At 67.8% G+C, this 54,634-nt stretch carries 59 protein-coding genes, 1 tRNA gene and 1 pseudogene (2 of these 61 cut by a window edge); 41 read left to right on the top strand and 20 right to left on the bottom strand.

Annotation, left to right across the window (positions count from 1 at the left end):
* Both AB2U09_RS18340 and AB2U09_RS18335 read left to right on the top strand, forming a co-directional pair.
* Positions 1-471 carry the end of an NAD(P)/FAD-dependent oxidoreductase gene (locus tag AB2U09_RS18340; RefSeq protein WP_459194175.1) on the top strand. 588 nt of this gene lie to the left of the window's left edge, so 471 of the gene's 1,059 nt are visible here — the last part of the coding sequence; the start codon falls outside the window, past its left edge; the stop codon is at positions 469-471.
* Positions 472-587: 116 nt separating this feature from the next.
* Complete coding sequence (locus tag AB2U09_RS18335; protein ID WP_459194174.1) at positions 588-878, top strand: DUF7545 family protein; 291 nt, start codon at positions 588-590, stop codon at positions 876-878.
* 14 nt (positions 879-892) lie between these two features.
* Here AB2U09_RS18335 and AB2U09_RS18330 read toward each other — a convergent pair whose 3' ends face one another.
* Both AB2U09_RS18330 and AB2U09_RS18325 read right to left on the bottom strand, forming a co-directional pair.
* Positions 893-1,555: a 2,5-diamino-6-(ribosylamino)-4(3H)-pyrimidinone 5'-phosphate reductase gene (locus tag AB2U09_RS18330; RefSeq protein WP_459194173.1), complete on the bottom strand. Its 663-nt coding sequence runs from the start codon at positions 1,553-1,555 to the stop codon at positions 893-895.
* Between the two features lie 62 nt (positions 1,556-1,617).
* Positions 1,618-2,073 carry a hypothetical protein gene (locus tag AB2U09_RS18325; protein WP_459194172.1) on the bottom strand — a complete coding sequence of 152 codons (456 nt, stop codon included), beginning with the start codon at positions 2,071-2,073 and terminating at the stop codon, positions 1,618-1,620.
* Between the two features lie 186 nt (positions 2,074-2,259).
* On the opposite strand from AB2U09_RS18325, the gene AB2U09_RS18320 reads away from it, so the two are divergent.
* From AB2U09_RS18320 to AB2U09_RS18305, 4 genes are all read left to right on the top strand, one after another.
* A complete protein-coding gene (locus AB2U09_RS18320; RefSeq protein WP_459194171.1) occupies positions 2,260-3,531 on the top strand; it encodes a Single-stranded DNA binding protein in 1,272 nt (423 codons plus the stop codon).
* Entirely contained in the window at positions 3,528-5,267 is a 1,740-nt protein-coding gene (locus AB2U09_RS18315; RefSeq protein WP_459194170.1) for an RPA family protein, read from the top strand. The genes AB2U09_RS18320 and AB2U09_RS18315 overlap by 4 nt, the downstream gene beginning before the upstream one ends.
* On the top strand, positions 5,267-6,022 hold the full coding sequence (locus AB2U09_RS18310; protein WP_459194169.1) for a metallophosphoesterase: 756 nt from the start codon (positions 5,267-5,269) through the stop codon (positions 6,020-6,022). Before AB2U09_RS18315 ends, AB2U09_RS18310 begins: the two co-directional genes overlap by 1 nt.
* A gap of 73 nt (positions 6,023-6,095) precedes the next feature.
* Positions 6,096-6,434 (top strand): hypothetical protein, encoded by a 339-nt coding sequence (locus AB2U09_RS18305; protein ID WP_459194168.1) that lies wholly within the window; start codon positions 6,096-6,098, stop codon positions 6,432-6,434.
* A gap of 17 nt (positions 6,435-6,451) precedes the next feature.
* On the opposite strand, the gene AB2U09_RS18300 is transcribed toward AB2U09_RS18305, so the two are convergent.
* From AB2U09_RS18300 to AB2U09_RS18260, 9 genes are all read right to left on the bottom strand, one after another.
* Entirely contained in the window at positions 6,452-7,621 is a 1,170-nt protein-coding gene (locus AB2U09_RS18300) for an outer membrane protein assembly factor BamB family protein (protein ID WP_459194167.1), read from the bottom strand.
* A gap of 211 nt (positions 7,622-7,832) precedes the next feature.
* Positions 7,833-7,916: transfer RNA gene (locus tag AB2U09_RS18295), tRNA-Ser, on the bottom strand.
* A 44-nt stretch (positions 7,917-7,960) separates the two neighbouring features.
* Entirely contained in the window at positions 7,961-8,719 is a 759-nt protein-coding gene (locus AB2U09_RS18290) for a DUF2064 domain-containing protein (RefSeq protein ID WP_459194166.1), read from the bottom strand.
* An 86-nt stretch (positions 8,720-8,805) separates the two neighbouring features.
* On the bottom strand, positions 8,806-10,434 hold the full coding sequence (locus tag AB2U09_RS18285; protein WP_459194165.1) for a M61 metallopeptidase family protein: 1,629 nt from the start codon (positions 10,432-10,434) through the stop codon (positions 8,806-8,808).
* Between the two features lie 91 nt (positions 10,435-10,525).
* Positions 10,526-11,161 carry a DUF5804 family protein gene (locus AB2U09_RS18280; RefSeq protein WP_459194164.1) on the bottom strand — a complete coding sequence of 212 codons (636 nt, stop codon included), beginning with the start codon at positions 11,159-11,161 and terminating at the stop codon, positions 10,526-10,528.
* Positions 11,162-11,185: 24 nt separating this feature from the next.
* Positions 11,186-12,403, bottom strand: a complete 1,218-nt coding sequence (locus AB2U09_RS18275) for a tRNA sulfurtransferase (RefSeq protein WP_459194163.1) — start codon at positions 12,401-12,403, stop codon at positions 11,186-11,188.
* Positions 12,404-12,526: 123 nt separating this feature from the next.
* Complete coding sequence (locus tag AB2U09_RS18270; protein ID WP_459194162.1) at positions 12,527-13,729, bottom strand: methionine adenosyltransferase; 1,203 nt, start codon at positions 13,727-13,729, stop codon at positions 12,527-12,529.
* Positions 13,730-13,795: 66 nt separating this feature from the next.
* Entirely contained in the window at positions 13,796-14,350 is a 555-nt protein-coding gene (gene cyaB, locus AB2U09_RS18265; RefSeq protein ID WP_459194161.1) for a class IV adenylate cyclase, read from the bottom strand.
* 46 nt (positions 14,351-14,396) lie between these two features.
* The gene (locus tag AB2U09_RS18260) at positions 14,397-15,449 is read right to left on the bottom strand and encodes an SGNH/GDSL hydrolase family protein (protein ID WP_459194160.1); all 1,053 of its coding nucleotides are present in this window, start codon (positions 15,447-15,449) and stop codon (positions 14,397-14,399) included.
* A 157-nt stretch (positions 15,450-15,606) separates the two neighbouring features.
* Between AB2U09_RS18260 and AB2U09_RS18255 the strand changes: the two genes are divergently transcribed.
* The 4 genes from AB2U09_RS18255 to AB2U09_RS18240 all read left to right on the top strand — a co-directional run bounded on the left by AB2U09_RS18255 (position 15,607) and on the right by AB2U09_RS18240 (position 19,513).
* Positions 15,607-16,485 (top strand): hypothetical protein, encoded by an 879-nt coding sequence (locus tag AB2U09_RS18255; RefSeq protein ID WP_459194159.1) that lies wholly within the window; start codon positions 15,607-15,609, stop codon positions 16,483-16,485.
* 65 nt (positions 16,486-16,550) lie between these two features.
* Complete coding sequence (locus tag AB2U09_RS18250; protein ID WP_459194158.1) at positions 16,551-17,519, top strand: mannonate dehydratase; 969 nt, start codon at positions 16,551-16,553, stop codon at positions 17,517-17,519.
* The gene (locus tag AB2U09_RS18245) at positions 17,519-18,445 is read left to right on the top strand and encodes an SMP-30/gluconolactonase/LRE family protein (protein ID WP_459194157.1); all 927 of its coding nucleotides are present in this window, start codon (positions 17,519-17,521) and stop codon (positions 18,443-18,445) included. Before AB2U09_RS18250 ends, AB2U09_RS18245 begins: the two co-directional genes overlap by 1 nt.
* A 78-nt stretch (positions 18,446-18,523) precedes the next feature.
* Entirely contained in the window at positions 18,524-19,513 is a 990-nt protein-coding gene (locus AB2U09_RS18240; protein WP_459194156.1) for an FKBP-type peptidyl-prolyl cis-trans isomerase, read from the top strand.
* Between the two features lie 24 nt (positions 19,514-19,537).
* Here the strand turns inward: AB2U09_RS18240 and AB2U09_RS18235 are convergent, their stop codons facing one another.
* Positions 19,538-19,936, bottom strand: a complete 399-nt coding sequence (locus AB2U09_RS18235; protein WP_459194155.1) for a DUF7522 family protein — start codon at positions 19,934-19,936, stop codon at positions 19,538-19,540.
* A gap of 355 nt (positions 19,937-20,291) precedes the next feature.
* On the opposite strand from AB2U09_RS18235, the gene AB2U09_RS18230 reads away from it, so the two are divergent.
* On the top strand, positions 20,292-21,206 hold the full coding sequence (locus AB2U09_RS18230; protein WP_459194154.1) for an alkaline phosphatase family protein: 915 nt from the start codon (positions 20,292-20,294) through the stop codon (positions 21,204-21,206).
* Here the strand turns inward: AB2U09_RS18230 and AB2U09_RS18225 are convergent.
* The 3 genes from AB2U09_RS18225 to AB2U09_RS18215 all read right to left on the bottom strand — a co-directional run bounded on the left by AB2U09_RS18225 (position 21,203) and on the right by AB2U09_RS18215 (position 23,234).
* On the bottom strand, positions 21,203-21,580 hold the full coding sequence (locus AB2U09_RS18225) for a hypothetical protein (RefSeq protein ID WP_459194153.1): 378 nt from the start codon (positions 21,578-21,580) through the stop codon (positions 21,203-21,205). The genes AB2U09_RS18230 and AB2U09_RS18225 overlap by 4 nt on opposite strands.
* A 351-nt stretch (positions 21,581-21,931) precedes the next feature.
* The gene (locus tag AB2U09_RS18220; RefSeq protein ID WP_459194152.1) at positions 21,932-22,561 is read right to left on the bottom strand and encodes an RAD55 family ATPase; all 630 of its coding nucleotides are present in this window, start codon (positions 22,559-22,561) and stop codon (positions 21,932-21,934) included.
* A gap of 28 nt (positions 22,562-22,589) precedes the next feature.
* Positions 22,590-23,234, bottom strand: coding sequence for a MinD/ParA family ATP-binding protein (locus AB2U09_RS18215; RefSeq protein ID WP_459194151.1), 645 nt, complete (start codon positions 23,232-23,234; stop codon positions 22,590-22,592).
* Positions 23,235-23,371: 137 nt separating this feature from the next.
* On the opposite strand from AB2U09_RS18215, the gene pyrB reads away from it, so the two are divergent.
* The 4 genes from pyrB to AB2U09_RS18195 all read left to right on the top strand — a co-directional run bounded on the left by pyrB (position 23,372) and on the right by AB2U09_RS18195 (position 26,847).
* The gene (pyrB, locus tag AB2U09_RS18210; protein WP_459194150.1) at positions 23,372-24,286 is read left to right on the top strand and encodes an aspartate carbamoyltransferase; all 915 of its coding nucleotides are present in this window, start codon (positions 23,372-23,374) and stop codon (positions 24,284-24,286) included.
* Complete coding sequence (pyrI, locus tag AB2U09_RS18205) at positions 24,283-24,744, top strand: aspartate carbamoyltransferase regulatory subunit (protein WP_459194149.1); 462 nt, start codon at positions 24,283-24,285, stop codon at positions 24,742-24,744. Before pyrB ends, pyrI begins: the two co-directional genes overlap by 4 nt.
* 108 nt (positions 24,745-24,852) lie before the next feature.
* Positions 24,853-25,683: a manganese catalase family protein gene (locus AB2U09_RS18200; RefSeq protein ID WP_459194148.1), complete on the top strand. Its 831-nt coding sequence runs from the start codon at positions 24,853-24,855 to the stop codon at positions 25,681-25,683.
* A gap of 336 nt (positions 25,684-26,019) precedes the next feature.
* Entirely contained in the window at positions 26,020-26,847 is an 828-nt protein-coding gene (locus AB2U09_RS18195; protein WP_459194147.1) for an alpha-amylase family protein, read from the top strand.
* Positions 26,848-26,886: 39 nt separating this feature from the next.
* On the opposite strand, the gene AB2U09_RS18190 is transcribed toward AB2U09_RS18195, so the two are convergent.
* On the bottom strand, positions 26,887-27,450 hold the full coding sequence (locus AB2U09_RS18190; RefSeq protein ID WP_459194146.1) for an NUDIX hydrolase: 564 nt from the start codon (positions 27,448-27,450) through the stop codon (positions 26,887-26,889).
* 305 nt (positions 27,451-27,755) lie between these two features.
* Here AB2U09_RS18190 and AB2U09_RS18185 point away from each other — a divergent pair, with 305 nt between their 5' ends.
* The 8 genes and pseudogenes from AB2U09_RS18185 (at position 27,756) to AB2U09_RS18150 (ending at position 32,416) form a co-directional block, all read left to right on the top strand.
* A complete protein-coding gene (locus tag AB2U09_RS18185) occupies positions 27,756-27,938 on the top strand; it encodes a DUF1918 domain-containing protein (RefSeq protein ID WP_459194145.1) in 183 nt (60 codons plus the stop codon).
* Positions 27,939-27,950: 12 nt separating this feature from the next.
* A complete protein-coding gene (locus AB2U09_RS18180) occupies positions 27,951-28,376 on the top strand; it encodes an RNA-binding protein (protein WP_459194144.1) in 426 nt (141 codons plus the stop codon).
* A gap of 27 nt (positions 28,377-28,403) precedes the next feature.
* Positions 28,404-29,111, top strand: a complete 708-nt coding sequence (locus AB2U09_RS18175; protein WP_459194143.1) for an RNase P subunit p30 family protein — start codon at positions 28,404-28,406, stop codon at positions 29,109-29,111.
* A 39-nt stretch (positions 29,112-29,150) separates the two neighbouring features.
* On the top strand, positions 29,151-29,801 hold the full coding sequence (locus AB2U09_RS18170; RefSeq protein WP_459194142.1) for a class I SAM-dependent methyltransferase: 651 nt from the start codon (positions 29,151-29,153) through the stop codon (positions 29,799-29,801).
* Positions 29,798-30,142 (top strand): annotated as a pseudogene (locus AB2U09_RS18165) (Rpp14/Pop5 family protein); the annotation flags it as partial. The gene AB2U09_RS18170 and the pseudogene AB2U09_RS18165, both read left to right, overlap by 4 nt.
* Positions 30,143-30,395: 253 nt before the next feature.
* A complete protein-coding gene (gene psmA, locus AB2U09_RS18160) occupies positions 30,396-31,160 on the top strand; it encodes an archaeal proteasome endopeptidase complex subunit alpha (protein WP_459194141.1) in 765 nt (254 codons plus the stop codon).
* Positions 31,161-31,243: 83 nt separating this feature from the next.
* Entirely contained in the window at positions 31,244-31,969 is a 726-nt protein-coding gene (locus tag AB2U09_RS18155) for a ribosome assembly factor SBDS (protein WP_459194140.1), read from the top strand.
* Positions 31,970-32,176: 207 nt separating this feature from the next.
* Entirely contained in the window at positions 32,177-32,416 is a 240-nt protein-coding gene (locus tag AB2U09_RS18150) for an HVO_2901 family zinc finger protein (protein ID WP_459194139.1), read from the top strand.
* A gap of 60 nt (positions 32,417-32,476) precedes the next feature.
* On the opposite strand, the gene AB2U09_RS18145 is transcribed toward AB2U09_RS18150, so the two are convergent.
* Positions 32,477-33,139, bottom strand: a complete 663-nt coding sequence (locus AB2U09_RS18145) for an aminopeptidase (RefSeq protein WP_459194138.1) — start codon at positions 33,137-33,139, stop codon at positions 32,477-32,479.
* 148 nt (positions 33,140-33,287) lie between these two features.
* Here AB2U09_RS18145 and AB2U09_RS18140 point away from each other — a divergent pair, with 148 nt between their 5' ends.
* The 13 genes from AB2U09_RS18140 to AB2U09_RS18080 all read left to right on the top strand — a co-directional run bounded on the left by AB2U09_RS18140 (position 33,288) and on the right by AB2U09_RS18080 (position 48,247).
* Positions 33,288-33,710 (top strand): helix-turn-helix domain-containing protein, encoded by a 423-nt coding sequence (locus AB2U09_RS18140; protein ID WP_459194137.1) that lies wholly within the window; start codon positions 33,288-33,290, stop codon positions 33,708-33,710.
* 207 nt (positions 33,711-33,917) lie between these two features.
* On the top strand, positions 33,918-34,502 hold the full coding sequence (locus tag AB2U09_RS18135) for a DUF8121 family protein (RefSeq protein WP_459194136.1): 585 nt from the start codon (positions 33,918-33,920) through the stop codon (positions 34,500-34,502).
* Between the two features lie 122 nt (positions 34,503-34,624).
* Positions 34,625-35,524, top strand: a complete 900-nt coding sequence (locus AB2U09_RS18130) for an ABC transporter ATP-binding protein (protein WP_459194135.1) — start codon at positions 34,625-34,627, stop codon at positions 35,522-35,524.
* Complete coding sequence (locus AB2U09_RS18125; protein WP_459194134.1) at positions 35,521-37,602, top strand: PrsW family intramembrane metalloprotease; 2,082 nt, start codon at positions 35,521-35,523, stop codon at positions 37,600-37,602. Before AB2U09_RS18130 ends, AB2U09_RS18125 begins: the two co-directional genes overlap by 4 nt.
* Positions 37,592-38,755, top strand: a complete 1,164-nt coding sequence (locus AB2U09_RS18120) for an ABC transporter permease (RefSeq protein ID WP_459194282.1) — start codon at positions 37,592-37,594, stop codon at positions 38,753-38,755. Before AB2U09_RS18125 ends, AB2U09_RS18120 begins: the two co-directional genes overlap by 11 nt.
* A gap of 79 nt (positions 38,756-38,834) precedes the next feature.
* Entirely contained in the window at positions 38,835-39,809 is a 975-nt protein-coding gene (locus AB2U09_RS18115; protein ID WP_459194133.1) for an aldo/keto reductase, read from the top strand.
* 372 nt (positions 39,810-40,181) lie between these two features.
* Positions 40,182-40,604: a PH domain-containing protein gene (locus tag AB2U09_RS18110; RefSeq protein WP_459194281.1), complete on the top strand. Its 423-nt coding sequence runs from the start codon at positions 40,182-40,184 to the stop codon at positions 40,602-40,604.
* The gene (locus AB2U09_RS18105; protein ID WP_459194132.1) at positions 40,601-42,274 is read left to right on the top strand and encodes a PH domain-containing protein; all 1,674 of its coding nucleotides are present in this window, start codon (positions 40,601-40,603) and stop codon (positions 42,272-42,274) included. The genes AB2U09_RS18110 and AB2U09_RS18105 overlap by 4 nt, the downstream gene beginning before the upstream one ends.
* Before the next feature lie 85 nt (positions 42,275-42,359).
* Positions 42,360-43,283, top strand: coding sequence for an NAD-dependent epimerase/dehydratase family protein (locus AB2U09_RS18100; RefSeq protein ID WP_459194131.1), 924 nt, complete (start codon positions 42,360-42,362; stop codon positions 43,281-43,283).
* A 157-nt stretch (positions 43,284-43,440) separates the two neighbouring features.
* Positions 43,441-44,220 (top strand): ABC transporter ATP-binding protein, encoded by a 780-nt coding sequence (locus AB2U09_RS18095; protein ID WP_459194130.1) that lies wholly within the window; start codon positions 43,441-43,443, stop codon positions 44,218-44,220.
* Complete coding sequence (locus AB2U09_RS18090; protein WP_459194129.1) at positions 44,217-45,656, top strand: hypothetical protein; 1,440 nt, start codon at positions 44,217-44,219, stop codon at positions 45,654-45,656. The genes AB2U09_RS18095 and AB2U09_RS18090 overlap by 4 nt, the downstream gene beginning before the upstream one ends.
* A gap of 1,084 nt (positions 45,657-46,740) precedes the next feature.
* Entirely contained in the window at positions 46,741-47,544 is an 804-nt protein-coding gene (locus AB2U09_RS18085) for an HAD-IIA family hydrolase (RefSeq protein WP_459194128.1), read from the top strand.
* A 112-nt stretch (positions 47,545-47,656) separates the two neighbouring features.
* Complete coding sequence (locus AB2U09_RS18080) at positions 47,657-48,247, top strand: DJ-1/PfpI family protein (RefSeq protein WP_459194127.1); 591 nt, start codon at positions 47,657-47,659, stop codon at positions 48,245-48,247.
* A 34-nt stretch (positions 48,248-48,281) separates the two neighbouring features.
* Here AB2U09_RS18080 and AB2U09_RS18075 read toward each other — a convergent pair whose 3' ends face one another.
* A complete protein-coding gene (locus tag AB2U09_RS18075) occupies positions 48,282-49,694 on the bottom strand; it encodes a PQQ-dependent sugar dehydrogenase (RefSeq protein ID WP_459194126.1) in 1,413 nt (470 codons plus the stop codon).
* Between the two features lie 125 nt (positions 49,695-49,819).
* Between AB2U09_RS18075 and AB2U09_RS18070 the strand changes: the two genes are divergently transcribed.
* On the top strand, positions 49,820-50,071 hold the full coding sequence (locus AB2U09_RS18070; RefSeq protein ID WP_459194125.1) for an MTH865 family protein: 252 nt from the start codon (positions 49,820-49,822) through the stop codon (positions 50,069-50,071).
* On the opposite strand, the gene AB2U09_RS18065 is transcribed toward AB2U09_RS18070, so the two are convergent.
* Positions 50,068-50,607 (bottom strand): metal-dependent hydrolase, encoded by a 540-nt coding sequence (locus tag AB2U09_RS18065; RefSeq protein WP_459194124.1) that lies wholly within the window; start codon positions 50,605-50,607, stop codon positions 50,068-50,070. The genes AB2U09_RS18070 and AB2U09_RS18065 overlap by 4 nt on opposite strands.
* A 138-nt stretch (positions 50,608-50,745) precedes the next feature.
* Between AB2U09_RS18065 and AB2U09_RS18060 the strand changes: the two genes are divergently transcribed.
* The 3 genes from AB2U09_RS18060 to AB2U09_RS18050 all read left to right on the top strand — a co-directional run bounded on the left by AB2U09_RS18060 (position 50,746) and on the right by AB2U09_RS18050 (position 52,764).
* Positions 50,746-51,312 carry a peroxidase-related enzyme gene (locus AB2U09_RS18060; RefSeq protein WP_459194123.1) on the top strand — a complete coding sequence of 189 codons (567 nt, stop codon included), beginning with the start codon at positions 50,746-50,748 and terminating at the stop codon, positions 51,310-51,312.
* 75 nt (positions 51,313-51,387) lie between these two features.
* Positions 51,388-52,083: a metal-dependent transcriptional regulator gene (locus AB2U09_RS18055; RefSeq protein ID WP_459194122.1), complete on the top strand. Its 696-nt coding sequence runs from the start codon at positions 51,388-51,390 to the stop codon at positions 52,081-52,083.
* Between the two features lie 84 nt (positions 52,084-52,167).
* Positions 52,168-52,764: a winged helix-turn-helix transcriptional regulator gene (locus AB2U09_RS18050; protein ID WP_459194121.1), complete on the top strand. Its 597-nt coding sequence runs from the start codon at positions 52,168-52,170 to the stop codon at positions 52,762-52,764.
* Positions 52,765-52,782: 18 nt separating this feature from the next.
* Here AB2U09_RS18050 and AB2U09_RS18045 read toward each other — a convergent pair whose 3' ends face one another.
* Positions 52,783-53,988: a class I SAM-dependent methyltransferase gene (locus AB2U09_RS18045; RefSeq protein ID WP_459194120.1), complete on the bottom strand. Its 1,206-nt coding sequence runs from the start codon at positions 53,986-53,988 to the stop codon at positions 52,783-52,785.
* 492 nt (positions 53,989-54,480) lie between these two features.
* Here AB2U09_RS18045 and AB2U09_RS18040 point away from each other — a divergent pair, with 492 nt between their 5' ends.
* Positions 54,481-54,634: the start of a GNAT family N-acetyltransferase gene (locus AB2U09_RS18040; protein ID WP_459194119.1), read on the top strand. Its footprint extends 311 nt past the window's final position; the window shows 154 of its 465 coding nt (coding positions 1-154); its start codon is at positions 54,481-54,483; the stop codon falls past the right edge of the window.

Raw genomic sequence — 54,634 nt, 5'->3', positions numbered from 1 at the left:
AAGGTCGAGGACGGCGACGTGGAGATCATGCGCAACACCGAGCTGCTGGAGGTCCACGGTTCCGAGAACGAGGGCGTCGACCACGTCACGCTGGCGCGCAACGAGTCGGGCCACCCGGCGGACAACCTCGACGACCCCGAGACCGAGCAGTTCGACTTCGACGTCGGCGCCGTGTTCGTCGCCATCGGCCACACGCCCAACACCGACTACCTCGAAGACACGAGCGTCGAACTCGACGACGAGGGGTACGTGATCACCCGGGGCAGCCGCGGCGGCGGAGAGGGCGCGGACCAGACCGCCACCGGCGTCGAGGGGCTGTTCGCCGCGGGCGACGTCGTCGACCACCACTACCAGCAGGCGATCACCGCCGGCGGCATGGGCTGCAAGGCCGCCATCGACGCCGACGACTACCTCGAACGCGAAGTCGGGACCGAAAACGAAGCCGAGGCCGCAGCGGAAGCCGACGACTGACGGCTCTCGGTCGGCATTGACGGACCATCGCTCGTTTTGCCGTTCGGCAGCGTTCGCTCGCCGACGTTCGCACACGCATCCACCAGACCCATATGGCGGCTTTCCGAACGTGGACCATGGCAGAACCCAAGACGGTCACGCTGACGCTCGAATCGGACGACGGTGCGACGGACGAACTCGAAGTACCGACCGAACTGCTCGACCTCCTCGCCGAGGGCGACGAGACGGCCCCGGAGGTCGTCGGCGACATCGCGATGTTCGGTCTCGCTCAGCGCATCCACAGCGCGGTCCACCACAGCGAGGGCGAGGTCGACGAGACGGTCGCGGAGACGGAGGAACTGACGCTCGAACTGTTCGAGGAGCGGTTCGGTCGCTCGTTCGCGGAACTGACCGGCCACAGCCACTGACTGCTGCGGAGCCGTCAGGGGACGTCCCAGCGGATCAGGACGCCCTCGTCGACGCGGTCGACTTCCCTGAGCGATAGCTCCGGGAACTCCTCGACGAAGCCGTCGCCGTCGGCGAGCGTCGGCGCCTTCCACCCGCCGATGACCATCGGGCCGACGAACGTCGACAGCTCGTCGACCAGGTCGGCCTCGAACAGCGAGAAGATGAGTTCGCCGCCGCCCTCGACCATCAGGCGGTCGATCCCCCGTGACTCCAGCTCGGCGAGTGCTGCTACGAGGTCGACCCGCTGGTCCCCGGCGGCGATCACCTCGGCGCCGGCCTCGGTGATCTCCTCGACGAAGTCCTGTGGGGCGGCCTCGCTGGTCAGGAGGTACGTCTCCGCGCGGTCGTCGAGCACTCGGGCGTCGGTCGGCGTCCGGACTCGCGAGTCAGCGACGATGCGGGCGGGGTTCTCGGGCTTGCCGGCGCCGGTCCGCCGCTCGCGGCGGGCGTCGTCGTCGACGGTCAGCGACGGGTCGTCGGCCAGCACGGTTCCGACGCCGACCATGACGGCGTCGCTCTCGGCGCGCAGGGCATCGACGCGGTCGAAGTCCGCGGGGCCGCTGATCGCGACCTGCTCCCGTTCGCGCGTCGACAGCTTCCCGTCGGCGCTCATCGCGGCGTTGACGACGACGTGCATACCGGAGAGAAACGCCGTCCGTGGAATACCGCTTTCGGTCGGCCGATCCTGCGCCCCGACCCTTACTCCGGACGTTCGGCGAGCTTGCGTGCGTCGAGGCGCTTCGCGCCGTCGATCCCGGCCGCCCGGAAGACGAACGCGCTCCCGTCGAGCCACAGCTCTCCGACGTCGAAGGTGTACTCGTCGGTCCACGTCTTGAGGCGGGCCTCGCCGCGCTCGTCGAGTTCGAGAAAGGTGCGCGGCGTCTCCTGGGTGGCGATCTCCCACTCGTCGTCGCCGAGGCCGAACGACTCGCTCTCGGCGTCGGCCCACGCGAAGACCGTCCGGTACTGCTCGCGGGGCTCGTCGGCGCGGTCGTGGTCGACCCGCTTGTCCGTCTCGAAGTCGAAGTCGTGGGTCGAACACCAGGCGCGCAGCGCCCGCTCGTCGAACCGCTTGGGAACGTCTTCCTTCGCTCCGGATCGTCGCCAGATGACGTGGGACTCCGAGGGTTTTCCCCTGAACGACGGGGCTTCCATGCCACGACCGTCTCGTGTGGACGACCAAAAACCTGACCCGTCCAAATGCCCCATTGACACGAGAACGGCGTTCTCGCGTTCCATGGCTGTCAGTTTCCCGCCGGAGGACAGCAATCGGTCCCGGTGACGGGAATTCGTCCCGGCGACGGGAACGATTTTTACCGACCCCAGCCGAACGATTCGGTGATGAGCTTAGACGACCATGCCGAGGAACTCGCCTCCAGCCTCGGCGTCGACAAAACGGAGGTCAAACGCGACCTGGAGAACCTCGTCGAGTACAGCGTGCCCGTCGAGGAAGCGAAGGACAGTCTCCGCCGGAAGTACGGCGAGGGATCGAGCGACAGCGGCGGCCCGACGAGCAAGGACGTCGCCGACGTCTCGACCGGCGACTCGTCGGTCACCGTCACCGGGCAGGTCCTGACCGTCGGCAAGCGGTCCATCCGCTACCAGGGCTCGGACCACGTCATCTTCGAGGGGGAGATCGCCGACGAGAGCGGGAAGATCTCCTACACCGCGTGGGAGGACTTCGGCCTCGAAGCCGGCCAGACGATCACCGCCGGCAACGCCGGCGTCCGCGAGTGGGAAGGCGAACCCGAACTCAACCTCGGCGAGAGCACGACCATCCAGCTCGCCGACGAGGACCTCGCTATCGACTACCCCGTCGGCGGGGACGCGACGCTCGCCGAACTCGAACCCGGCGACCGCGGCGTCAACGTCGAGGTCTCGGTGCTGGAAGTCGAGCGGAAGACCATCGACGGCCGCGACGGCGAGACGGACATCCTGAGCGGCATCCTCGCCGACGAGACCACCCGGCTCCCCTTCACCGACTGGGAGCCCCACGAGGCGATCACCGAGGGCGCGTCGCTGCGCCTCGAAGACGTGTTCGTCCGCGAGTTCCGCGGCGCGCCGTCCGTCAACGTCTCGGAGTTCACCGAGGTGCTCGCACTCGACCGCACCGTCGAACCGACCGAAGACGCGCCCGCGCTGGCGGTCAGGGACGCCATCGAGTCGGGCGGTCTGTTCGACGTCGAGATCGTCGGCAACGTCATCGCGGTCCGCGACGGGTCCGGCCTCATCGAGCGCTGCCCCGAGTGCGGTCGCGTCGTGCAGAACGGCCAGTGCCGCACCCACGGCGCCGTCGACGGCGTCGACGACCTGCGCGTCAAGGCCATTCTCGACGACGGCACCGGCACCGTGACCGCCATCCTCGACGACGGGCTCACCGAGGAGATCTACGGCGGCGGCGTCGAGGACGCGAAGGAGCACGCCCGCGAGGAGATGGACCAGGAGGCCGTCGCGGACGCCATCCGCGAGCAGATCGTCGGCCGCGAGTTCCGCGTCCGCGGCTCGCTGTCGGTCGACGAGTACGGCGCCAACCTCAACGCCCGCTCGTTCGACGAGACGGAGGACGACCCCGCGGGCCGTGCCAGCGACCTGCTGGCGGAGGTGCGACAATGAGCGGATCCGAGGACCAGGGCGGCGCGGGCCGCCGCGAGGTCGCCTACCGCCTGTTCGCCGCGGAGTTCGAGGACGCCGACTTCTCCTACTCCGAGAGCGACGAAGAGCGCGCCCCGAACTACGTGGTCACGCCGACGGGCGGGCGGGTCAACCGCCTGTTCGTCGTCGGCGTCCTCACCGAGGTCGAGAACGCCAGCGACGACGTGCTCCGCGCTCGCGTCGTCGACCCGACCGGCGCGTTCGTCGTCTACGCCGGGCAGTACCAGCCCGACGCGCAGGCCTTCTTCGAGCGCGCCCAGCCGCCGATGTTCGTCGCGGTCACCGGGAAGGCACGGACGTTCCAGCCCGACGACTCCGACGTGACCTACACCTCGATCCGACCGGAGAACGTCAACGAGGTCGACGCGGAGACCCGCGACCGCTGGACCGTCGGGACGGCCCGCCAGACCCTCGACCGCGTGCGGACGATGGCCCACGCACTCCAGATGGACGAACGGGGCGACGAACTGCGTGCCGCGCTCGAATCCCAGGGGATCGACACCGGACTCGCCTCCGGCATCCCGCTCGCGATCGACCACTACGGCACGACGCCCGCCTACCTGGCCGCGGTCCGCGACACCGCCGTCCAGGCCCTCGAAGTCGTCACCGGTGACCGGGAGGAAGTCGACGGGCACAGCGCCTCGCCCGACGCGCCCGGCGAGGCCGACCTCGCGTCGCTCGCCGCGATGGACATCGCACCCAACGTCGGCGGCGAGAGCACCGACCTCGGCGGTGCGCTGGACAAATCGTCCGCAGCGACTGCGAGCGAAACCAGCACTGCCGAGACGACTGAAACGACAACTGCCGAGACGACGCAGACGTCTACCGCCGACGAGACGGCTTCGGGCACGGAATCCGAATCGTCCGCGACGGCAGAGACCGCAGACGCCGACACAGGGGCAGATGTCTCCGCCGAGTCGAGCGAAACGACGACCGAGGTGGCCGCCGAGTCTAACTCGGAATCCACCGAGCCGGAGTCAGCGGCCGACGACTCCGAGCCGACGACGACCGATTCCGAACCGGTCGAGGCGACCACGTCCGAGACCGGCGGCACGGCAGTCGCCGAATCCACCGAGACTGCGGTCGACGAGCCCGCCGAGACGGACGCCGCGGTCGAGTCGACCGCCGACGAGCCCGCCGGAACCGCCGACGCGGGCGGCGCCGGCGATGATCTCGACGACTTCGATCCGGGCGAGTTCGAACTCGACGAGGAGGAGCGCGAGGAGATCGAGTCGGAGTACGGCACCGAGTTCCAGAGCGGGAGCGAGGTCGGCGAACCCGGCGAGGCTGGCATCGAGACGCCCGACCCCGACGAACTCGCCGAGGGCGAACCCGCGGCCGACGCGACTGCCGACGACACTGGCACGGTTGACACCGAGTCCGAACCCGAACCGGAGACTGAATCGGAACCCGAGCCGGCCGAGGAGTCGACCGACTCCGGTCCCGCCGAGGAATCGGCCGAGGTCGAACCAGCGGACCAAGCGACCGAGCCCGCCGAAGACGTCGACGTCGAGGACGCGGTGATGGACGCGATGGCAGACCTCGACGACGGCGACGGCGCGTCGGCCGACGACATCGTCGACGCGGTGACCTCCCGAACCGGTGCGTCGGGCGACGCGGTGCGCGACGCCATCCAGGACGCGCTGATGGACGGCCGGTGTTACGAGCCCGACGACGATGTCTACAAGCCGATCTGATGGGCGTCGAACCGATCCCGGGCGAGCCCGCGGCGATCGCCACGGCCGACGGGCGACGGTTGCTCGTCGTCGCCGACTACCACGCCGGGATCGAGGCGGGCCTCCGACGCGACGGCGTCGAACTCCCCGACCACGGCCCCGACCGCCGCGAATCGCTCCTCGCGCTCGTCGACGCCGAGCGGCCGGACCGGCTTGTCGTCCTCGGCGACCTCGCCAACGCCATCGGCGGTTCCGGCCGGGACGAACGCGAGGAGATTCTCGCGCTGTTCGAGGGCCTGCCCGCAAACCTCCCCGTCACGCTGGTCAAGGGCAACCACGACGGCGACGTCGAGGAGGTACTCGAACGGGTCGATCAATCGGTCGAGATCACGCCGGGCCACGGCGTCCGCATCGGGGAGGTCGGGTTCGCCCACGGCCACACCTGGCCGAGCCCCGACGTGCTCGCCGCCGACGTGGTCTGCGTCGCCCACGAACACCCGGTCGTCCGCCTCGAAGACGAAGTCGGCGGCGCCCGCGTCGAGCGAGTGTGGCTCCGCGGCGAGTTGAACCCCGAACCGTTCCGCGAGTTCCACGACGCGGACCTCGATGTCGACGCCGAACTCGTCGTCTGCCCGGCGTTCAACGACCTCTCCGGCGGCACCTGGGTCAACGTCGACGGTCAGGAGTTCCTCGCGCCCTTCCTCCCGGAAGGACTGGTCGACGGCGAGGCGTACCTCCTCGACGGGACGCGGCTCGGCGACTACCGGCGGGTCTGACCCGACGGCTCGCCCGGCACGGCGACGAATTGTTAGCCAGAAGACCTTTTCCACGAGCCGACCAAGCGCCGGTATGTCGCGAACCGTCGACTTCTCGGTCCCCCGCTGGGTGCGCGTCCTCGTCGTGTTCTTCCTGATCGGCGGCGCGTTCGTCACCGGGACCGCCGCCCTGCTGGATATGATCGTCGAGGGGCTGGGTCTGGCCGAGAACGCCTACGTGGCGAGTCTCGGGTTCGCCGTGGTCGCCTATCTGGTCGTCTGTGCGGCCTGGTTTCGGCGGACCACCGAGTCGGGCGGCGACTCCGTCTGGTCCGCGATTCCCGGCCGGCAGTACGCCGGTCGCCACGCAGAGAGCGGTGGGATCGCGAGACGAGAGCAAGAAGAGGCGATCAGCGAGTTGCAGGAAGAGTAGTTCTCGAAGGGAACTGTTCAGTCCGCGGGTCCAAACGCGTACAGTCCGTCGTCGGCAGTGACGAAGAGTCCGCCGTCGAGTGCGACCGGCGGAAACCGTGCGCCGCCCTGAACCAGGTCGCCTTCGTATACTCGGGGGAAGGTGTACGACCAGATGGGGTTTCCCGTCGCTTTCTCGACGGCGTACAACCCACGGTCGTCCAGTCCAGTGGCGACGTACACCGCCTCTGCACCGACGGCGGGAGCCAGCGGGTCGGAACCAGTGAACACCCAGCGCTCGCTTCCGTCACTGGCATCCATCGCGTAAACGCCGCCTTCCGCTGCGTAGTACAGCGTCCCCGCTCCGTAGGCGAATCCATCGGACGGCTCCGCGACGGATCGCCGCCACCGAAGCGTTCCGTCCGCTGTCGCGAACGCGCTGATCGTTCCGGACTCGTCCGCCACGAACACCGATCCGTCTCCGATCGTTACCGGAACCCGTACGGCGTCCATTGCGTTCGCGACCCAGCGGCGACGGCCGTCGGACTTCGCGTAGGCGATCACTCGTCCCGCTTTCGTCGCGACGTAGACGTGCTCCTCCCCGACTGCAGGTCCCGACTCGATATCGGTCTCGGGCCCCCGGAACGCGTCTTTCCAGCGCGTCTGCCCGGTTTCGTCGTCCATCGCGAGGAGCATCGCGGGCGTCTCGTCGTACCGCTCCCCGATGAGATACAGCGTTCGATCGTTGAGGACCGGTGCCCACGGACCGTGGGCCTTCGGTTCGACTTGCCACTCGACGTCACCGTCCTCGACGTCGATCCCCGTCACTGCGCTGCCGGTGCCGAACACGTAGCGGCCGACCGCTGGTGACCGGGCAGTTCCGGTCCGATTCGGCCCCGCCCAGAGCGAGTCGCCCGTCTCTCTCGAATGAGCGGCGATCGTGACGCTCGCGGATCCGTTCGGCCGTTCGAGAAACATCGCGTCGTCGTCGAAAACGGGTGCGCTCGACGCCGGCGACTGCCAGTAGACGGTCCCCGATTCCGGGAGGACGGTGGTATCGGGTTTCGAGAGCGTATTCGCCGCGTCGGCGCGGTACTGGCGCCAGTTTCCGGTTGTCGACAGCGGTGTCGGGGCGCGGTCCGTCGCGGGCTCGGATTCGGCATCCGAACCCGATCGGCCGCCGATCAGGTACAGGACTGCCCCGCCCATCGCTGCGCCAGCCCCGGCGCGGAGAAAGTTACGCCTCGATTTGATCTCTCCCACACACGACGGCCGCGTGGATCTGGTAAGTGTCTTCGGGGACTGGGGGTCCTGCATCCCTGGTTGACGGATTGGAGGTCTCAAATCCCGACGCGACTTCACCGCTCACGAGAACGAGCACACGCTACGCTGTGCTCGTCGAATCGGTCGCGGTAGAAAGCGGTGGGAAGGGGATTTGAACCCCTGTGTCCGTGAGGACACCTGCTCTCAAGGCAGGCGCGGTAGGCCACTTCGCTATCCCACCGCGTGAGTCACTTCCGCTCGTCGGCCCTAAGACCTGTCGGTTGGTCAGTCCCGCCCGACGGCAAGGCGCTCGTCGATCGCTTCGGCGCGCAGTCCGAGGTCGTCGAGCACGTTGGCGGTCAGCGGCGGCACTCGCAGGCCGGCCCGCTGGCGCGCCCGGATCTGCGAGACGGCGGTGGCGAACCCTCCGGCGGTCCCGGCGACGGGCAGCATCTCGATGAAGTCCACGTCCAGTCCCGCATCGCGACCGCGGTCGGTCACCGTCTCCACCTCCGGCGGCGCGAAGGCGTCCTCGAAGTCGATCGGGTCGGTGAACCCGGCGTAGGAGATGCGCCCGTCCGTCGCGGGCCCGAGGACGACTTCGGACTTGCGGAGCTTCATCGCCGCGCTGTCGACGTGGCGCCGTTCGAGCAGGAGCGCTTCCGGTCGCACGACGGCGGCGCTTTTGACTTCTTCACGTTCGAGGAGGTGCGTGACCGTGTTGCCGACGCGGGCCGAGAACGACGAGCCGACCTGTACCTCGTACCGGGCGCTGGAAGGGTCCGAGAGAGTACCGCTGACGACCTCACGAACGGCCTCCAGCGCGTCCTCGTCTTCCGTCGGGGTGGTGGGGTCGTCCGCGTTGACGGGACGGTAGTTGACGAGCAGTTCGCCGCCACTGGTCTCGACAGCGGCGCAGACGTCGCCGACCATCGCGGCGTAGAGATCCGCCGCCTCCGCGGCGGACACCGCTCCGGCGTCGACGCAGTTCTGCAGGACGGTCCCGGACTCGGGCGGCCGGACGAATACGGCGACGGTGGTCATACTCGAACACCGGGGCGACGGCGCCTTGAAAGCGCCGTTCCCCTCGTCGTCCAGGCCCGCTGTGCTGCTGGGCCCTCCCCTGCTAGCTACGGTCCGAAACCGACGACGTGCCGCAGTAACCCGCTGGCCGTGGTATTCCGTGTCGTCGGCGTCGAGTACGGATCGGTCGGGTCGCTTCCACGCTGAAGTTCGGTCCCGTCGTCGACGCCGTCCCCGTCCGTGTCGGCGACGAAGGGGTGCGTCTCGTTCCGGCGCTCGGCCGCAGCGGACACCCCGTCGCCGTCGGCGTCGTTCTCGCCGCCAGGGACCGTGTACGCGTACGGCGACGTCGGCAGAGATGCCGTCGTGCCGTTGCGAACGTGGTCGTCCAGCCACGACCGCTGTGATTCGGTGCTGACGTTCCCGACGATGCCCGCGAACGCGTCGTAGGTCACCAGCCCGTCGCGTTCGTTGAGTCGACGGAAGACGTCCTGCAGCGTTCGATTCCCGTCGGTGGCGTTTCGGACCCGGCCGTCGAGCGCGGCGAGCACGCGGGCGCCCTTCGCGTACGGGACGTACGTCGACGACCACGAGGAGCGGTCGGCCAGCGTCGCGTTCGCGCTCTCGTTTTCTCCGAGTCGGTTCACGAACCGCTCGAAGGTCGCGGGACGGTCGGGGAACGCCCGCAAGGCGCAGACGGCGGCGTAGTAGCTCGCGCTGGCTTCGCGGAACCACGTCATCTCGGGACCGAGGACGAACGACTGGCGCGTGTGGACGTACTCGTGGATCCAGATGCTCGACGGCCTGGCCGCGTCGGCCTGCGCCGACGCCCAGAAGTCCTGGTGGCCGCCGCCGTCGGTCGCGGTCGTGCCGCCGTGCCGGAGCGGCGACGGGCCGGCGAAGGCGTTCACGACGTCGTCGCGCGCACCGACGCGGAGTTGCCGCGACGTCTCACCCAGCGCTTCGAGAATCCGCTTTGGCGGGTCGGCCATCTCGGCGGTCTCAGGACGGACGAGCCGCAGCGTTTGATTCGTCGCATTGGCAGTGTGAGCTTCGTAGGGGCCGAGATAGACCACCGAGGGGCCGGCGAACCCGCCGGTCTCGTTGTCCACGCGCGTTCGCTGATCGACGAGCGGCGTGTCCTGCCACGAATAGACCCAGCGACTCCTGTTTCCGTCGCGGTAGGCGAAGTCGGTCCGCGGGTTGGCGAGCGACCAGTTGCCGGTGTCGACCCAGCGTAGTCCGCCGAAGCGGCGGCTCGACCGGTTGACGCCCACGCGGACGGTCAGATTCGGTCGCTCCGTGGTCCCGTCCCACAGCCAGCGTCCGTTGTCCCGTTCCGCGAACCCGTCGGCATCGGTCACGTTCCCGCGGTGATACCCGTAGACCACCAGCGCGGACGCGTTCTCGCCGACGCGGTAGCGATGCGTCACGTCGATCTTGCCCGTCGCGTTGGACGCCTGCCGGTAGGTGACGGTCTGGACGACCGCCGCGCTCTCGTTGTCACTACCCACTGCCCCGGGGCGTTCGAACGGCGGCGGGCCCCTGTCACCGAACGAATCGGGGGGGCCATCAGACAGGAACGGGTGACCGTCAGAGTGGTACGGTTGCTCGTCGAGCGATGGCGCACGCTCGCCGGCCAACCGCTCCGCAACGGCGCCACCGACCAGTCCCGGAACGACGCCCGCGAGGACGAGCACCGCGGTCATCCCGAGGACCGATCGGAGAGATGACACGCTAGGAAAGTGTGTCACAAAGCCGCATAAAGCTGCTGGCGGCACCTGACGGCCGCGGACTACGGGGCGCTATATCGAGGACGTGAGCGATTCAGGCGCCGAATTCGGATTCGGTCACGCGTTCGACGACCGTCTCCTCGACGTCGCGCAGGTCGTAGTCCGGCAGGTCCTCTCCCGTCCGTGTCACGAACATGGGCTCGACCAGTCGCTTCGGATCGTCGGAGCGACGGCTCGGACTACTGCCGCCGTTGGGCGCTGGACCCTGTGGTGATTCCGGGCCGCCCGGTCGTTCGGAATCGTCGACTTGTCCCTCGTCGACGGAAGAGTCGCCGGGGGCGCCGCCAGCAGGCGCACCGTCCTGGCGGTCGTCGTCGAGGTCCTCCGCCTCGTCGGCGGATTCGAGGCCGTAGATCTTGAGAAAGCGGGCGGCCTCGTCGGGGCCGACGTCGTCGTCGCGGATGGCCGCGGCGAGGTCGCGGGAGAGCCACTCGTCGTCGCTGACGCTCGGTTCGAGGACCATCGCCTCGTCGACGAAGCGGACGAGGTACCAGTTGAGGTCGTTCAGGAGCGCAACGGCGGCGCCGAGGCTCACCGTCTCGAGGCCGACCGCGTTCTCGAAGGGTTCGCGCAGGTCGTACGTAGCGAGCGCGTTGCGCGCCGTTTCGCGGGAGAGCAGCTCGTAGCGGAGGTTGACGTCGTCGGAACCGACCAGACACACCCGCGTCATGGAAGAGAACTGAACGGGGCGCCCCTAAGCGGTTTCGCCTTCCCCGGGGTCGCTCGAGGGCGACTCCGCGACCGGTTCGACGTCCGCGGCGACCACCTGCGCCCGCTCGCGCAGGTCGGCGGGCTCTCGCTCCTCGATGTCGGTCAGGCGCGCACGGGTCTCGGGGTACTCCGGAGCGAGACGGTCGCAGCCGGCTGGGATGGTCGACTCGTGGAAGGTCCCGATGGCGTCAGCCCGTTGGGTGACGTCGGTCTTGTCGACGGTCACCAGCGGCCGGTGGACGGGCAGGTCGACGGCCGCACTCGTCACCGCGAGGTTCGCGGTCGTCTGGCTGGACTTCTGGCCGATGGACTCGCCGGTCACGATGCCGACGGCGCCGTGCTCCTCGGCGACGGCCTCGGCGACCATGAACATGAACCGCCGGAGGACGACCATCCGACCGACTTCGACCGCGTCGGCGATGTCCGCGACCGCGTCGCCGCCGGGCGCGATCCGCAGGCGCATGTCGCGTTCAGGCGCGTACGACGCCAGCGTTTCCGTCGTCGACAGCGCTCGCGCCTGGTTGTCGACGCCACCGTAGTCGCCGAGCGCGACGTACAGCGGGATCACCGGCGCGCCGCGCTTCATGATCTCCCACGCGGCGACCGGCGAGTCGATGCCGCCGCTCATCAGCGCGACGACCGGGTCCTGCGTCCCCAGCGGGAGCCCGCCGGGACCGGACCGCTTCTCCAGGAAGAGGAACGCCTCGTCCTCGCGGCAGTCGACGAAGAACTCCGTATCTGGGTCGTCGAGGTCGACTTCGGGGTCGACGCCCTCGGATTCGGCCGCTTCCCACACCGCGCTTCCGCCCTCGCGCTCGATGTCCGTGCTGGAGAACGGGTGGGCGGACTGTTCGCCGGCGCGTCGGGCCGAGACGCCGAAGGTCCCCCCGTCGTAGTGTTCGCGGGCCGTCTCGGCGAGTCCCTCGCAGATGGCGTCGATGGTGGGTTCGACGCGGCTGGCCGGACTCGCGGAGACGACGCCGAAGGTGTCCGCGGCCGCGGCGGTGGCGCCCTCGGGGTCGTCGGTGTGGACGAGCAGACGGAGGCGGCGCTGTTCGACCTCGCCGTCGACGCCGCGGTCGGCCAGCACGGCGGCGAGGTTCTCGCGGAGCTGGCGCTCCATCTTCGCGCCCACGTGGTTGCTCTTGGTCCCGATCTCGCCGTGGCGGACCACGACGACGTCGGCGCCGGGCGGCTGCATGGATAGCTGTTGCCGACCGGACGTATAAACAGGCTTCGTCAGCGACCGCGGTCGCCACTCCAGCGGGAGGGAGCGGAGAGCAGACAGGAGAAGAGAAGACCGGAGAAAAGAAAACCGCGGCAGTCAGAACGTGGAGAGTTCGCCCTCGATGACGCGGCGGGTGACCTCGGTCACGTCGGCCAGTTCCGCGTCGATGGCGGCCTCGACCTCGTCCTCGATGTCCGAGACCGAGACGCCGTCCTCGGTAATGACGGTCGCGTCGGCGACGTGGGGCTCGTCGATGGGCGAGCCGATCTGGCTCAGCAGGCGGATCTGGAGCTGACGGATGCCGTCGACGTCGGCGACGACCGACTGGGCGATCTCCGTCGAGAGGAGGTTGTAGATCTTCCCGATGTGGTTGACGGGGTTCTTGCCGCTCGTCGCTTCCATGCTCATCGGCCGGTTGGGCGTTATCAGGCCGTTAGCGCGGTTACCGCGGCCGACCGAGCCGTCGTCGCCCTGCTCTGCGGAGGTTCCGGTCGTGGTGAGGTAGATGGCGCCGTCGTCGTAGTCGTCGGCGGTGTTGACGTGGACGGTCACCTCGCGGTCGGTGTACTCGCCGGCGACGTCCTCGACGTACTCGCGGATGGCCTCGACCGCGTCGCGGTACTCGTCGAGGTTGGCGACGTGGCGGTCGACCGTGGCGGCCGCGACGGTCACGTCGATCTGGTCGCCCTCGCGCTTGCCCATGACCTTGATGTCCTGCCCGACGACCGGGTTCTCGTCGCTGTACTCGCCGTTGAGTCGCTTCTCGACGTTCAGGACGATCTGCTCGGTCTCGGTCAGCGGCGCGTGGCCGACGCCGTAGCTCGTGTCGTTGGCCATCGGGACCGAGCCCTCCTCACCGAAGACCGTCTGGAGGTCGCCGCTGCCCTCGCCGAGGCGGACGTCGACGACGACGTCGGTGCCCACGTCGAGGTGCGGGAAGTTCTCCTCGAGGTAGTCGCGAGCGGCGTCGAGCGCGATGGTCTCGGCGGGGATCTTCGTGCCCTCGTACTCCTTGGTCGCTCGGCCGACGATGAGCAGGTAGATGGGCTCCTGCACCTCGCCGCCGCCGAACGCCGGCGCGGCGTCGCCCGCCACGAGCTGCGTCTCGTCGGTGTTGTAATGCAGCACCTTCCCGACCCGGTCGAGGTAGGTCTGTGCCAGCGCCTGCGAGACGCTCTCGGCGATCCCGTCGCAGATCGAGTCCGGATGTCCCAATCCCTTCCGCTCGACGATCTCCACTGCCTGATCCTCGACGGCGCGGCCCGCCGCCGGTTGGACGTTGACGTTCCTGTTCGTCATTACGTCCGGGTTGGACACCCCAACTCGTATAACTTGCGGAAACCAGAACGCCCCGATCAATTACTACTACGCATCGTCGTCGAGCAACAGACCGAGATAGGAGGTCCGGATCTGTTCGTCCGGATCGAGGTCGAGCGAGTCGAGGACGGCGCGGGCGCCCTCTCGCGCGTCCTCGATCCGGTCGCCGTCCGTCTCGGTCTCGACCTCGACGAACTCGCCGAGGCCGTCGACGCTGTCGAGCGTCACGGTGTAGCCGTCCAGTTCGTACCGGTCGCGCTCCTTCCGGACGGTGGCCGCGGGTTCGAATCCCAGTCCGTCGAGGATACCGACAGCCGCGTCGCCCTCCGCGACGGTCGTCTCGTGTTCTTCCCGCGACTTCGACTCGGCCTCCAGCAGCGGTCCCTTGTAGGTGATCTTCGTCTCGCCCGTCGATTCGTCCCCGTTCGAGTCCCACTCCCGGCGGATCCGGAGCGCCTCGTCGGTCTCCGCGAAGTCGCGGTGAGGCGCGTCGTAGTAGGTGTCTTCCTGGACGACCTTCCCGACGCGCTCGGCGCCGGCGTCGTCGAGTGCGGACTCGACGGCCTCGTGGGCGGCCCGGACCTTGATCTCGACCTCGTACATGGCCGGGCGAACTCGCCTCGGCGGCAAAAGTCCGCCGCTCCCTATCTCAATCCGACAGCCGTGCTCGAAGTTCGGCACCGATGCCGTCCGCGATTGTTTCCATGCCCGCGTCGCCGGGGTGGAGCAGATCCGTCGTCAGCCCGGTGGCGCCGGTCAGTTCGCGCCCGTCGACGAGTGAGACGGTTTCGCGCCCGCAGTCGGCGACGGCTTCCGCCAGTGCCTCACGGTAAGCCCGCGCCCGCTCGCGGTCGCCGCCGATCTGTAGGTCGGCGTGATACGGGAAGAGGGTCGCGCAGACGACGGGGTCGTCGGGGTGGGCGTCGGCGACCGTCGAGACGAGGTTCGCGGCCCGCTCGCGGAACTGCTCGACGGTGAATCCGCGGTTGGCCATGTTGACCGACAGCGCGAGCGTCGCCGCGTCCCAGTCGTCCCGCCCGGCGACGTAGTCGGCGATCGCGGGCTCGCAGTAGGCCGACCCGGACATCCCGAGGTTCTCCGCGTCCAGCCCGAGGTCCCGGGCCACCCGCGAGACGTAGGTCAGGTGCGACGCCGAGGCCGAGGCGCCCTCGGTGATCGAGGTACCGTAGGCCAGATATCGCGTCCTCGGCACCTCGTCGGGTTCGGGCGGCCGACAGCGGCCGCGAACATCGTGAATAGCGACGGGCGCCCACGGTTCGAACCGGAGGCGACACACCCGCGGGTCGAACGCGTCGGCGGCGTCCGGCGCGGCCTCCGGGTCGAGGCCGGCCAGCGCCTCCGGCTGGGAGAGTTCGAGCGTCACCGGGTCGTCGTCGAGCTGGTGGATCTCCGGGCTCTGGAACGACCCCCAGAACTCGCGGAGGACGGACTCCCCGGCAGCCGAGAGCGTCACGCGGACGGTCGCGTCCGTGGCGGGGACGAACCGAATTTCACAGCCGGCGGGGTGGCGGACCCGGTCGCGCGCCGCGACGTTGAGGGCGGCGGCGACGTCGTCGGGAACCCGTCGGAGTTCCAGCCCGCCGTCGGCCCACGGGTGGTCGGCGAGTTCGGCGACGTTGTGGAGGGTCACGTCGGGGAAGGCGTCGTGCATGGCGGACTCGTCGTCCTGAGCCTGGACCATAGGCCACCTTACCGTTCCGGTCTCGGCGCCCGGACGAGCGGCTGCCGAACTGGTTCGTCGCTCCCCGTGACCGACTCGTGACTGCCACTGGATCGGGCGGTCACCGGAAACTGTGGTATTGCCAAGATTTAAGTCTCGACTCCGGTTCCGGGACAACATGGTTGATCGGAAGGTCGTAATCGTCGTCGCCGTCGCGGTCGGGGTCGTCCTGATCGGGGGTATCGCCGGCGCAATGATGCTCGGCGGTGGCGGTGGCGACGACGCCGACACTGGTGGTTCGGATGACACTGGCGGTGACGACGGGTCCGGCGGGGACGGATCGGCGGTGACGCCGACGCCCGCCCCGACGACCGCGGGGACCGGAACGGAGACGAACGGGACGGGGATCCCGACCGAGACTGCGTTCCCGACGCTGACGCCTACCTCGGTCCCGACGCCGACGGGGACGCCGACCGTGGCGCCGACGCCGACGGCAGTCCCGACGCGGACGCCGAAACTCCCGCGACGGTTCAGCGAGGAGAAAATCGAGATGGAACTCCGCCGGATGCTGAACGACTGGCGTGAGTCGAAGGGGCTGCAGCCGTTCACGAACGCCAACGGGAGCCTCGTCGTTCAGGTGAACGCGATGGCGGCGAACCACAGCGCCGCGATGGCGAAGAAAGGGCAGTTGGTCCACGAGTCGAACGGGCTCGACGTGGGTGAGCGCTACCGGGCGTTCGAACTCGCCGAGCGCTGCAAGTTCAAGAAGGAGGACGCCCAGTACATCGTGGACCCGACGAACGACGCCTACGATTTCGAGGTCCTCCACAAGACCTACGCGGGGCGGAACTACCAGGACGGCGGCGAGACGGTGTACCACGAGAACGAGACGGAGGTCGCCCGCGACATCTTCGAGAAGTGGACCTCGAACCGCGTCTACCGCGAGGTGCTCAACTACCCCGAGATCAACCGGCTCGGGATCGGGATCGAACTCACCGAGGACAACGAGGTCTGGGTGACGGGCAACATCTGCGAGAGCGGCAAGAAAAACGAGTAGTCGCCTTTCTCTCTTCCATCGAAGCGATCGGAACCACGATAACGGGAGGTGTGCAACCGTTGCACATGGTTCAGTTATCGCTCGTACTCCCCCGGCGACCCGACGAGCGCTGGCAGCTCGCGATGCAACTGGGCGTGACGAACGCCGTGATCCACCCGCTGGAAGTGGGCGACGGCAAGACCCGCTGGACGTACGACGACCTCCTCGGGACGAAAAACTGGCTGGAGGACGCCGGCCTGCGCTTCTCCGTCCTCGAAGGGAGCGTCCCGCTGACCGACCGGATCCGGCTCGGGCTGGACGGCCGCGACGAGGACATCGCCGAGTTCAAGCAGTTCGTCCGCGACTGCGGCGATCTCGACATCCCCGTTGTCTGCTACGACTGGATGGCCGGCGTCCGCTGGGCGCGCACCGGGGCTCACGTAGACGCCCGCGGCGGCTCGCTCACGACGGGGTACGACGACGCGAAGATGCGCGGCGGCCCCGACGCCGCGGCCGCCGACGTGACGCGCGACCAGCTGTGGGAGGCCATCGAGTACTTCCTCGCGGAGGTCGTCCCCGTGGCCGAGGAGGCCGGCGTGAAGCTCGGACTGCACCCCGACGACCCGCCGCGCGAGGCGGTGCGCGGCATTCCCCGCATCGCCAACAGCGTCGAGAACTACGACCGGATCCTCGACGCCTACGACAGCGAGTACAACGGCGTCACGCTCTGCCAGGGCAACTTCGCCGCGATGGGCGTCGACGTGCCCGAGACGATCCGCCACTTCGGCGACCGGATCAACTTCGCGCACTTCCGGGACGTCGAGGGCGACGCCGACCGCTTCGTCGAGACGTGGCACGACGACGGCCCGACTGACATGCAAGCCGCGATGGACGCCTACGTCGACGTGGGATTCGACGGGCCGATGCGTCCCGACCACGTCCCGACGATGGCCGGCGAGGACAACTCCAACCCCGGTTACCACAGCAAGGGCCGGCTGTTCGCCGTGGGGTACATGCGTGGACTTTTGGAGTCGGCCGAGGGAGGTGCAACGTAATGAGCGACTCCGGAAGCGACGACGCGGTCCGCCGCATCGCCGACACGCACTGCCACACGGGCGAGGGCCCGATCTACCACCCCGACGAGGACGCCGTCTACTGGCTCGACATCCCCGCGGGGGACCTGTTCCGCTACGAGGGCGGAACGGCCGCGGGCGAGTCAGGCGTCGGCGAGTACGAACGCGTACTCGACTACGATGGCAAGATCGGAGGGTACACGATCCAGGAGTCCGGCGACCTGCTCCTGTTCTGCGACCGCGGGACGATCCGCCCGTGGAGTCCCGCGTCGGGGCTGGGCGAGCCGGTCGTCGACGAGATTCCCGAAGAGCGCGACTCGCGGTTCAACGACGTCATCGCCGACCCCGAGGGGCGGGTCTACTGCGGGACGATGCCGACCGAGGACGGCGGCGGGCGCCTCTACCGCCTCGACACCGGCGGGTCGCTGACGACGATCGAAACGGACGTGCAGATCCCCAACGGGATGGGGTTCACGCCGGACCGGGAGGGGCTGTACTTCACTGAGACCGACGCCGAGCGGATCTACCGCTACAGCTACGACCAGGCCACGGGCGAACTCTCCGACCGGGAGACGGTCGTCGACGCCAGCGGCGTCGAGGGCTTCCCTGACGGGATGACCGTCGACGCCGAGGGGCACGTCTGGTCGGCGTTCTGGGACGGCGGCCGGATCGCCCGTTACGCGCCCGACGGAACCGAAGCGCGCCGCGTCGAACTCCCCGCGAAGAAGGTGTCGGCGGTCACCTTCGGCGGCCCCGACTGCGAGACCGCATACGTCACGACGGCGCTCGGCCCCGGTGAGGGGCCGGCGGGCACCCGCGACGAAGAGGGTGACGGCGCCGGCGCGCTGTTCGAGGCGGACCTCGGCGTCGGTGGCGTCCCCGAGTTCCGCTCGGCGGTCGGCGAGTGAGCGGTTCCGGACGTTCTCCCGCGGGTGAGGCGCGCCCGAAACGTTGTTCTTAAGAGTGCAACGCCAGTCCGTGATCGTATGAGTAACGAGTCCGAGCAGGACGAAGCCGACGAGACAGCCGCGGACGTCGACGAGGAAGTCGAGAGCGAAGAGACCGAGGACGCCGAGGCCGAGGAGACCACCGGTCTCCAGAACGGCGACTTCATCGAACTCGACTACACCGCGCGCACCGTCGAGGGCGGCGACCTGGTCGACACGACCGACCCCGACGTCGCCGAGGAAGAGGGCGTCGGCGAGGACCAGGAGTTCGCCCCGCGCACCATCGTGCTCGGCGAGGGCCACGTCTTCGGCGCCGTCGAGGAGGACATCATCGGCAGCGAAGTCGGTGACACCGGCAGCGTGACCGTCTCCGCCGAGGAGGCCTTCGGCGAGTTCGACGACGACGAGGTCCGCACGGTCAGCGCCGACCGCATCCCCGAGGACGACCGCTACCCCGGCGCGCACGTCGACATCGACGGCGAGCACGGCCACGTCGAGACGATCATCGGCGGCCGCGCCCGCGTCGACTTCAACCACCCGCTCGCCGGCGAGGACATCGAGTACGAGTGGGAAGTCCTCGACGAGGTCGAGGACCGCGAGCAGCGCGCGAGCGCGCTGCTGAACGTCTTCCTCGACATGGATCTGGAGGTCTGGTTCGAGACGGACACCGTCGAGGAGGAGCAGCTCGTCGAGTCCGACGACGACGAGGACGACGACGAGGAAGAGAGCGAGCCCGAGTACGAGACCGTCGAGGTCGAGAAGGAGACGCTCTACATCGAGGCGACGCCCCAGCTCACGATGAACCAGCAGTGGATGATGGGCAAACAGCAGATCGCCCAGCAGCTCACCAACCTGCTCGACATCGACCGCATCATCGTTCAGGAAGAGCTCGGCGGCGGCATGGGCATGATGGGCGGCATGGGCGGCATGATGGGCGGTATGGGCGGCGGCGACATCGAGGAAGCCCTCGAGGACGAGGACATCGACGCCGAGGAGATCGTCGAGGAACTCGAAGGCGCCGAGGAGTAAGCCCGCTCCCTTTTCCGGTTCGCGTCAGTCCGTAGAGCCGTCGCTCGGCCGATCCCCGTCGAGGACCGCGTTACACGAGTTGACGAACTGGCCGAGCCCCTTCGCTACGTCGCGGTCGAGCGAGACGATAACGCCGCTGTCCGGTTCGGTGCGGAAGTGGAGGACCGCAGCGTGGTCGTGGAGTTCGACGGTCGCCTGCGTCTCGCCGAGTCGGTCGTACGCCGATTCCGGGACGATCGATTCGGCACTGCGTGCGCGGTCGATGATAGCCCCCATCGATTCGCGGAGCTGTTCGGTCGCGACGTCGTCGCGGAGGTAAAGCACCGCCCACTCGTCGGCGTCGTAGCGAATCGCGCCACGGAAGGCGTCGCCGGCTCGATTGTGGACCAGTTGGAGGAGCGGCTGGTAGCGGTCGTCGGGCACGTCCGAGCCAACGTGATAGAACGATTTCAATCTACGGTCGCCGTCGGGGCCGTGCCATCACACGGCTCAGGTCTGTTTCGTCCCGTATCGCGCCGAAACTGCTGTTCGGTTTCGGCTGCCTATTGATCGGACAGCCTGTCTTGAGATGGATCGTATTTGCCTGCACAGCCAGTAGAACAGAACAGCTCTCCAGCTGCTTACGATCTTGTAGCCGAGCCCCTGTCGCAGTGTCTGCATTTCATTGCAATGGTATGGCTGGATCAGGATACCTGCGTTCACGATCCGTTGAGACAGAAACCGAACCCCTCTGTGTTTTTGAGTTACATTTTTACTGTGTGGGTGTCTGGTTTCTGCTATGGTGGGTGCGTCGAAACTAAAGACAGCCGTCCAGAATCCGCATCTCGCATTGCTGGAATTGAACGGGTTTCTCGATCGGAGATTTCGACCCAAGTCGTACAACAAGTCCGGAATCGACATATTTGAAGAGGACTGGGACAACCTCATCATTCTCGACGCCTGTCGGTTCGACGAATTTGAACGGCTATCCGATCTACCGGGGACTCTCGGGTCACGTGAATCGAGAGCGGGAACCACCCGGAGCTTCATCGAGGGAAACTTCGAGGGAAGGGAACTCCACGATACGGTTTACGTGACCGGAAATTCCTGGGTTTTCAAAAAGGGAGCCGACTCCAACTTTCATCTGGTGTACGACGTCGTTGAGCACCCGAGCGAAGAAGGTGGGAAGGACAAGCCGACATTGATAATGGAGTGCGCGAAAGAGGCCGCGGAAAAGCACCCCAATAAGCGTCTGATCGTCCATTTCATCCGTCCGCATCACCCCTTCCTGGGCGAGACCGCCCAGCAACTCTTCAACGGCAGAGAAGACCAGCCGTCCAGCCTCTACAACCAGATCTGGTCCAGCGAGGTAGACATCTCCGACGAGACACTGGAAACCCTGTATCGGGAAAACCTGGAGTTGGTCCTTCCGAAGGTCGAGGAGCTGATGAACACGTTCCGTGGGAAGACCGTTGTCAGTGCCGACCACGGAGAACTACTAGGCGATCGCGTCGGGCCGCTGAAGATGAAAGCGTACGGCCATCACCGCGGGATCCACGTCGAAGAACTGACGAAGGTCCCCTGGCTCGAATATCAAACCGGTGAGCGGCGCGAAATCAAATCAGACGACCCCATACCGGAGCCAGACCGTTCGTTCTCGATGGGGGCGAAATCCGTCGACGACAGGCTCAGAGACCTGGGATACAAAGTCTAAGATGCTGCCTTCTGTTGGTTGCGTAGAATTCGATGTGCTGTTCCGGAGATGGTGATTCTGACGAATCCATCTTCACTATCGGTCTCTGGATCAGCTGTCATCGCGTCGTTCGGTTCTTTCCCCGGCGGGCTGTATATCGGATCCCCGTTTCGGTCGCGGTCCTCTCCCAATTCGAGCCGTGAGACGTGCGGCAGGAACTCGCCTGTCGACTCGTAATTTCGGAAGGTCACCCCGTCGCTGTCTCGAACTGAGATGGAAACTCTTCCAGTGCTCGTTGTCGTCTGAGTAATCCCGTCTTTCACCTCGACAACGACGGCATGACGGTTCGTGATCGGGAAGGTAACGGCCACCTGGCTTGGATCGACGTGAAACATCCATCCCTACCAGATCAACTGTCACAGTTTCGTTCGAATTTGAGATGGCCGGTTTCGGGTCAGGGCCGTAATCAGCAGGTCGGCCGATGTGCCCTCGCTCTACGTGGAACATCCGGCGCCGAAGGCGCCGGTTCACCGAACTCGCGCAAAGCGCGAGTTCGGCCTGTCTCGTGAAGCAAGCGAACGAGATGGTTCGAGACGGCTTTGCCGTCTCGTCATATCAAAAATCTGCGACTTTTGAGCACCTCGTCAGAGCTTCGCTCTGACGGTGTTTTCACCCATGTTTTTGCCGCCCGAGTTCCTCGCAGCACGGCTTCGGCGCGCGAGGAAACCCGGGCGGGAAAAAGATGGCTAGGCGATATCGCGGGAGGTGTCGATGGAGACCTCTTCGACGAGGTCGAGTTTGATGATGTCGTTGGGTGCGCGGCCGCCGCGGAACTTGGGGATGGCGAGGCGGTTCTCGACCTCGTCGCTTGTGATCGTGGTGTCGAGCTGGAAGATGACGTCGGCGAAGTGTTCAGTCGTATCGCGTAGCGGCGGCACGGACCGGCCGTCGAGGCAGTGAACGATCGCGAGGCTGCCGGTGTTGACGATGTGGTTCTGGAGGTCGTTCATGAACGACCGGAAGCGCGACGGCGGCTCCTGGGATTCGAGGACGTCGAGCGGGTCGACGATGAGGTTGGAGGTCTCAGGGAGGGCGCTGACGAGCTTGCCCGCGTTGTCGAGCGGCGCCTCGCCCGAGATGTGTCGGACCGTCGGGTCGCCGGTCGGGGCCGGCGACTGCTCGATGCTGGAGGTGACCGACTGGGCGGTCCGGTCGAGCGAGAGATAGAGCGTGCCGCGAGTGGCGGTGAGCTCGTAGAGGAACAGCTCCGCCTGGCTGGCCGGCTGGGCGCTGAGGGCGACGATGCTCCCCTCCGGGATCCCGCCCCCGAGCTTGCGGTCGAGGACGTCGATGCCCGTGTGTAGCCGGTTGACCATCGTAGCGCGTTCTTCTCACCCCACCAGATTAAAGATTCCGCCTCGATAGCGCCGTTGCGAGTCGATCGTAGGCCGTCCGCCCGATCCGACTCCGCAGGACGGCGCCGTCCACGGGTGGGACCGTCGCCAGGACAGGTTCGAGAACGCTGGCCGCCTCGCCGTCGGACGGGAGCGGCGACTGCGAGGGGGCACGGGTGATCACGCTCCCGAGCACGGTCGCGTCGAGCGCTTCGACCATGCGGGCGGTCTTGACGGCGTCTGAACGGCTTGCGGGGTCGGGCGTCGAGACGACCAGCCCGGCGTCGGCGCCCCGGAGCGGCGCGGCCGCGGCGTCGGTCGCGCCCGCCGGACAGTCGAGGACGACCCGCTGTGGCGCGCGGGCGAGTCGGCGTAGCGCCGTCTCCCCGATCGGCCCCGAGGCACTCCCGGCCGGGAGCACGTCGACGCCGGGGACGACCTCGGAGCGATGCGTCGCGAGGGCGATCGAGTCGCCGTCCTCGACGGCGTCGACGCCGGGGTGGCGCTCGGTCTCGGCCATGGTATGGAGGTTCGGCATGTCACAGTCGGCGTCGACGACGAGCGGGCGCTGGCCGTCGCGTGCGAGTGCGGCCGCGAGCCCGAGCGCGGTCGTCGTCTTCCCGCAGCCTCCTTTGCCTCCGGCGATAGCGAGCATGGGCGAGCGTGGCCTCGCTTTCCGCCTTGAATCTACGGGAAAGACAGGACGGACCGGCGACAGATGTTCGGCGGTTCCCGGGGGAGGTCAGTCCCGTGTCGGGAGATTCAAGACAATCGAGGGCGCGACACTACTCGATGCGTCACGACCACATTATCAGTGCGAAACAACTCTCGCGGGCGGACATCGAGGAGGTGCTGGACCGGGCCGCGGAGGTGGCCGCGGATCCGGAGGCCTTCGCGGACCGCCACGAGAACGCCCTGCTCGGGCTGCTCTTCTTCGAGCCGAGTACGCGGACGAAGATGAGCTTCACCGCGGCCGTCAAGCGACTGGGCGGGGACGTGGTGGACATGGGCACCGTCGAGTCTTCCAGCGTCAAGAAAGGCGAGAGCCTCGCGGATACGGTCCGGGTGGTCGAGGGGTACGCCGACGCGCTAGTCCTTCGCCACCCCAGCGAGGGCTCGGCCCAGATGGCGAGCGAGTTCGTCGACGTCCCGCTCATCAACGCGGGCGACGGCGCCGGCCAGCACCCGACCCAGACGCTACTCGACCTGTACACGATCCGCGAGTCGGCCGGGTTCGACGACCTCACCATCGGGATCATGGGCGACCTGAAGTACGGACGGACGGTCCACTCGCTGGCCCACGCGCTCACGAACTTCGACGCCGATCAGCACTTCATCAGTCCGGAGAGCCTCAAGCTCCCGCGGAACGTCCGCTACGACCTCCACGAGGAGGGGGCGACCATCCGGGAACACACTGAACTCGAACCGGTGCTCCCGGAACTGGACGTACTCTACGTCACGCGGATCCAGGCCGAGCGGTTCCCAGACGAGAGCGAGTACCGCGCCATCGCCGGCGAGTACCAGATCGACAGCGAGACGCTGGAGGCGGCCCGCGACGACCTGACCGTCATGCACCCGCTCCCCCGCGTCGACGAGATCGCCCACGACCTCGACGACACCGACTACGCCCACTACTTCCAGCAGGCCCACAACGGCGTCCCCGTCAGGATGGCGCTTTTGGACCTCGTCCTCGGAGGTGACGAATGAGCGACCGCGAACTCCGCGTCTCCAAGATCCGCAACGGTACCGTCGTCGACCACATCAGCGCCGGCCAGGCGCTGAACGTCCTCGCCATCCTCGGCATCGACGCCGACAGCGGCGAGACCGTCAGCGTCGGCATGCGCGTCCCCAGCGACCGCCTCGGCCGCAAGGACATCGTCAAGGTCGAGGGCCGCGAGCTGAGCCAGGACGAGGTCGACGTGCTCTCGCTCATCGCGCCGGCGGCGACGATCAACATCGTCCGCGATTTCGACGTCGTCGAGAAACACCGCGTCGAGCGTCCCGAACAGGTCGTCGGCGTCCTCTCGTGCCCGAACCGCCACTGCATCACCACCGAGGACGAACCCGTCGACTCCCGGTTCGACGTCCTCGACGACGGCATCCGCTGTGCCTACTGCGATACCATCGTCCGCGACAGCATCCCCGAGCAGATCGACGTCGCTTGAATACGCGTTCGCTCTAACCTGTCGTTTCGATTTCCAACGGAAGCGAGGCTTGCCTTCGAAGGCCGCCCGCCTATTGAGAGTCCGACCGTGGGATCGGTGGGACTTCCAATGTTCTACCACGACGACAAGCTTCAGTACCCAGTCGAAGTCGAGGAGCCGGACCCGGTGTTCGCGAAGATGCTGCAGGAAGCGATCGGCGGCGTCGAGGGGGAGATGCGCGTCTGTCTGCAGTACATGTTCCAGGCGTTCGGCGTCCCCGACGAACACGAGGAGTACCGGAAACTGCTGATGGAGACCGCCGTCGAGGAGATCGGGCACATCGAGATGCTCGCGACGGCAGTCGCCAAGAACCTCGAGGGCGCGCCGACGGAACTGCGCGAGCAGATGAGCCAGGACGGCGCCGTCAACGCGGCGATGTCGGGCATGATGCCTCGGCAGTACCTCTCCTCGGGGCTGAACGCGATGCCGGTCGACGCCAACGGCGCGCCGTTCAACGCCAGCTACGTCGTCGCCAGCGGGAACCTCGCAGCGGACATGTACGCGAACGTGATGGCCGAGTCGACCGGCCGCCTGCTGGCCGCGCGCCTCTGGGAGATGACCGACGACCCCGGCATGAAGGACATGCTCTCGTATCTGGTCGCCCGCGACGCGATGCACCAGAACCAGTGGCTGGAAGCGCTGCACTCGCTGGGGGACTCCGACGACCCGTTCGACCACCTGCCGGTCCCGAACACCTTCCCCGAGGACGAGATGCCCGACGAGTTCGACTACTCGTTCATGTCGACGACCCGCGACGGCGAGGAGTACGAGGCGCCGTGGACGCAGGGGCCGTCGGTCGACGGCACGGAGGACTTCTCGTTCCTCAGCGAACTCGACATGGAGGGCGCCGAGCGGAGCATCTCCAAGGCCGACCCGAACACTCACAACGAGACGAAGTGAGCGAGAAGTTCGACCACGTTTCTGACGCAGCGGTCTTTCGGCGCGTCCGTTCGGTAGTGACCACGAGCGTTCGCCGGACCGCGATCGGTTGCCCACCAGAAACCCTTTAATCTATTGCCACGAACGATCGATCGATGTCGAAGAAACCACTGCTCGCGCTGGTCGCCCTGGTCGTCGTCGCCGTCGTCTACAAGACGGCGCTCGGCGAGTAACGCCCGCTGTGGCGACCGATCAGGCCCCGTCGGTCGCCGGCCCGAGGCCGGTGACGGTGGGTGAGGCACCGACTTCCGACTACCTTTTCGAACGACTTACACCGCCGGGTGTGTAGGGACGGGTATGTACGGCGTCGTGACGCGGAACGAGCCGGAGCTGGAGTGGGCCGAGTTCGACCGCGGGTTCTACGAGGTCAAGGACGTGACCGGCCGCGCGGCCGAACCCGTCGACAACGCCGTCAACATGGTCTCTTGCTTCGCCGACAACAAGGCGGCCGCCGACAACCCCGATCTGGTCCCCGAGAGCGACGCGGGCGAGCCGGCGACCCGTGACCGCCCGTACTTCGACTGGGCGTACGTCTGCCCCACCCACGAACGCTACCGGGACGGACTGCTGGAGATCATCGAGGAAGCGGGCGAGGTCAACCCCGACGTTCGCCTCGACGACGTCGGGTTCCCCCGCGACGAGTACTGCCATTGCGATCGCTGCGAGGCCGCTTTCGCCGACAGCGACTTCGATGACTGGGAGGCGTGGCGCGCGGACGTCATCACCGATTTCGTCGCCGACGCCCGCGAACGGGTCCCCGGCGACCTCCTCGTGACGCTCTACCCCGATCCGTACCCCGGCCACATCTACGACCGCGCGGGCACCGACGTCGAAGCCCTCGCCGAGTACGTCGACGAGTTCGTCGTCCCGATCTACGACATGGCGTACACGACGACCTACTGGCTGGAGGCCCTCGCTCGCGGGTTCCAGGACGAACTGGGAGCACCGTTCAGCGTCGAACTCTACGCCGTCGACGTGGACATCGACAACCTCGTCCACGCGACGGAGGTCGCCGACGAGTACGCCGAGTCGGTGCTGTTCGGCTACGACGCCAGCAACGCCCGTGCAACCGTCCGTCGGATGCGCGCCGACGCACGCAACGGCGAACAGTTCGGCCCCGAATAAACAGCTCGCGTTCGCTCGTTTTCGATCGCTTCGCTCGCCTCACTCGCCGAATCGCTCGTCACGCCACTCCTGCAGGACGGGCCGGTCGCGGGTGTTCTCCGGGAGTTCCGCGAACCACCGCGCGTCGGTGATCTCCCCGTCCGGGTCGCGGACGGAGAGGGCGGTCGACTCGGCTTCGCCCTCGAAGACGGGGAGGACGCCCCACGTCTCGTGGCCGTCGCTGCGGAAGCGCACTTCTCCGAGCACGCCGAGGCCGTCGTAGGTGACGTCGATCCCGGCTTCCTCACTGAGTTCGCGGCGCGCGCCCTCGCGGACCGACTCGCCGGGTTCGACCTCGCCGCCGGGGAGTACCCAGGTGTCGATGGCGTCCTGCTTGACGAGGAGCAACTCGCCCGAGGGCCGGTAAGCGAGCGTGTGGGCGCCGTAGGGAAGTCCCTGCGCTTCGATGCGCTCGGCGACGGTCCGGAAGCGGTCGCGCGGGACCGAGCGGGTCGTCTCGAACTCGACGTAGCCCTCGTGGTCGTCGGCGAATCGGTGGTACACCTGTTCGGCCTCCTGGCGCGCCTCGCTCGCGAGGTACCAGAGGTTGTCGACGGCGGTCATCTGCCCGCTTGCTCGGGCGGTCCGTCCCTGCGTCTCTGCCGGCCCGTCGCGGCACGCGTGGAATCGATCATGGCTTGCCGTTCGCGGGACATCGGCATAAGTTTTCGACCTCTCGGGCCCGCTCCCGGCCGGGCGCAAGCCGCGCGTCTGACGACGGGCCGTGGACGACGGGCCGTGGACGATGGGCCGTGGGCGGCGGGCCAGGAGGTCCGGCGGTGTCGACCCGGAGACGGCGGGGTCGCGGCGAGCGCCGCCGAGTGAGTCGGATCAGTCCCTTTTTGGTCGGGCATCGAGTACCGCCGCGCATGGCATTCGAAGAGGACGAGCGCGTCATCCTGCACGACGAGCACAGCGACTACGACGGCGAAGCGGGCACGATCGAGCAGGTCGTCGAGACGATGTTCGGCGACGAGAACTACACGGTCTCCTTCGAGGACGGCCAGGAAGCTGGCATCTCCGAGGACCAGCTCGAAGCCGCCGAGGAGTAGCGACTGACGCCGATGCCGTCCGTCCCGCTCCACTACGTCGATCTGCGTGCGTTCTGCTACGCCACGGAGGACGAAGAGCGCGTCGAGCAGTCACTGCGAACCTTCCTCCCCGAGGACTTCGAGATCGAGCGAGCCGTCTCCGAGGGCCACCACGGCGACCGGATCGTCGTCCTCTCGGCGCGCGTCGAGCGCGCCGACGAGATCCGGCACGTCCTCGACCGGCTCGGCGAACTCGGGGACGTCGACGCCGTCGTCGAGGAACTCGGCGAGCGGGTCGACGACAACTGCGCCTTCTACCTGACGCTGGACAAGCAGGCGGCCTTCTCCGGCGAAATCGAGCGCGGCGACGGGATCACCTTCCGTTCCAAGGTCGAAGCGTACCCGGCGAAGAAACCGAAGGCCGTCGAGAACGCCCGCGAGGTCTTCGAGGCGCTCTGACGGCCGTGATCGACAGTTCTCCGCGCGATGTTTGAAGCCGTCCACGCCGACCCCGACGGCGACGCGTCCGTCGAACGGTACGCAGAGACCGCCGCCGAGTACGACTTCGACGGGATCGTCGTGCGCAACCACGGCGACGCGCCCGCCGAGTTCGATGCGGCGGCGCTATCCGAGAAACACGCCGTCGACGTCGTCGAGGGCGTCGAGATCCGGGCCGACGACCCCTCGCGAGCGAGCGGTTTCGTCGGCAATCACCGTGAGAACAAGACCATCGTGGCTGTCCACGGCGGGACGCCGGCGATCAACCGCTTTGCGGTGGAGCAGCCCGCCGTCGACGTACTCGCCCACCCGATGGTCGGCGACGGCGACGTGAACCACGTCCTCGCGAAGGCGGCCGCCGAGAACGGCGTCCGCTTCGAGTTCTCCTTCCGGCGCGTCCTCCGCGCGGACGGCGGCCAGCGGGTGCAGGCGATCCGCGGGCTCCGGAAGCTCCGCGAACTGGTCGAGACGTTCGACGCGCCGTACGTCGTCAGCGCCGACCCCCGGAGCGACCTGCATCTGCGGGCGCCCCGCGAACTCGTCGCCGTCGGCGAGGTGATCGGCTTCGACGCCGAACAGGTCGAGGCGGGGCTGGCGGAGTGGGACCGGCTGGTCGAGCGGAATCGCCGGCTCCGGAGCGACGAGTTCGTCGAGCCCGGCGTCTACCGCGGGTCCGTCGACGACGCCGATCCGTAGAGCGGGGCGTTCTTTGTCCCCCGGATCGGATCGAGGGCCATGAAAGAGTCCATCGAGTCCCACGCCGCCCGCTTCGACGAGAAGGCCGAGGCGTACGACGAGTCGAAGGGCGAGGAGTACCGCGCCTGCGCGTCGCTGGTCGTCGACCACGCCGCCCCCGGTCCGGAGGACACCGTTCTCGATCTGGGGACCGGGACCGGCGCCATCGCGCTCGCGTTGGCCGAGGAAGCCGGACGCGTCATCGGCCGGGACATCAGCGAGGGGATGCTCGAACAGGCCCGCGAGAAGGCCGCCGAGCGAGGGCTGGAGACCGTCGAGTTCGGCGAGGGACGGTTCCGCGAGCCGGCCGTTCCCGCGGACGCCGACGTGGACGTGGTCACGAGCAACTTCGCGATGCACCACCTCTCGGACGACGAGAAACGGGAGGCGATCGCGGTGATCGCCGACCTCGAACCCGACCGGATCGTCCTCGGCGACGTGATGCTGTTCGGGGAGGCCGACCCCGACGAGCCGTTCTACAGCCCCGAGGTCGACGACCCGGCGACCGTCGGCGTGCTCGCCGACGCGTTCACCGACGCCGGCTACGCGCTGACGGCCGTCGAGATGGTCCACGACCAGGTCGGCGTGCTCGTCGCCGAGCGAGCCGCCGGTGTCGATGGGACGAACGCGAACGGAGTCGAGGAGTCGTGAAGCACCTGCCGAAGCACCTGCAGCCGCGGTGGCGCTACCTCGCGGTCGAGCTGCGCGGTCGTTCGGGAACCGGATTCAACCGCAGGACCTTCCAGCGGGAGGTGTGGTTCGCCGCGCAGAACCTGATCGGCGACGCCGGGAGCGCGGACGTGGACCTCTCGGTGCTCCGGTTCGCGTTCGACGGCGGCAGCGGCTACGCGGTGGTCCGCGCGCGCCGTGGCGAAGGGAGCCGAGCACGGGCGGTTCTGGCCTGTATCGACGCGGTCGACGGCGACGATCTCGGACTCCGCGTCCGAGGGACCAGCGGCACTGTTCGTGCGTGCGTCGAGGACCACCTCGGCGGTCTGGCGGAATGAGCGAACCCGCCGAGTGAGCGACTGTGGGCCGCACTCGCGTTCGGTCGATCCGTCCCACATCGGGAGTCAGCGGGCGGCCGCGTGAGCACGACAAGAAAAGTATATAGGACGCCGACCGGAACCAACGGACCAGAGAAACGTCGTCACCGAGGGGACCGAGCGGCGGGGCGCCCCCGTGCGACTGGCGTCGACGTGCCGGCCGGTCGGCTGTCTTCGGGGCGACCGAACTCATCTAACTATGCAGGGACAATCGCAACAGCAGGCGTACGACCGCGGGATCACGATTTTCTCGCCGGATGGACGCCTCTACCAGGTCGAGTACGCGCGCGAAGCCGTCAAACGCGGCACGGCGAGCATCGGGGTACGAACGAGTGACGGCGTCGTCCTGGCGGTCGACAAACGGATCCGCTCGCCGCTGATGGAGCGCTCGTCGGTCGAGAAGATCCACAAGGCCGACGACCATATCGGCATCGCCAGCGCCGGCCACGTCGCCGACGCGCGCCAGCTCATCGACTTCGCCCGCCGCCAGGCCCAGGTCAACCAGCTGCGCTACGGCGAGCCCATCGGCGTCGAGACGCTCACCAAGGCCGTCACCGACCACATCCAGCAGTACACGCAGGTCGGCGGTGCCCGCCCGTTCGGCGTCGCGCTCATCATCGGCGGCATCGCCAACGGTGAGCCCCGCCTCTACGAGACCGACCCGTCGGGCACCCCCTACGAGTGGAAGGCCCTCGCCGTCGGCGCCGACCGCGGCGACATCCGCGAGTACCTCGAAGAGAACTACACCGAGGAGATGGACCTGGACGGCGGCGTCGGCCTCGCGCTCGAAGCGCTGGCCTCCGTCAACGACGGCCAGCTCTCCCCGGAGGGCATCGGCATCGCCACCATCAGCGTCGACGACGAGACGTTCACCGAGATGAGCGACGCCGAGAAGGAGTCCCACCTCGACGAACTCGATCTCCTCGAGACCGAGGAGGACGAGGACGAAGAGACCGAGGAGTAATCGACACCCTGCGGGCCCCGTCGCCAGCGGCGCTCGTCGCCGGCGTCGCACACCTTTTTACCCGCCCGGTGTAACCTCCGGGTATGATATCACTCGACGAGGCAGTGACGGCGCGCCTCGAGTCCCACGGGGAACGGTTCGAGGTGCTCGTCGACCCCGACGCCGCGCTCGCGATGAAGCGCGGCGAGTTCGAGGGCGAACTTGAGGACGTGATCGCCGCCGAGGACGTCTTCGAGAACGCGTCCCGCGGCGACCGACCACCCGAGAACGCACTCGAAGAGGTGTTCGGAACCACGGATCCGCTCGAGATCATCCCCGAAGTCGTCGAACGCGGGGAGATCCAGATCACGGCCGAACAGCGCAAGGAGATGCAGGAGCGCAAACACAAGGATCTCGTCAACCGCATCACGCGCAACGCGGTCAACCCGCAGATGGACGACGCGCCCCATCCGCCCGACCGCATCGAGAGCGCGCTCGAAGAGGCCGACTTCAAGGTCGACCCGATGGAGCCGGTCGAGCGGCAGGTCGACGACGCCCTCGACGCGCTTCGACCCGTGATCCCCATCCGCTTCGACACGGTGAAAGTGGCGGCCCAGCTGCCCGCCGACTACGCCGGCAGCGGACAGGCGAAGATCCGCGAGTTCGGTGACCTCGAACGCGAGGAGTGGCAGCCCGACGGCTCGTGGGTCGGCGTCGTGGAGTTCCCCGCGGGCATGCAAAACGACTTCTACGATCTGGTCAACGAGGTCTCCAGCGGCGAGGCGGAAACCCGGATCCTCAAAGAGGAAGACGACCTCGATACCCGGTAGTCAACCGCTGACAGCCGAGGAAGTCCGTCCCTGAATTTCGGTAAGGCGTGCGATGACCTCCCGGTAGGCAGCGATTGGCACACACGGTACCGGTCGATTGATCGGGATTACCCGTCGCCGTCTTTCGATCGTCGGCTTTTCGGCCGCATTGCACCCGGACGTGAACGTTCCGGTGTTGATATATGGGGCGATTGCGAATCTCCGAATATGACCCACATTTGCCGGAACTGCAAACGCACGTTCAGCACGGAACTCGAACTCGAACTCCACCGGGACACCTGTACGAAGGGCGACCTGTTCTGCGACGAGTGCGGCGAGCGATTCGCGGAGCGAACGGCCACCGAGGACGGCTGGCACTATCGGTGCCCCAACGACGACTGCGACGGCGAGGGGATGGGCGAGGACATACACAAGGTGAGCAACGTACGCATCGAGAAGTCCGTCTGAGGACCACGAGAATTCTTCGGTTTTGGAACTTCTGTTCTCTCCGTCTTTGGAGTCTCCGCGTCACGGAATCTCTTCGACTGCCTGCCGGAGGTCAGATTCGCCTTCCCACGTCACGACACGCTCGCCGGCAGCCCGTTCGAGCGCCGCGAGGTGCGAGGCGGCCATGCCGTTGTCGTAGTGTTCGCGGGTGGTCGTCTCGTCCCCGTAGACGCGCTTGAGCAGCCAGAGGATATCGCGGACCTGGCTCTGCTGGTGGTAGAGGTAGCCCAGTTCCCAGACGTGGCCGCCGTCGTAGTCTTCGAGGACGCCGACGACGTGGGTAGCTTGCTCGCAGAGGATCTCGAACGCGGGCGCCCAGAGGTCGATCTCCTCGCCCGTGAGCCCGAAGTCTTCGAGCATGAACCCGACCGCCTTGCGGCGGCTGTCGAGCAAGTTTCGGACGAGTCTCCGCCGTTCGCCCGGTCCCTCGTCCCCGCCGCGGCCGACGACGAGGTACCGCCGATCCCCGTATGCGATGTCGTCGAGTCCGTCGCCGTGGAGGGCGTCTTTCAGTCGCTCGTGCTGGGCCGGCGTCAGCGAGAGCGTCTCGGGGTCCGCGTCGACCAGTTCCCCCTCGTCGACGCCGTCGAGATACCCCCGCTCGTCCGGTTCGTCTTCCCCTTCGATGGGACGCTCCCCGCTGCCGCCGTCGGCGCGCTCCCCCATCTCGTCGCGATCGTCCATGCCGGCGCGACTCCCGGGTCCGTAATGTGTCTTCTGACCGTTGATGGATCGGTTAGGTAATCGGTTCGGTGACTATTTCGGAAACAGTCGAAGAACACTCGCACTCAGCGTCCAAGTGTTTATGGAGCCGGGGTTCGTACCGACGCGTATGAGGCCCGAGACAGCGGAGGGCGGTGGCGAGGGAGCAACCGACAGCTTCGACGCCTGGCTCGCGCTCCAGCGGGTCACCGACTCGACGCGGGCGAACATCGTCGCGGACGTGGTCGGCCACCCCGAGGGCGCCCCCAGCGTCGACGAACTCGACTACATGAATCCCAGCCTCGAAGCCGACACCATCCGGAACCACCTGAAGGTGCTCCGCGAGGCGGGCGTCGTCGAGGAGCTGACGGTCCCCGCCGGGCGACGGACGCGCGGCTACCCCTACAAGTTCTACCGCGTCACCGACGCGGCCCGCGAGCTGTTCGACCGCAACGGGCTGTTCCCAGAGGACGCGTGGCGCCGACAGTACCAGCGCGTCGAGAAGACCGCCGAAATTCGGGAACTCGAAGCGATGCCCCGTCCCGAGGAGTGAGCCTCTCCGGATTCCGCGGGTCCGCTTTTCCAGAGTCGGGACCGTCTGTGAACCGCCGGACTCGTGAGTGTATTCCGAACGGCTTCACGAGCGAAGTGATCCCCTGCGAGCGCATCGACGAACCCGCAACGGCGCTGAAACCGGTGGGAGAGATCGCATTCGGTCAGTGATCGAACTATTTCACCCGTCGGTCTGAACGTGCCCGTAGTGAAACGACGGTCGTACATCGCGGCGATCTGCAGCGCTGGAGCCGTGGCGACGGCGGGCTGTGGGGCGATAGCGGCGAACCAGACGCTCTCCGATCCGACAGTACACACCGAGTCGAGCGGCGAGAAGGGCCTCATCTTCACGTCGAACGGTGAAGAGATTGGGGATTTCGGCGTCGACGGGGCCGTAGTATCCGGTCGAATCGACCTCTCCACCGAGATTCCCCACCGAGAGGGGACGACGGTGAAATCGATCACACTGCGACTGTGGATGCCCGAGGTCGCGAGGGAACGCCCCGCAAAGGTCGCCGTCGTCTCGCCGGTCCAAGGGGATAGCTCTCCGCCCCCGTCGCTCTCGCTCTACACGCCCGATCGGGGCCTCGGCACGGTCGTCGAGATAACCGATCTGGACGACCTCGCGGACGAGACGATCGGCACGCTCGATCTCGTCGTCCTCCCACAGTCGGAGACGGCCACCGAACTCGCCATCGACGTGACGATCGAACTCTCCGGCGGGATCCTCGGCAGCGATTACACGCTCAACGGCGAACTTCAGTTGGCGTATCCCGAACTCGCTGACCGATAGTCGCGCTCGGGTTCCCCGAACAGTGTGACGATATCCGGTGCCAAACACTGACTCGACACCATCCCCAGATACGATAACGAGAGACGAACCTATACAATCCCCGCCCCGTTACCACCGGCCGAATGATCACGGCCCGCGACCTGCGAAAGGAGTACGGTGGGTTCGTCGCGGTGGAGGGCAGCACGTTCACGGTCGAGGAGGGCGAGGTCTTCGGCATCATCGGCCCGAACGGGGCCGGCAAGACGACGACGCTGAAGATGCTCGCCGGCCTCGTCGAACCGACCGCCGGTGACGTCTCCGTCGCCGGCTACGACGCCGGCGAGACGGAGATGCGCCAGCGACTCGGCTTCCTTCCCGAGGAATCCCCACTCTACGAGGAGATGACGCCGCTGTCGTATCTGCACTTCTTCGCCGACCTGTACGACGTGCCGAGCGGCGTCGCGGACCGGCGGATCCACGACACGCTGGAGCGGCTCGAACTCGACCACCGCGAGCGCCCGCTGGGCGACATGTCCAAGGGGATGAAGCGGAAGGTCGCCATCGCGCGCTCGCTCATCAACGACCCGGACGTCCTCATCTACGACGAACCGGGGAGCGGGCTGGACCCGCTCACCACGAACTACATCATCGACTTCACGCGCGAACTCGGCGAGCAGGGCAAGACCATCGTCTTCAGCGCCCACAATCTCTACCACGTCGAGAGCATCTGCGACCGCGTCGCCATCATGAACGAGGGGAAGATCGTCGCGAAGGGCGACCTCGACGAACTGCAGGCCGAGCACGGCCGGACGGAGTACCGCGTCTACACGACCGTCGAGGTACCCGGAAGCGCCCGCGAGAACGGCCACTACTGCAAAGTCGTCGAGAGCATGGACGCCGTCGACGAGACGCGAGAGGCGGCCCAGGCGGCGGGCGGCGAGGTCGTCGACATCCGGACCGAGGAATCCAGCCTCGAAGACGTCTTCCTCAACGTCGCCGAGGCTGACTCCGGGGCCGAACGCGACTCCGGAGCCCAGCCGTGAGCGGCGACGTTCCCGAGCGCGGCGGGGGATCGACCGACGCACACTCTCGGTCGGCCGCACAGCGGTTCGCCCACTGGGTCCGCACACGGGCGGAGAACACCGTCCGGATCGCCCGCTGGGAAGTGACGAAAAACGCGGGCGGCGTCGACCGGCGGACCATCGCCATCGCGCTGCTCGCGGTGCTCGGACTCGGGGCGATGGCGCCGATGGCGGTCAGCCAGGGCGTCGCGCTTGATCAGGGGATCTACCGGGTCGGCGTGGTCGAGGAAGACCCGTACTACGACCCCGTCTCCCTCGACCCGACGTTCCAGGTACAGGACCCGAGCGCGGCCGCGGTCGCGGCCGGCTCACAGGAGATACGCATCGTCGGGCCGCAGGTCAGCGAGTACGCCAACTCCACGAAGGGCCGGGCGGCCGTCGACGAATTGCGCTCGTCGACGATGCAGTACAACGACGGGATCATGGATCTGGAGGACAACCGCTCGGCGGCGTTCCCCGTCATAGTGAACCTCACGTACGCCGACCGCGAGGTGAGCCAGGTCGTCGCACCGGACCAGCAGACCATCGCAGTCCAGGGTGACGACGGAGACGCCGGCGGTTCCGACGGGGGATCGGACGGCGGATCCGGCGCGTCGGGGAGTGACGCCGACAGTTCGGGCGACTCCGTCGGCGAGGAGACGAGCGGCGACGGATCCGGAAGCGACAGCGCGGGCGGCGACGGGGATGACGGTTCCAGTAGCGGCGCGGGTTCCGGCGGCGACGGCGCTGGTAGTTCCACCGACGGGAGCCAGACCGGCGACGGCGCGGGCGGCGACGGGGACACAGCGGTCACCCGTCCGAGCGAGGAAAGCGACGTCGGGGCGTCGTCGATCAGCGCGCGGCTGACCGGCGGGTCCACCACGGGCACGCCCTCGGACATCACGCCGCCGTTCCCGTTCCGGTCGCTCGTCCTCGCGTTCGTGTTCGTCCTACCGCTGAACTTCGTCATCCAGGCGTACGGATCGACGGTTCTCAGCGAACGGATCAACCGTCGCGGGGAACTCCTGCTGGTCTCGCCCGTCTCCCGCGGCGACATCATCGTCGGGAAGACGCTCCCGTACTTCGCCGCCGCGCTGAGCGTCGCGACGGTGATCACGCTCCTGTTGCAGGGCTCTGCCACCTCGGTGCTGGCGATGGTCCCGCTCGCGCTGCTGTTCCTCGCGACGACGTTCCTCGGCGCGATGTTCGCCCGCTCGTTCAAGGAGTTGACCTTCGTCACGGTCACGATCACGGTGACGCTGACCTCCTACGCGTTCGTCCCGGCCATCTTCACGGACGTGACGCCGATCGCGCTCATCTCGCCGCTGACACTCGTGGTCAGGGACCTGCAGGGCCAGGCCATCAGTCTCGGGCAGTTCGCCTTCTCGACGCTCCCGCCGACGCTGACCGCGCTCGTCTGCTTCGGCCTCGGTGCGGGCCTCTACCGCGAGGAAGACATGTTCACCCAGCGACCCATCCCGTACAAGGTGCTCGACGCGCTCGCCGGCCCGATCAAGCGCCGCCGAAGCGTCGCGCTCGTCACTGCAGTGTTGCTGCCGTTCGTCCTCGTCGGCGAGCTCGTGCTCGTCGCGTTCCTCTACCCGCTCAGTCAGGCCGTGAGCCTGCAAGCGGTTCTGGTGGTCGCGTTCGTCGGCATCGCACTCGTCGAGGAATTCGCCAAGAGCCTGCACGTCTACGCCGGGTACGCCCACGCCCGGTTCGACGACAGCCTGCGGACGGCCCTGATCGTCGGCGCGTTCAGCGGCCTCGGCTTCTTCGTCGCCGAGAAGTTCACTCTGATCGTCCGGCTGGCCGACCTCCAGAGCCTCCCGATCGGACAGGCGCAGATGGGGAGCGAAGCGGCGCTCTCGGCCGGGCTCCCGCTGCCGGTCATGCTGGGCGTGTTGTTGCTCGCACCGCTCGCGCTCCACGTCGTCACGGCCTCCATGTCGGCGGTCGGCGCCCGGTACGGCCGCCGCACCTACGTGACCGCGCTGGTGATAGCCGTGGGCGTCCACGTCGCGTACAACCTAACGGTGGTGAGTGCCCTTGTCGGGTGAGTCCCCACCGCCCGCCGAACCCTCGGCGTCCGCATCGGATGCCGGGGACTCGGCGGATCGGTCGCTGCTCTCGGACCCGCGGCTCACCATCGCCAAACGGGATCTGTCGTCACTGAGCCGCGAGAAAACGATCGTCCTCGCACTGCTCATCCAGCTGTTCGTCGCCGCGTTCTCGTCGTTCCTCGTCGTCGGCCTCACCTCGCTGTACAGTCCGGGGTCGGTTTCGGCTGGCGAGGTCGTCGTCGGCGTCGCCGGCGAACACGAGGACGCGCTCGTGCAGGCCGCGAACGAACAGGACGGACTCCGGGCGATAACGTATCCCTCCGCGGTGGACGCGCGCGAGGCCTATCAGGACGGGAGCGTTCACGCGGTGATGCTCGCAGACGATTCGGGCGGCCGGATCGACGTGACGGTGATCGCGCCACAGGAGAGCATCGAGACGACGCTGATCGTCGATCAGGTGCGGACGCTGCTCGAACGCGTTGAGCGGACGGAGCGGATCGTCCGCGCCGACCACCTCGATCGCTCGCCCGTCCCGGTGCCCGACGAGGTCGACGCCAGCCCCTACTACGGGTTCACCTACACGGTGCTCGTGCCGCTGCTCCTGTTTCTGCCCCCGTTCATCAGCGGCTCCGTGGCGGTCGACGCCCTCACGGAGGAGATCGAGCGCGGGACGCTGGACCTCCTTCGGGTCGCGCCGCTGTCGCTCGTCGATATCGTCGACGGGAAGGCGCTGGCGATGATACTCATCGCGCCGCTGCAGGCGCTTCTGTGGATCGGCCTGCTCGGGTTCAACGGCATCGCCGTCGCGAACGTCGGGCAACTGCTGGTCGTCGTGACCGCGCTGACGACGCTGGTGGTCACGCTGGGCCTCTCGCTCGGCGTCCTGACCGCCAAGCGCCGCGAGGCCCAGTTGCTGTACTCCGTCCTCGTGATCTTCGGGTTCGGCGCGCTCACGGCCGCGTCCGGGAACTCGTTCGTGGCAGAGTACCTGTTCACGCCCGAACACCCCGCGACGACGGTCGCGAAACTCGCCGTCGACAGCGGGACGACGACGACGACCGCCCACGTCGTCGCCTACGCCGTCGCCGCGACCATCGTGTTCGTGGTCGCCCGCCGCCTCGTCGCCCGAACCGACCCCGAAGGGCTCTGACCCCTCGCGATCGCCGCACTGTCGGCGCGGCTGACCGCGGAACCCACCTTTTTGCGGCGCTGGCCCGAACCGCCCGCGCATGGAGTACACCACTCTCGGTTCGACCGGCGTCGAGGTCAGCCGCATCTGCCTCGGCTGTATGAGCTTCGGGGACAGCGACTGGCGCGAGTGGGTCTTAGACGAGGAGGAAGGGATCGAACTCGTCGAGCGCGCCCGCGAACTGGGGATCAACTTCTTCGACACCGCCAACATGTACTCCCGGGGCGAGTCCGAGCGCGTCCTCGGGAAGGCGCTGGAGGGCCACCGCGAGGAGAGCGTCGTCGCCACGAAGGGCTTCTTCCAGATGGACGACGACGACCCCAACTCAGGCGGGCTCTCCCGGAAGGCCATCGAGCAGGAACTGGACAACTCCCTCGAACGGCTGGGGATGGACACTATCGATCTCTACCAGATCCACCGCTGGGACTACGACACGCCCGTCGAGGAGACCCTGCGGGCGCTCGACGATGCCGTCCGCCGCGAGAAGGTCCGCTACATCGGCGCCTCCTCGATGTGGGTCCACCAGTTCGCCGACGCCCTGCACACCAGCGACCGCCTCGGCCTCGAACGGTTCCAGACGATGCAGAACCACTACAACCTGCTCTACCGCGAGGAAGAGCGGGAGATGCTCCCCTACTGCCAGCAGGAGGGCGTCGGCGTCATCCCGTGGTCGCCGCTGGCGCGGGGCTATCTCACCCGACCGCACGAGGAGTACGACGCGACGACGCGCGGCGAGACCGACGACTACGCCCGCGAGCATCCCTACTTCGAGGGCGGCGGCCGCGAGATCAACGAGCGCTGCGAGGAACTGGCCGACGAGTACGGCGCGACGATGGCCCAGATCGGGCTCGCGTGGCTGCTGGACAAGGAGTGGGTCGACGCGCCTATCGTCGGGACGACCAGCATCGAACACCTCGAAGAGGCCGTCGAAGCGCTCGACATCTCCCTGTCCGAGTCCGACGTCGAGTACCTCGAAGAACCGTACGAGCCGGTCCGCGTCTCCGGCCACGAGTGAGTCGTTGCAGTGGAGCGGTTCGTCGGTACGCCTTTGTCGGGGCCGGCCCACGGACGAGTTATGACAGGTCCCCGCGACGACGACGGCACGGACCCGTCGGCCGACGGAGCGGCGGCTGACGAGGTGTCGGCCGGCGACGCGTCCGGCGGTGCGGACGCCGACCCTCCCGGATCAGCCGGCGCATCTGCAGACGCTTCTTCGACCGATATCGACCACGCTCGCGGCGAATCGGAGCGGACTGATCCACCGACCGACGCGGAACCCGAGCGCGACACGCTCGCCGAGGACGTCGAGACGCCCGGCGAACCCCGGACGCTGGACCCCACGGTTCGCTACGAGTGGATCGTCGGGCCGCTGATCGGCACCGCCATCATGGCGCTGATCGTCGGCGCGGGGACGTGGGCGTTCGCCTACGAGTTCCTCCCGCTCGGGCGACTCCAGGGCGCCGCCGCGGTCGCCGTCGCCGTGTTCGCCGTCTTCACGATCTACGGGATCGCCCGGTCGATCCTGCTCTACCGGTCCTGGCGCTACGTCGTCCGCGAGGAGTCGCTGTACCTGAGCCGCGGCGTCTTCACGAAGGTCCAGACCGTCGTCCCCTACGTGCGCGTCCAGCACATCGACACCCGCCGGTCGGCCTTCGAACGGGTACTCGGCCTCTCGACGCTGGTGGTCTACACCGCGGGGTCGCGTGGTGCCGACGTGACGATCCCCGGACTCCGCCCCGAGGTCGCCGAGGACCTCCAGTCCAGGCTCGAACGACTCGCGATCGCTTCCGAGGACGAGGACGCCGTATGAGCGGGGACGAGGCCACCGACCCCGGACAGACGTCCGGGGGCACTGAAACGGACCCGACAGCGGCCGAGTCCGAGAGTCAGCCGTCGGGGGTGACGCCGCGTATCGAGGGACCGCAGTCGCTGCACGTCCTGACGGTCCCCTACCAGATCGCCCAGCAGGGGATCAGCATCGCGATCGCGCTCATCGTCTTCGGCGTCCCGGGGCTCTCGGCGCTGTTCGGCTCCGGCCAGAGCCTGCTCGCGATCGGCGCCGCGCTCGCGGTCGTCCTCGGCGCCGCGGCCATCGTCGGGTACCTCGTCGCCAGCTACCGCCGCTTCGAGTACGAACTCACCGCGGACACGTTCGACATCAGGTCGGGCGTGTTCTCCCGGCGGAAACGCGAGATCCCGCTCCGGCGTATCCAGAACGTCGACATCACGCAGAACGTCGTCCAGCGGGTGCTCGGTGTCGCCGAGGTCGGACTGGAGACGGCCGGGGGCGGCCAGACCGAGGCGCAACTGCGCTACGTCGGCGCCGACGAGGCCGAGCGACTCCAGTCGGAGATCAGCCGGCTGAGCCGGGCTGTCGACGCCGCCGACGGCGAGACGGCCGACACGGAGGCCGAGCGCTTCGAGACCATCTTCGAGATGAGCCAGCGGGAACTGGCGGTGCTCGCGCTCGTCTCCGTCGACCTCCGGATCGCCTCGTTCCTCTTCTTCGGCGCGTCGATCTTCGCGCCGTCGGCCGCCTCGGCGTTCGAACCGGAGAACATCTGGGAGTACGGGCTCGGACTGGAGAGCATCCTCGGGGCGATCCTCGGGCCGGTCGCCGCGCTGGCCGGAATCTTCGTGCTGGCGCTGCTCTCTGGCGTGCTCAACGCCGCCCGGTACTACGGGTTCCGGCTCGATCGGGGCGACGAGGAACTGCGCTACGAGCGCGGGCTGCTCCAGAAGTTCCGCGGGACCATCCCGCTGTCGAAGGTCCAGACGCTCACCGTCCGCGAGAACGTCATCGCCCGGAAGCTCGGGTACGCGGCGCTGACGATCGAGACTGCAGGGTACACTCCGACGGGGGAATCCGACGGGTCGCAGTCGGCGATCCCGGTCGCCGAGCGCGACCGCGTCGTCGGGCTCGCCCGCTCGCTCGAAGCGTTCGACGCCTCCGGGTTCGAGCGGCCGCCCAAGCGGGCGCGACTCCGCTACGTGTTCCGGTACGCGATCGCCCTCGGGGTGATCGTCGGCCTGCTGTACCTCGGGTCGTTGGCCACCGGCTACCGCCTGTTCTGGTACGTGCCGCTGCTCCTGGCGCCGCTCGTTCCCGTCGCGGCCCATCTCAAGTGGGCCAACCGCGGCTACGCGCTCGGCGAGGAACACGTCGTCACGCGGGACGGCTTCTGGGTGCGAAAGCAGAAGGTCGTCCCCTACCACCGCGTCCAGACCGTCTTCACGACGCAGACGATCTTCCAGCGCCGCCGCGACCTCGCCACGGTGACCGTCGACACCGCGGGCTCCCAGAGCATCATCGGCGACGACGCCTCCGCCATCGACATCGACGTCGGGACGGCCGACGAGATCCGCGAGCGAGTCCCCGACGAGCTCTACGGCGCGCTCGCCCGCCGCCGGGCGGCCTCCCGGACGAACGGCCGCGACCGCGGATCCGCCGGCGTCGCGAACGGTCAGCCCGGCGACTGACTCGACGCTCGACTTCTCTGAGACCGGGTCGCTCGCCGATACGTTCGACCCAAGGATTTCGTCGCTGGCAGGTGTATGTTACCATATGTCACGAGGCGCAGGCGGCGAGTTCGACCACGACGTAGAGACGGCGGTCGTGACCGGCGCGACGGGGGCCGTCGGCCCCTGGATCGTCGAACGGCTGGCCGACAGCGGCGTCCACGTCGTCGGCATCGATCTGGAGCGCCCGGACGGCGACCGGGCCAACGCGGAGTTTCGCGCAGTGGACCTGACCGAGCAGGGCGAGGCGTGGGAGGCGATCTACGAGGCCGACCCGGACGCGGTCGTCCACGCCGCGGCGATCTCCGGTCCGCTCGACGACCCCGGCACCCGCGTCTTCGAGAACAACACGATGAGCGCCTACAACACGTTCGTCGCGGCGGGCCGGTGCGACGCCGAGGTGGTCTGGACCTCCTCGCAGGCGACCTACGGCATGCTGTTCGCCGGGGACCCGTGGCTCCCCGACTACCTGCCGGTCGACGAGGACCACGAGCGCCGGCCCGAGGACCCCTACGGCACGTCGAAACACTGCGGCGAGGCGGTCGCCGGGATGGTCGCCCGCCGGTACGACGTGCCCGTCACGACGATCCGACCGGCGACCGTCTACGCCCCCGAGGCGTACCGCGCCCGCCCCCAGCGCGAGGGATTCGACCTCGAAGACGGGTCGCTGAGCGGGAATCTCTGGTCGTACGTCGACGTGCGGGACCTCGCGCGGATGGTCGAGGCGGCGCTCGCAGCCGACAACGACGGCCACGAGACGTACCTCTGCGCCGCCGACGAGAACTACCTCGGCCAGCCGACCGGCGACATCATCGAGTCCGTCGCCGGCGAGCTGCCCGAACGATGTGACCTGAAGGGCGAGCAAGCCGCGCTCTCGAACGCGAAGGCGAAGGAGCGACTCGGCTGGGAGCCGATCTACTCGTGGCGGGAGGCCGACGAGACGGCGTCACCGGGGATCGGCTGGCGGTGAGCGACCCGGCCACCACTACCCGTCCTCGCGGTCGAAAACCGGCGACAACGGCCGCAAAGTGCCCGAAGCACTATACGGCCGGAGCGTAGATGTACGCGCCGTACGTACAGGGGCCGCCCAGCGTCGCGGTCGCGTCGGGCGGTACAGGGCACTCACTATGGCAGCTATCGAGACACACGACCTGACGAAACGCTACGGCGACGTGACGGCGCTGGACAGCCTGTCGCTCTCGGTCCCCGAGGGCGAACTGTTCGGCCTGCTCGGGCCGAACGGCTCCGGCAAGACGACGACCATCGAGATACTCACCGGACAGCTCGATCCCACCGAGGGGACCGCCTCGGTCCTCGGCCACGACCCGGTGGCCGACCCGCAGGCCGTCCGCGAGGCGGTCGGCATCCTCCCCGAGCGCGAGGACCCGCCGAGCTTCCTGACGCCGCGGGAGTACCTCCAGTTCGTCGGCGACGTCCGCGGGTTCGACGCCGTCGACGACCGCATCGCCGAGTGGGCCGACCGCCTCGGCTTCGACCACAAGCTCGACACCCTCTCGACGGATCTGTCGGAAGGCGAGCGCCAGCGCGTCATGCTCGCCCAGACGTTCATCCACGAGCCAGATCTGGTGTTCATCGACGAGCCGCTGGTCAACCTCGACCCGATCATGCAGGCGGAGGTCAAAGACCACATGCGCGAGTACTGCGAGCGCGGGAACACGCTGTTCCTCTCGACGCACTTCCTCGAGGTGGCCGAGGAGCTGTGCACGTCGGTCGGGATCATCCGCGACAGCGCCTTCGTGGCCGAACGCGACCCGAACGACCTCGACGGCGACGAGCAACTGCTCGACTACTTCCGCCAGGAGGTCGAGCCGGCCGGATCGGCCGACGCCGCAGTGACCGACGGCGGCGACCGGTCGCTCGAATCGATTGGCGAACCGGGCAGATGAGCGGGGAAGCCGACGCGTCCGGTCGCGCCGGACGTGGCCTCTCGACGCGCCTGCTCGCTCGGATGATGCGCGAGGAGTGGCGCCTGCAGGCGGAACTGTTCGGCGACCGCTTCGCCGCGTTCCCGGTCACGGTGGCCGCGTTCGCCGGCGTCGGCGTGTGGCTGCTGACGATAACCGGGACGCCGATGGAGACGATCGCGGCCGGCCTCCACGGACTGGTCTTCTTCTTCGGCCTTCAGGTCGGCACCATCGGCCTCGTCGGCCGCGACGCGCTGCGGGACGTCCTGGGCGACGTGACGCTGCTGGTCTTCTCCGCGCGGACGCTCCCGGTGAGCTGGAACCGACTGCTCGCCGTGTTCCTCGTGAAGGACCTGCTGTACTACTCCGGCCTGTTCCTCGCTCCGCTCGCGCTGGGGTACGCCGCCGTCGCGCTCTCTGCGGGCGTTCCCCCCGCGCAGATCGCGCTGTTCTGGCTGACGACGACGGGCACCTTCGCGCTCGGCGTCGGGACGAGCTTGACGCTCTCAGGCGTGGGGACGCGGAGTCGCGCGGCCGTGCTTGCGCTCGTCGTCGGGCTGGCCGCCGGCGTCGTGACGGGACACCTCGACCTCGCGACGCTCTCTCCATACGGGTTCTACCTCGACCCGTCACTTCGAACGGCGATATCCGGCTTCGGCCCGGTCGTGGCGCTCGCGGCCGTCGGGCCGCTCGCGTTCCAGCCGGCGGACGACGGGGCTGCACGCTCCGCCCCGGACCGGTACAGTAGCCTGCGGTCGGCGATCCGCGACGACCGCGGGATCACGACGCGGACGGTGCTGGAGATCGCCCGCTCCAGCGGCTCGGTCTGGAAGGTGCTGTTCTCGATGGGCGTGCTATTCGGGGTCACGGTCCTGCTCGTCCAGCAGGTCGCCGACGCGACCGCTCTCGCGCCCTCCTACGGCATCGCCGTCGGGACCTTCCTCGGCCTCGGCGCCTTCACGACCTACAGCTGGGTCACGCAGTTCGACAGCGCCGACGAGTACCTCCGCTACCCCGTCCCGATGGACGAGGTGTTCGCCGGCAAGCGCGCCGCCTACCTCCTGCTGTCGGTGCCCGCAGGGCTCGTCTACCTCGCGCTGTCGCTGATCTGGCTCCCCCTCGCGGAGGTGGCCATCGGCGCGGTCGTCTTCCCGCTGGTGGCCGTCTACGTCTTCGGGGTCACCGCCTACGTCACCGGCTTCTCGCCGAACGAACTGCTGTTCGATACGCCGCTGTTCGCCGCCTTCGGCGCGGCGCTGGCCGTCGTCTCCATCCCGCTGGTCGTCGCCGCGCTCGTGTACACCGAGGCGCCGACGACGGCCACCGGCGTCGCGCTCGGGGTCTCCCTCGTCGCCGCGCTCGTCGGCCTAGGTCTCTCCCGGCGCGCCGGCTCGCGGTGGGACCGGAAACTGCGGTGACGCGGGTTCAGGGTGTCAGCGAACATTACATAGTTCGGGTAGGACGTATGAGAGTGGTATCCTGACGGAGTCCATCTCTGTAGTTTTGTTACGATTCAATTCCCGTCCAGCAAGTAGGAGAAAACACTTTACACACCGACAGTATTTCAGGACGAATGAAATCAAACCGCTCGCTTCAAGTGACGCGCAGAAAGCTCTGCGGGTGTTTTCTAGCGGCGGTGGGTGGCGTAGCAGGCTGTCAAGACCGGTCCTCAGGACGCAGTAGCCCTTCTGCTCGACCGTCCCCAGATCCGGATACTCCCACTCAGCGTCCAACCGAAACCACAACTCCGCAGGCCGAGGGAGAAGATGCCACGAAAACGAGTCTCCCCACATCTACTACTGAAGAGGTGAACAAAACGACGTCTACTGCCGAAGAACTAAACGAAACAACGTATTCTGCCGCGTGGCCGTTCCGCCCGAAAGGACCTATCGGCACGACATACGGAGAACCGCTCTCGGGTTCTCCCGCGGCAGTTGCCCTTTGCTCCAGTCAGGACTGGGAAGCATTCGCTCAACGTGTCCAAGCGGAGATCGGGGAGTCGCTAGCGGATTATTCGTTCGCACAGAACACGGATTTCGCGAATCAGTGCCTCATCGCGTGTCAGGCAAGAATGTCCTCCTATGGTTCGCGATTACAACTACACTCAGTAGGGACGGTCGGAGGCGATGGACCGCTCCTTACGATTCGTGAAATCAGGACCGACGCCGCGAATGCAGCACCCACTCGCATTATCCTGGTGAGGATCCAGTCGAGTTCGTCTTCAGTACTCGGCGAGCCCGTCAAATTCGAAACCGTCGGCGAAGACACACTAGTTCAAGTCACAGCGCTCGACTCTCAATGACGATTCCGACAGTTCCTGCGTCCCCATGGAAAGACCAGTCGTCACGCCGTTAGCTACTCTGCCTGCACTGATCATCGGGAGAGCGAAGCACGAGACGTGAACTGTCTAGGACACGCCCACGGGGACCCAGTTCCTCGTCGCCACCGGTGGGCTATTGACCCGACAGACCGTAGACGCGCCCGATCAACCGAATGACGGACATGACCGAACCGGCGCGAGACCTCTCGGAGGTGCGCGGCGTGATCGTCGACCTCGACGGCACGGTCTACCGCGGCGAGGGGGTCCTCCCGGGCGCCGCCGACGCGCTCGCGGAACTGCGATCGCGAGGGATCCGCCTCTGCTTCTGCTCGAACAACCCGACGAAGACGCCCGCGGAGTACGTCGAGCGGCTCGCCGGCATGGGCATCGAGGCCGACGAGTCGGAGATCCTGCCTGCCTCGACGGTCACGCGCGACTTCCTCCGGGACCACTACCCCGACGAACCCACGTATCTGGTCGGCTCCGCGTCGCTCGCGGCGTACCTCCGGGAGTCGGGTCAGCGGCTGGTCGACGACCCCCGCGAGGCGTCCGTGTTCGTCTCCTCGTGGGACGAGACGTTCGACTACGCCGCGATGACCGACGCGCTGGCGGGCATCGACGCGGAGACGACGTTCGTCGGCACCGACCCTGATCGAACCATCCCGACCGCCGACGGATTCGTGCCTGGATCCGGCGCGATCACCGGCGCAATCGCCCGGACGGTCGGCCGCGAACCCGACCGCGTCCTCGGCAAACCCTCCCCCGAAGCGGCCGAAGACGCCCTCGACCGCCTCGGCGTCCCACCCGAGGAGTGTCTCGTCGTCGGCGACCGACTGAACACGGACCTCGCGATGGGGGCCAACCAGGGTATGGCGACGGCGCTCGTGCTCACCGGCGTCTCCGACCGCGCCGACGCCGCCGGGAGCGAGGTCGATCCCGACTACGTTCTCGACTCGCTGGCCGATCTCCCCGCCGTTCTCGCCTGATCTGGGTCACGGCGAGTGGCGCCCCGCTCCCGTTCCGACCCTGACAGGACAAGACACGCTTATACTGTCGCGCAGCCAACTACTACGTGGATCCAGCGGGGGTCACAGAACCATGAGTGGACAGCGAATCCTGCTGATAACCGGCGACTTCGGGGAGGACCTCGAAGTCATGGTACCGTTCCAGGCGCTCCAGGCGGTCGGCCACGAGGTCGACGCGGTCTGCCCCGACAAGGAAGCGGGCGAGACGGTCAAGACGGCCGTCCACGACTTCCGCGGCGACCAGACGTACCTCGAAGAGCGCGGGCACGACTTCGAATTGACGGCGGCGCTCGACGAGATCGATCCGGCCGACTACGACGCGCTCGTCCTGCCCGGCGGTCGCGCCCCGGAGTACATCCGCAACTACGACGCCGTGATCGAGACGGTCCAGCACTTCTTCGCGGAAGACAAGCCCGTCGCGGCTATCTGCCACGCGATGCAGATCCTCGCGGCCGCCGACGTGGTCGACGGCCGGACCTGTACCGCCTATCCCGCGCTCGAAGCAGACGTGCGCGGCGCCGGCGGCGAGTGGGCGGAAGGAGTCGTCCGCGACGGCAACCTCGTGACCGCACAGGCGTGGCCCGATCATCCGGAATGGATCGCCGAGTTCCTCGACGTGCTCGGGACCGACATCCAGCACGGCCAGCCGGTCATCGTCGACTGAGCGGAGTCGCTCTCACCCACCCGTTTTCCCGCCGTTAGGCCGCTCGCAGTCGGAAGACCGTCCCCGTATCTCCGGCGAGTCCGCCCTCGGCGGTGGTGCAGACGAGCAACTCGCCCTCGGGCGTGCGGCCGAACGAGAGGACGTTCGGCCCGAACTGCGCCTCGGACTCGACTTCGACCGTGGTCGTCTCCCAGAGGCCATCGTCGGACTCGCGCGCGGCGAACAGCCGCCCCTGTGCCCGCCAGTCGGCGAAGAGGTAACGGTCGCGCAGAGCGGGTATCGCCTCATCGTCGTAGAGATACCCGCCGATGACGGCGATACCACTGACCTCGGCACCGCCGTGTGGGTACTCGATCACTGGATCCCTGAGTTCGCGACCGCGCGGACTTTCATCTGGGCAATCCTCCGCCTTGAAGCAGTGAGTTCCCTCTTTCACGTTCCAGCCGTAGTTGCCGCCGCGCTCGACGACGTTCACTTCCTCCCACTGGCCCTGTCCCACGTCCGCGACGAACAGGCGCCCGTCCGGAGCGAACGAGAGCCGCCACGGGTTCCGGAACCCCCAGGCGTACTGCTCGTCCAGTCCATCCTCTCCGACCAGTGGGTTGTCCTCGGGAACGGCGTAGTTTCGGTCCCCGTCCTCGCCGTCGACGTCGATCCGCAGGACGCTTCCCAGCAGGTTCTCGGTCAGGTCCTGTCCGTTGCCGCCGCCGACGGCGTCGTACCAGTCGTCGACGTGGCCGTTGCCCTGGTCGTCCGCGCGGCCGCCGTCCCCTGTCCCGACGTAGAGGTACCCGTCGGGGCCGAAGGCGACGGCGCCGGCGTTGTGGTTGCCCTGCGGCTGTGGAATCTCCATGATCGTCGTCTCGGAGTCGGCGTCGGCCGTCGTCCCCTCCGGGTCGGCGTGGAACTCCGAGAGCACGAACGTGTGGGAGTAGCCGTCCGGCGTCCCCTCGCGCGGCGGCGCGCTGTAGCGGACGAACAGCCGCCCGTTCTCCGCGAACGACGGGTGGAAGGCGAGTCCGAGTAGCCCCTGCTCGCTGTAGCTGTCGCCGAGATCGACCATTCGATCGGTGACGTCGAGGAACGGCTCCTCCCGTAGCCCATCGTCGTGCAGCCGGATCTCCCCGGTCTGGTCGACCACGAATCGACGGCCCGGCTGTGGAATCTCGACCGCGACGGGCGACGTGAAGCCGGAGGCGACCCGCTCGGCGCGTACGGTCAGGTCCTCGAACGACGCCGTCCCGGTCCCGTCCGTCCCGCGGGTTTCAGTCTGCTCGCCGTCCGTCGCCGTCTCCCCGTCGGGTCCGTCGTCCGGAGTCGTTCCGTCGTCGGTCGGGCCGGTCCCTCCGTCACCGTCGTCCGCGCTTCCGCACCCCGCGAGTGGAGTCGCGATGGCGAGACCACTCAGGGCGAGGGCGCGACGGCGGGACAGGCTGTCCTCGGTCATGCTCACTCGTTGTCGTCCCCGGGACAGGTATCTTTGGTTCGGACTGACAGGATTTGTAAACGAGAAACTGGTTTATAGATGTGAATCTCGAACCTTTTTTACCGCGTTGCGGACATGGTTCGTGTATGGTTGACAGGCAAGACCTGCGCGAGCAGTTCACCGAAGCGTTCGAGGGCGCCGACTACCCCATCTCCAGTCCGATGGACCTCGTACCGGCGCTTCCCAACGGGCCCGGGACGAAGTTCGAGTCCGGCGACTTCTCGATGACGGCGATGGAGCTGAACACCAAGCTCGGCAGCGGGAACTTCCCCTACGAGACGGTCGACGAGTTCGTCGACGACGTGATGGACCAGCTCGACGACCAGGACCTCCTCTAGAGCGCGTTCGCCACGGCCACCGCGACGACGACTGCGGCCCCGGCCGTCAGCAACGCGCGGTTCGCCCGTTCGTCGTCCGCTCGCCACGCCGATACCGTGTAGTGCGCCCGCGAGACGGGCCAGAACGGCGTGATTCCTTTCGGCGTCAGCACGTCCCCCAGCAAGTGCGACAGGACGGCGAGCACGCCGACAAGGGACCCGAACGAGCCGAGCTGGGCCGCTGGCGTGAGGTCGCCGATAGCGTTCGGGACCGTGCCAGTGCCGGTGATCAACCCGAAATCGACACCGGAACTCGCGCTCAGCCCGGCCCCCAGCGTACCGACGATAACTCCGACGAACAGCGCGAACCAGATCGTGTGGGTGGCCCCGCGGTGTTCGACGAACGGGAGGCTGTGATCGACGTCGGGCACCGTCGACAGCGCCACCGTCACCGCGCCGCCGGCCAGCGCCACGTCGTCGAACCCGAGTGCGAGCAGCGCCGCTCCGACGGGTGCGTAGACGAGCATGGCGACCCCGAAGTGGCCCGTCCGGTACATCGACGTGTGGGCAGGAGGGGGCCGCGCGCCTTACGGTTCACGGGCGGGGGTGGCTTGCGACAGTATCACGAGCGGGGCCGCGACGAGACGGAGTGAACCGCCCGAGCACTGAAGGCCGTGCCACTCGGTCACAATCGTATGCCCGAGCCAGCGATGACGCGGTTCCCGGTACCGGACGTCGAAGACCTGCCCGAGGATCTACAGGAGCGCATCGACGAAGAAGCGGAAGACGCGGGATTCGTCCCCAACGTCTTCCTCGCGTACGCCTACCGGCCGTCGCACTTCCGGGCGTTCTTCCAGTACTACGACGCGCTGGTCGAGGACACCGAACTCGACCGCGCCGAGATAGAGATGATCGTCGTCGCCGTCAGCGGCGCCAACGACTGTCTCTACTGCAACGTCGCCCACGGTGCGCTCGCCCGGGTCTACGCCGACGACCCCCAGATCGCCGAGCAGCTGATGAGCAACCACCGGACCGCCGACGTCTCAGAAGCACGGCGCGCCATGCTCGACTTCGCCGTGAAGCTCACCGAGAACCAGGCCGAGATCGGCGAGGACGATTTCGAACGGTTGCGGGAGCACGGCTACTCCCAGCGGGCCATCTGGGATATCGGGAGCGTGACCGCCTTCTTCAACCTCTCGAACCGGATGGCGCACCTGGCCGACATGCGCCCGAACGAGGAGTTCTACGACCTCGGACGGTAGGGCCCGACTCGACCACCTGAGCGCCGGCACGGAGGGCCAACACGCTTAAGGTTTAGATGAATCTAATTCGGGTGAATGCTCAGCGCCAAGATGGAGGACTACCTGAAGGCGATCTACGAGCTCCAGCGGGAGGGGGACGGACCGGTCGCTACCTCGCACATCGCGGAGGTGCTGGAGGTGACGGCACCGACGGCGACAAGCATGATGGAGAAGCTGGCCGACCGCGAGCTCGTGGAGCGCGAGAAGTACAAGGGGGTTCGGCTCACGCCCGAGGGCGAGACCGTGGCGCTGGAAGTGGTCAGACACCACCGGCTGCTGGAGACGTACCTGACCGAGGAACTCGGCTACGACTGGGCGGAAGTCCACGACGAGGCCGACCGGCTCGAACACCACATCAGCGAAACCTTCGAGGAGCGGGTCGCCGAGGTGCTCGACGACCCGACCGTCGACCCACACGGCGACCCTATCCCGACGGACGCGCTCGACCCCGTCGACGAGTCGCCCGGGTCGACCCTCGAGGAGTGCGCCGAGGGTGAGACAGTCGTCGTCCAGCGCGTCCGCGACCGCGACCCGGAGGAACTCGCCTATCTCGACGCCGCCGGGATCACGCCGGGAACGACGCTGGTCATCGAGGAGGTCGCACCCATCGGGATGGTCACCGCCGCGCTGCCGGAGACCGGCGAAACCGTCTCGCTCCCCGACGGCGTCGCCGGCACGATCTTCGTCACCCACGCCGACGACTCCGTCGAGCCCGCCGAAGAAGTCGCCTGACCGGCTCCTCACCCTCGTTTTGCAGACCGTCGACCGCTCGCCGGAGGCGAAACCAGTTTGCCCCACGGCGGCCTCCTGTCGAGTATGCGCGACCTCGACGACACGGACCGGCGGATACTGGGACTGCTGCTCGACGACGCCCGCCGCTCGTGGCGCGATATCGCCGACGCCGTCGACCTGTCGCCGCCGGCGGTCGCAGACCGGGTCGAGCGGCTCGAAGACCTCGGAGTCGTCCGCGGATTCACCGTCGACGTCGACCGATCGAAGCTCCGCGAGGGCGCACCCGTTCTCGTGACCCTCGACGTGACGCCCGGGGCCGGCCGGGCGGCGGGCGAGTCGCTGTCCGCCGCCGACGCGGTCGAACACGTCTTCACGACCGCGGAGGAACGGGTCGTCTTCACCGCGACCGTCCCCGAGGGCGACGTGCTCTCGCTGCTCGAATCGACCGTCGAGATGGCAGACGTGCGCGAGTTCGACGTGTCGCTGCTCGCAGACCGGTCGTGGAACCCCTCGGTCGCCGAGGCGGAGCTGGCGCTGACCTGCGACGAGTGCGGCAACACCGTCACGACCGAAGGGGAGAGTCGGGATATCGACGGGCAGACGTACCACTTCTGCTGTTCCTCCTGTGAAGCGTCGTTCGTCGAGACCTACGAGGAACTCCGCGAGGGCGCCGAGGGCTGAGCGGGGACCGGCTCCGGCTCAGCGCCGCGCGAGTCGGACGACGTGTTCCCGTCCGGCCGCGACCGTCACGACGCGGTCGAAGGGTCCGGCGTGGCGGTCCAGCGACAGCGCGCGGTGGTGGACGAACCAGAACCGCCCGTCCGGGGCGAGCACGTCCCTGACACCTCGGAACAGATCGGCGAGGACGCCGTCGCCGGCGTGGGTCGGCGGGTTGCAGAGGACAGTGTCGAACGTCCTGCCGGCGACCCCCGAGGTGCAGTCGGCTGTGACGACGCGTCCGTCGACGTCGTTCGCATCGAGCGTTCGCTCGGCGCAGGCGGTCGCGAGCGCGTTCTCGTCGCTACACCAGACCTCGCAGTCGGCGGTCCGGCCCGCGTACGCCCCGAGCGGGCCGTACCCGCAGCACAGGTCGAGGACGCGGTCGGCGGCGGAGATCTCGGCAGTCTCGGCGAGCAGTCGCGTCCCCTCGTCGAGCTCGGTCGGTGCGAACAGGCCCGGTGCGGTCACCAGCGAGAGGTCGACACCGCCGACTGTCGCGCGGACCCGGTCGAAGGGTGGATCTGCGGCGATGTCGACGTGTGCGGGCGGCGTGGCACGGAGGAGTGACCAGTCGCCGTCCGTCGCGATGGTCGAGACACGCTCGGCGGCTTCGCCGAGTGCTGACTCGTAGCGAGTGAGACCGGTCTCCGGTCGCGCTGCGACGAACAGTTCGCCCTCCGGCGCGAGGGACCTGAGGGCCGTCCTGATCCGACGGACACCGAGGCCGAGCGGGTCGTACGCTTTGGGAACGAAAGCGATGGTATCGGGCGAGACGTGTCTGTCACTGCCGTCGGCGCGGCTCCGGACAGCGTCCGAATCGCTGAGACGAACGTCGTGGTCAAGGCCGCGAGCGTCGACGGTTCCCAGACCGGTCGCGAGCGACACGGAGGCGTCGACGTCGTTCGCGGCGACGTTGTGTTCACAGAGCGCGGCCGAGCGGGCGCTGGAGGTCGTGATTTCGACCGTAGACGCGACTTCGGCGAGCACGACGCCGACGACGCCGTAGCGCGAGTCGACGGTCCGGAGCCGTCCCACGTCGCGGTCCCAGAGGTGTTCCAGGGCGAGCAGTTCCCCCGGACAGAACGCGCCGTCGTCGGGCACGCCGTCGGCGGTTCGGAATCGGAAGCGGTCACGTTCGGAGTCGGCTCGGGAGCCGAGGACGAGCGGGTCGCGGGAGGCGGTCATCGCGCTGTTCTCCCGTCGACGGCCCTCGAACCGTCCGTCGAGACGGTCGGGTGGTTGTCTTGACTGTGCGGTCGCGGGCGTGTGTGGCGTTGCATTCGGATGGTCGGCAGGGCAGGTGGTCGTCGACCGACTCGGAGCCGCGCCTGCGGACGCGAAGCGCCGAAAACGGAGTCACGGCTGTCCGCAGCGCGCGGTGTCGGATACCGAAAGCGCGACCGCGCGGAGAATCAGGCGCGCCCGGCAGCGACCCGGAACGCGCGTCCGCGGCGCACAGTCGGCGAGCCGGTCGAACTCGCCTCGGCCGCGGGGTCGTCGCTGCCGTCGACGACCTACGCGGCGCGGAAGGCGCGGCCCGACCTCGGGCCCGTGTCCATCCTGTCGAACGCTATCGAACCGACTCGCAAATAGATTGCGCTGGTGTGGGAGACGTTGTCCCGTGTCCGAGTCCCGAACCGGGACAACGCGTAAGCGTGACTGGGCTGTTCGCCCGCTATGGAACTCGTCGAGGCGACCGCGGACGACGTTGCACGGCTCGCAACGTACTGGTACGCGCTGGCGACGGAGATGGAGCGATACGACAACCTGAACGAGATCGCGTACGACGGCCCCGAAGACGCCGAGTCAGGATTCGAAGGCCTGCTGGATC

The sequence above is a fragment of the Halosimplex yunnanense genome (assembly GCF_054504345.1).
The sequence above is the reverse complement of the archived record's forward strand: the minus strand, read 5'-3'. Positions and strand labels throughout refer to the sequence as shown.

Bases quoted from the DNA above. Each gene is read 5' to 3' on its own strand.
- AB2U09_RS18180 (WP_459194144.1), top strand. From the start codon at position 27,951: ATGCCGTCCGTCCCGCTCCACTACGTCGATCTGCGTGCGTTCTGCTAC.
- AB2U09_RS18190 (WP_459194146.1), bottom strand. From the start codon at position 27,450: ATGACCGCCGTCGACAACCTCTGGTACCTCGCGAGCGAGGCGCGCCAG.
- AB2U09_RS18045 (WP_459194120.1), bottom strand. From the start codon at position 53,988: ATGACCGCCTCCCGCGACCCGCTCGTCCTCGGCTCCCGAGCCGACTCC.
- AB2U09_RS18280 (WP_459194164.1), bottom strand. From the start codon at position 11,161: ATGACGCGGGTGTGTCTGGTCGGTTCCGACGACGTCAACCTCCGCTAC.
- AB2U09_RS18100 (WP_459194131.1), top strand. From the start codon at position 42,360: ATGTCACGAGGCGCAGGCGGCGAGTTCGACCACGACGTAGAGACGGCG.
- AB2U09_RS18185 (WP_459194145.1), top strand. From the start codon at position 27,756: ATGGCATTCGAAGAGGACGAGCGCGTCATCCTGCACGACGAGCACAGC.
- AB2U09_RS18065 (WP_459194124.1), bottom strand. From the start codon at position 50,607: ATGTACCGGACGGGCCACTTCGGGGTCGCCATGCTCGTCTACGCACCC.
- AB2U09_RS18110 (WP_459194281.1), top strand. From the start codon at position 40,182: ATGGCGCTGATCGTCGGCGCGGGGACGTGGGCGTTCGCCTACGAGTTC.
- psmA (WP_459194141.1), top strand. From the start codon at position 30,396: ATGCAGGGACAATCGCAACAGCAGGCGTACGACCGCGGGATCACGATT.
- AB2U09_RS18305 (WP_459194168.1), top strand. From the start codon at position 6,096: ATGTCGCGAACCGTCGACTTCTCGGTCCCCCGCTGGGTGCGCGTCCTC.
- AB2U09_RS18325 (WP_459194172.1), bottom strand. From the start codon at position 2,073: ATGGAAGCCCCGTCGTTCAGGGGAAAACCCTCGGAGTCCCACGTCATC.
- AB2U09_RS18315 (WP_459194170.1), top strand. From the start codon at position 3,528: ATGAGCGGATCCGAGGACCAGGGCGGCGCGGGCCGCCGCGAGGTCGCC.
- AB2U09_RS18115 (WP_459194133.1), top strand. From the start codon at position 38,835: ATGGAGTACACCACTCTCGGTTCGACCGGCGTCGAGGTCAGCCGCATC.
- AB2U09_RS18215 (WP_459194151.1), bottom strand. From the start codon at position 23,234: ATGCTCGCTATCGCCGGAGGCAAAGGAGGCTGCGGGAAGACGACGACC.
- AB2U09_RS18245 (WP_459194157.1), top strand. From the start codon at position 17,519: ATGAGCGACTCCGGAAGCGACGACGCGGTCCGCCGCATCGCCGACACG.
- AB2U09_RS18155 (WP_459194140.1), top strand. From the start codon at position 31,244: ATGATATCACTCGACGAGGCAGTGACGGCGCGCCTCGAGTCCCACGGG.
- AB2U09_RS18270 (WP_459194162.1), bottom strand. From the start codon at position 13,729: ATGACGAACAGGAACGTCAACGTCCAACCGGCGGCGGGCCGCGCCGTC.
- AB2U09_RS18060 (WP_459194123.1), top strand. From the start codon at position 50,746: ATGCCCGAGCCAGCGATGACGCGGTTCCCGGTACCGGACGTCGAAGAC.
- AB2U09_RS18225 (WP_459194153.1), bottom strand. From the start codon at position 21,580: ATGTTTCACGTCGATCCAAGCCAGGTGGCCGTTACCTTCCCGATCACG.
- AB2U09_RS18080 (WP_459194127.1), top strand. From the start codon at position 47,657: ATGAGTGGACAGCGAATCCTGCTGATAACCGGCGACTTCGGGGAGGAC.
- AB2U09_RS18070 (WP_459194125.1), top strand. From the start codon at position 49,820: ATGGTTGACAGGCAAGACCTGCGCGAGCAGTTCACCGAAGCGTTCGAG.
- AB2U09_RS18330 (WP_459194173.1), bottom strand. From the start codon at position 1,555: ATGCACGTCGTCGTCAACGCCGCGATGAGCGCCGACGGGAAGCTGTCG.
- AB2U09_RS18300 (WP_459194167.1), bottom strand. From the start codon at position 7,621: ATGGGCGGGGCAGTCCTGTACCTGATCGGCGGCCGATCGGGTTCGGAT.
- AB2U09_RS18290 (WP_459194166.1), bottom strand. From the start codon at position 8,719: ATGACCACCGTCGCCGTATTCGTCCGGCCGCCCGAGTCCGGGACCGTC.
- AB2U09_RS18140 (WP_459194137.1), top strand. From the start codon at position 33,288: ATGAGGCCCGAGACAGCGGAGGGCGGTGGCGAGGGAGCAACCGACAGC.
- AB2U09_RS18250 (WP_459194158.1), top strand. From the start codon at position 16,551: ATGGTTCAGTTATCGCTCGTACTCCCCCGGCGACCCGACGAGCGCTGG.
- AB2U09_RS18275 (WP_459194163.1), bottom strand. From the start codon at position 12,403: ATGCAGCCGCCCGGCGCCGACGTCGTCGTGGTCCGCCACGGCGAGATC.
- AB2U09_RS18220 (WP_459194152.1), bottom strand. From the start codon at position 22,561: ATGGTCAACCGGCTACACACGGGCATCGACGTCCTCGACCGCAAGCTC.
- pyrB (WP_459194150.1), top strand. From the start codon at position 23,372: ATGCGTCACGACCACATTATCAGTGCGAAACAACTCTCGCGGGCGGAC.
- AB2U09_RS18075 (WP_459194126.1), bottom strand. From the start codon at position 49,694: ATGACCGAGGACAGCCTGTCCCGCCGTCGCGCCCTCGCCCTGAGTGGT.
- AB2U09_RS18090 (WP_459194129.1), top strand. From the start codon at position 44,217: ATGAGCGGGGAAGCCGACGCGTCCGGTCGCGCCGGACGTGGCCTCTCG.
- AB2U09_RS18260 (WP_459194160.1), bottom strand. From the start codon at position 15,449: ATGGTCCAGGCTCAGGACGACGAGTCCGCCATGCACGACGCCTTCCCC.
- pyrI (WP_459194149.1), top strand. From the start codon at position 24,283: ATGAGCGACCGCGAACTCCGCGTCTCCAAGATCCGCAACGGTACCGTC.
- AB2U09_RS18130 (WP_459194135.1), top strand. From the start codon at position 34,625: ATGATCACGGCCCGCGACCTGCGAAAGGAGTACGGTGGGTTCGTCGCG.
- cyaB (WP_459194161.1), bottom strand. From the start codon at position 14,350: ATGTACGAGGTCGAGATCAAGGTCCGGGCCGCCCACGAGGCCGTCGAG.
- AB2U09_RS18085 (WP_459194128.1), top strand. From the start codon at position 46,741: ATGACCGAACCGGCGCGAGACCTCTCGGAGGTGCGCGGCGTGATCGTC.
- AB2U09_RS18095 (WP_459194130.1), top strand. From the start codon at position 43,441: ATGGCAGCTATCGAGACACACGACCTGACGAAACGCTACGGCGACGTG.
- AB2U09_RS18105 (WP_459194132.1), top strand. From the start codon at position 40,601: ATGAGCGGGGACGAGGCCACCGACCCCGGACAGACGTCCGGGGGCACT.
- AB2U09_RS18145 (WP_459194138.1), bottom strand. From the start codon at position 33,139: ATGGACGATCGCGACGAGATGGGGGAGCGCGCCGACGGCGGCAGCGGG.
- AB2U09_RS18050 (WP_459194121.1), top strand. From the start codon at position 52,168: ATGCGCGACCTCGACGACACGGACCGGCGGATACTGGGACTGCTGCTC.
- AB2U09_RS18320 (WP_459194171.1), top strand. From the start codon at position 2,260: ATGAGCTTAGACGACCATGCCGAGGAACTCGCCTCCAGCCTCGGCGTC.
- AB2U09_RS18240 (WP_459194156.1), top strand. From the start codon at position 18,524: ATGAGTAACGAGTCCGAGCAGGACGAAGCCGACGAGACAGCCGCGGAC.
- AB2U09_RS18310 (WP_459194169.1), top strand. From the start codon at position 5,267: ATGGGCGTCGAACCGATCCCGGGCGAGCCCGCGGCGATCGCCACGGCC.
- AB2U09_RS18175 (WP_459194143.1), top strand. From the start codon at position 28,404: ATGTTTGAAGCCGTCCACGCCGACCCCGACGGCGACGCGTCCGTCGAA.
- AB2U09_RS18195 (WP_459194147.1), top strand. From the start codon at position 26,020: ATGTACGGCGTCGTGACGCGGAACGAGCCGGAGCTGGAGTGGGCCGAG.
- AB2U09_RS18170 (WP_459194142.1), top strand. From the start codon at position 29,151: ATGAAAGAGTCCATCGAGTCCCACGCCGCCCGCTTCGACGAGAAGGCC.
- AB2U09_RS18200 (WP_459194148.1), top strand. From the start codon at position 24,853: ATGTTCTACCACGACGACAAGCTTCAGTACCCAGTCGAAGTCGAGGAG.
- AB2U09_RS18230 (WP_459194154.1), top strand. From the start codon at position 20,292: ATGGTGGGTGCGTCGAAACTAAAGACAGCCGTCCAGAATCCGCATCTC.
- AB2U09_RS18335 (WP_459194174.1), top strand. From the start codon at position 588: ATGGCAGAACCCAAGACGGTCACGCTGACGCTCGAATCGGACGACGGT.
- AB2U09_RS18150 (WP_459194139.1), top strand. From the start codon at position 32,177: ATGACCCACATTTGCCGGAACTGCAAACGCACGTTCAGCACGGAACTC.
- AB2U09_RS18255 (WP_459194159.1), top strand. From the start codon at position 15,607: ATGGTTGATCGGAAGGTCGTAATCGTCGTCGCCGTCGCGGTCGGGGTC.
- AB2U09_RS18055 (WP_459194122.1), top strand. From the start codon at position 51,388: ATGCTCAGCGCCAAGATGGAGGACTACCTGAAGGCGATCTACGAGCTC.